Here is a 57340-nt window from a genome sequence, read left to right as displayed (position 1 = left end):
CGCGCAGGTGCAGCTCGTCGTCCGCGACCTGCAGGCGGACGTCGCACCGCGTGGCCCGCGCGTGCCGAGCCACGTTCGTGACCGCCTCCCCGACGACCCGGTATGCCGCGACCTCGACGGCCGCGGGCAGCGCGTCCACGCCGTCGGCCTCGACGCGCACGGCGAAGCCCGGCCCGGACAGGGACGTCGCCTGCTGGCGCAGGGCGCCGACGAGGCCGAGGTCGTCCAACGCGGGCGGTCGCAGGTCGTGCACCAGCCGGCGGACGTCGGCCACGACGTCCTGCACCTGCGTCGCGGCCACCTCCAGGCTCCGGGACGCCGCGTCCGGGTCCTCGGACAGCACGAGCCTGGCCGTCTCCAGGCGGAAGACGACCCCGCTGAGCGCCGGTCCGAGGCCGTCGTGCAGGTCGCGCCGGATCCGCCGTCGCTCCTCCTCGCGGGCAAGGACCAGCCGCTCGCGGCTGTCCTGCAGTTCCTCGGTGAGCCGGGCGCTGCGGGCCGCGAGGGCGGCCTGGCGCACGAGGTCGCCGAGCAGCGCCTCGTCCCGGGAGGAGAGCCGGGCCCGGACTCCGTCCCGGGGCAGGACGAGGCGCCCGATCGTCGCCTCGCGGAAGGTGACCGGCAGGCTGCGCACGACCGCCGGCTCGGACCCGTGCGTGGCGGTGAGCCGACCGCCGCCCGGCCGGTCGACCTCGACCCGCACGTAGCGGACCCCGAAGGCCCGGGCCACGGCGTCGGCCACCGCGGCGAGCTGGCCGCGTGCGTCCGCTGCCGACTCCAGCCGGGACGCCAGCCCTGCGACGGCGTCGTACGGGTCGTCGCGGGTGCCGAAGACGAGCCTGCGGACGCGACCGACGAGCAGGTGCCGCAGGCCCAGGTAGACCATCGCCCCGAGGCCCAGGACGAGCACCACCACGGTGCGCTGGTCGAGCTGCAGGCCGAGCCCGTCCGTAAGGAGGGCCAGGACGGCCAGGTCGACGCCGACGACGGCCGTGGCGGCGACGCCGTTGAGCAGCGTGCCCGAGAGCAGCTCGTCGACCCCCACCAGGTCGGGCTGCACGAGGCCGATGGTGACCGCGACGGCGGGCAGCAGCACCCCCACCGCGAACAGCACGTCCTGGGCGCGGGTGGACAGGGGCACGAGCGAGGCCGCGACGAACAGCACGACTACGGCGGTCGCAGCCCAGAGCAGCCACCGGATGCGCCGGCGCTCGAGTCCGGTCGAGCGTCGGTGGCGGCGCCACACGACGGCGACGCTCGCGAGCCCACCGCAGATGGCGAGCACACCCAGCACCCCTGTGACGGCGTCGCCCACGCGCGGGTCCACCCGGAGGGTGCCCGCGTCGTACGAGAGACCCGCTGCGCCGGTGGGGTCGCCGTTCAGGCTGCCGGGCAGGAGGACGACGGCCGTGGCCCAGAGGACGACGGCGGCGACGGCCAGCCGGCTGACGACGCCCCAGGCGCCGCCCAGGAACCGCCCGGTGGGGTAGAGCAGGAGGAGCAGGGGCACGCCGACGAGCAGGAAGCTCCCGAACCGGCCGGAGAACCACAGCGCCAGCTGCGCACCCGCCGGCGGTGGTGGCGCGTCGCGCAGGGCCCAGGCGTCGTACGCGTCGCAGAAGCCGACGAGCAGCCAGAACAGGCCGAACACCACCATGACCCGTCCCACGACCTGTCGTGGCAGGCGCCAGAGGACGACGAGACCGAGGGCCAGCAGCACCAGGCCGTTGAGACCGGAGTCCCAGCCGGGCGACAACGACATGCCGTAGGACTCGCGCTGCGCCCGGCTCACCTGGGCCGCCAGCAGCACGGTCGCGGCGAACACGACGACACCGACCGTCGCCAGCAGCCCGAGTCGGAGCTGCCGGCGACGGTCGGCGGGATTCGTCGCTGAGGCGATCGTGCGTGCGGTCACGGTCACAGTGGGATTGTGGCCCGTGGTCAGGCCCGGGCGGACCCGTTTCCGTGGTCCGCGCCCCTGCGGTGTGCCCGGTCGCCGAGGGCGAACCCGAGGCCGGTGACGATGACCATGAGCTGGCCGGGGAGGCTCGCGATGTACTCCAGCGGCGAGATCCCCGCCACGGCGGTCAGGCCGCCGAGGACGAGGGCCGCCAGGCCGATCCAGCGCGGGACGGCGCGGTGGCGCCAGGCCGCCCACGCGATCGCGAGCCCGGTGAGGCCGACCGCGGTCCACAGGTAGGGGATCGTGCCGATCCAGTGGCCGTAGAGCGCCGCGGTCTCGTGCACGAAGGTCTCCGGGCGGGTGACGCCCTCGATGACCTCGGTGTCGAGGCCGGTGCCGAGCAGGAGCACCGCCGAGGTGACGGTGGTGCCGGCGACGGCCACGGTCGGCAGCATGCTGTCGGCGGGCAGTGCGAAGCGGAGCCGGCGGGCAACGCCGGCCCCGTAGACGAGCAGCAGCAGGGCAGCCGCCGACGTCACGACGTGGAAGACGGTCAGCGCGCCCCCGTGCTGGGCCAGGGTGGCGAGGATCCGGTCGGCGTCGCCCGACGTCTTCGGGTCGTAGACCGGGTTGCCCAGGTCGGCGACGACCGAGCCGGCGGATGCCGCGACGGCGGCCAGCGGCCCGGTGAGGGCCCACAGCCGGCCGCGGCCGCCACGCGTCGTGGCCGGCGGCTCGGCCGGGTTGCGGTCGGCGACGTCGTCGCGGACGAGGGTGCGGGAGGAAAGCTCGGTGGTGCTCACGGCGGAACTCCTTGGTCGGGCCCGTGCGGGCTCTGTCTGGTGTTCCACCACCGTCGCGGGCCGGGTGTCCCGCACCACAGGGACAGCGCGGCACACCCTCCCGGGACTTCCGGCCGGCGCTGCTCGGCCGCTCAGCCCGACCCGACCAGGCGTCTCAGCCCAGGCCGACGGGCGCGGCCCAGAGCGCGGCGACGGCGTCGTCGCCGCCGGTCACCTCGAGGTCGGCGACCCGGTGCCGTCCGAAGGCCGCGAGCAGCAGCTCCTCCGGTGGTCCCTCCAGGACGACGGTGCCGAGCTCGGTCGTGCCCCGGGCGTGGATGCGGCGGCCGTCCGGCGTGGACAGCACGACGCCGACCGGGCTGCGGCGGAAGCACAGCCGCGCGACGCGCGAGAGCTGGGACCACAGGGCGTCGGACAGCTCCGGCGACACCTGCCGGCGCGGGCCGGGCGTCTCGTCACCCCGCAGGACGTCCTCGTGGTGGACGAAGTACTCGGAGAGGTTGGCCACGTCGTCGAGCTGGGGGACGCGCAACGGCGACCAGACGGGGGGACCGCTGCGCACCAGGTCCACGAGCTCCGCCCACGGCTTGGCGGCGTACTCCTTCATGCCGTCCTCGAGCCGCCCGGCCAGCGGTGGCAGCACGATCCCCACGCCGAGGTCCGGCCGGCGGTCGCGGATGACCAGGTGAGCGGCGAGGTCGGCGGTGGTCCACGGCGAGCACAGGGTCGGGGCGTCCGGCCCCGTCCGGGCGAAGGTGTCGCAGAGGGAAAACCGCTCGCGGCGGGCCAGGGAGGTCATGCGATCATCATGCCTGTCGCGGCATACGCTTGCCGTCTCGCCCACCACCACCTGCCGGAGGTTCGCTGTGCCCGTCGACGCCGCCCCGTCGCTGCGTCGCGCCCTCCGGATCGTGTGGGTCGGGGTCCGCCGGGAGCCGCGCTGGTTCGCCTTCGCCGTGGCCGGCAGCACCGTCTACGGCGTGATGACCGTGCTCACGGCGTGGGCCATCGGCAAGGTGACCCGGGAGCAGGTGCAGCCCGCCGTCGAGGCCGGGCACGCGACCGCCCACCAGCTGTGGGCGACCTTCGGCTGGGTGGCCGGGGTGGTGTGCCTCAACGTGGTCGGCGTGGTCATCCGCCGGATCGCCGCCGGCTACACGATGTACAACGTCGCCGCGCAGTTCCGCCGCGAGGTCACCCGGCAGTACCTGCGGCTGCCGCTGTCGTGGCACCACCGCCACCCCTCGGGCCAGCTGCTGTCGAACGCCAACGCCGACGTCGAGGCCACGTGGAACGTCTTCGCGCCACTGCCGATGGCCCTCGGCGTCATCGTCATGCTCATCGCCGGGATCGTCCAGATGGTCCTGGTCGACCCGGTCATGGCCATCATCGGCCTCACCGTCTTCCCGGCGCTCTTCCTCGCGAACATGGTGTTCCAGCGGGCGATGTCGCCGCGGATCGCCCGCGCCCAGCAGCTGCGGGCCGAGGTGAGCGAGGTCGCGCACGAGTCGTTCGAGGCGGCCCTGGTCGTCAAGGCCATGGGCCGCGAGCAGCAGGAGGCCGACCGGTTCGAGGAGGTCACCCGGCGCCTGCAGGCCGCCAACGTCGACGTCGGCCGCACGCGCGGCACGTTCGACCCGGTCATCGAGGCGATCCCCACGCTCGGCACGCTCGCCGTCCTCGCGGTCGGCACGCACCAGGTCGCCTCGGGCGCCCTCCAGCCGGCCGACGTCGTCCAGGTCGCCTACCTCATCTCGGTCCTCGCCTTCCCGGTGCGCGCCCTGGGCTGGGTGCTCGGCGAGCTGCCCCGCACGGTCGTCGGCTGGGACCGGGTCGACGCCGTGCTGCGCGCCCGCGGCGAGCTGACGCACGGGGAGGAGACCCTGCCGCAGGGGACCTCGGCGCACTCGACCCTCACCGGCGTCGACTACTCCTACGAGGTCGTCGACGAGGAGGGGAACACCTCGCAGTTCCGGGCGATCCACGACGTCACCATCGACGTCCCCGCCGGCTCGACGGTGGCGCTGGTCGGCCCGACCGGCTCCGGCAAGTCGACCCTGACCAACCTCACCCTGCGTCTCGTCGACCCCGAGCGCGGCACCGTCAGCATCGACGGGGTCGACCTGCGCGAGGTCGCCCGCGGTGGGGTGCCGGCCGCGGGCGCGCTCGTGCCGCAGCAGACCTTCATGTTCGACGACAGCGTCCGGGGCAACGTCACCCTCGGCGTCGAGCGCACCGACGAGCAGGTGTGGCACGCCCTCGAGGTGGCGCAGGCCGACGGCTTCGTCCGCGCGCTCCCGGCAGGTCTGGACACGCACGTGGGGGAGCGCGGAGCCTCCCTGTCCGGTGGACAGCGCCAGCGGATCGCCTTGGCCCGCGCTGTGATCCGTTCACCGCGCCTCCTGGTCCTCGACGACGCGACGAGCGCCGTCGACCCGTCGGTGGAGCAGGCGATCCTCGGTGCCCTGCGCCGGTCGAGCGAGGGGACCACGGTCCTCGTCGTCGCCTACCGGATGTCCACGATCACCCTCGCCGACGAGATCGTCTACGTCGAGAACGGGCGCGTCCTCGACCACGGCACCCACGCCGAGCTCCTCGGCCGCTGCACGGGGTACGAGCGGCTCGTCACGGCATACGCCCGGGAGGCGGCCGAGCGGGCCGCCGTCGCGTCCGACGAGGAGGTACGCGCGTGAGCACGTCCATCGACGCCACCTCCTCGCTCGGCACGGTCGACACGCTGCGACGCGGCCTGAACCTGTCGCCCGAGCTGCGCAAGGGCATCGGCGTCACGCTGGGCCTCGCCGCGATCACCACGGTGGGCCGCATCGTCGTGCCGTTCGTGGTGCAGCAGACCACCGACCACGGGCTGCTCGGGAAGGGCGGCCCCGAACCCGCGCTGGTCACCAGGTACGTCCTGCTCGCGCTGATCGCCGTGGTGGCCACCGCCGTGAGCGCGTATGCCGTGAACGTGCGCCTCTACCGCGCGTCCGAGGCGGGGCTGGCGACGTTGCGGCTCAAGGCGTTCCGGCACATCCACGACCTGTCGATGCTGACCCAGAACACCGAGCGGCGCGGTTCCATGGTCAGCCGTGTCACCTCCGACGTCGACACGATCAGCCAGTTCGTGCAGTTCGGCGGGATCATCCTCATCCTCAGCCTCGGACAGATCGTCGTGGCGACCGGGCTGATGGTCTACTACAGCCCGCTGCTGGCGGCTGTGGTGTGGCTCTGCTTCGTGCCGCTGCTGCTGGTGATCCGGCGCTTCCAGCGGGTCGTCGGGCGGGCGTACACCCAGGTGCGTGAGCGGGTCGGTGACCTGTTGGCGGCGGTGTCCGAGTCGGTCGTCGGCGCGTCGACCATCCGCGCCTACGGCGTCGAGGAACGCACCGCCGAGCGCATCGACGCCGCGATCGACGCCCACCGTGCCGCGTCGATCCGCGCGCAGGTCCGATCGGTCGTCGCGTTCTCGTCCGGCCAGCTGGTCGCCGGGCTGACGCTGGCCGTCGTCCTCGTCGTCGGCACGGTGCAGGCGACGCGCGGCCACCTCACCCTCGGCCAGCTGCTCGCGTTCCTGTTCCTCGTGAACCTGTTCACCCAGCCGGTGCAGCAGGCCACCGAGATCCTCAACGAGCTCCAGAACGCCGTCGCGGGGTGGCGCCGGGTCATCGGCGTGGTGGACACCCCGGCCGACGTGGCCGACCCCGGCGACGACGGGGTGGTCCTGCCGCGCGGGCCGATCAGCGTCGACTTCGACCACGTGTCCTTCGCCTACCCCGGTGGCGAGACCGTCCTGCACGACGTCGAGCTGACCATCGCGCCGCGTTCCCGGGTGGCGATCGTGGGGGAAACGGGATCGGGCAAGTCGACCCTGGCCAAGCTGCTCACGCGCCTCATGGACCCGACCGAGGGCACCGTGCGCATCGACGGCGCGGACCTGCGCGAGGTGCGGTTCTCCTCCCTGCGCGACCGGGTCGTCCTCGTGCCGCAGGAGGGCTTCCTGTTCGACGCCACGCTGCTCGAGAACGTCCGGTTCGGCCGGCCGGGGGCGAGCGACGACGACGTGCGGCTCGCCATCACCGAGCTGGGGCTGGACCACTGGCTCTCCGGCCTCCCGCAGGGCCTCGCCACCGAGGTCGGCCAACGCGGCGAGTCGCTGTCGGCGGGGGAGCGGCAGCTCGTGGCGCTGGCCCGGGCCTACCTCGCCGACCCCGACCTGCTCGTGCTCGACGAGGCGACGTCGGCGGTCGACCCGTCCACCGAGGTGCGCATCCAGCGCGCCCTCGAGGGCCTGACCCGTGGCCGCACCTCGATCGCGATCGCCCACCGGCTGTCCACCGCGGAGGCCGCCGACGAGGTCATCGTGGTGGACAAGGGCCACATCGTGGAGCGGGGGCCGCACCGCGAGCTCGTCGGCCGCGGGGGCGTCTACTCGGCGCTGCACGCCTCCTGGGCCGCCCAGCAGCGCGGCTGAGGGACGCCGGCGACTACGCCAAAAGTGGGTTGCCTGCGAGGTGCCCCCGCGGATGCTGGAGGTGCGCAGGGCGAGCAGCTTTCAGCACCATGGGGGAGGCGCCATGTCCGTGCGCACGTCGATGCCGCCGGTCCTCGGGCCGCACTCGTGGCAGGGCAACACCCGGCTCAGGACGTTCGCTCTGCTGCTCTCGGTGGTCGCGGCCCTGGCTGCGGCCAGTGCGGGCGCACCGGTGGGGTCGCTCGAGCTGGGCTTCCGGGCCGACGGCGGCGTCCAGCACGCTTCACCACTCGACGACCCGTGCAGTGCGTGGTGGCAGGGACCGTCCGTGTCAGGGGTGCGCGCGGCCGACGTGCTGGAGGCCGACGTCGCCTGCACCCGGGCGGCGCTGGCCGCGCGTGCGCTGGCGCTCGAGTTCGACCCCGTGCGCTGAGCGCTCCGTCAGCCGCCTGCCGGTCGCGCCGCCGACGGGGCCAACCACTCCAGGGCGGCGACGACGAGGGCGCTGGTCCCGGTGTCGAGGGTGGGCTGCAGCACCGGCGCGAAGTACGGCGAGTGGTTCCCCGGGATGTCCGAGGCGACGCGTCCGGCGGCCTGCGCCGCGGCATACGCCTGCGGATCCACGCCACCGATGCCCCAGTAGGTGTACGGCGCCCCCAGCGCGACCGGGAGGTCGCTGAAGTCCTCGCTCGCGCTCTGCAGGGGCAGCTCGCCGGCGGCGTCGCCGAAGTGCGCGGCGAAGGCGGAGTGGACCCGCTCGGTGGCCGCGGCGTCGTTCACCGTCGGCGGGAAGCGGTCGAAGAGCTCGAACTCGGGCTCGCGCGGTGACCCCGACGCCTGGCACTCGGCCGTAACGATCCGGCGGATGGCGTCGAGCACCGTCGTGCGGGTCGCCTCGTCGTAGGTGCGAACGTTGAGCTCGAGGACGGCCACGTCGTCGATGACGTTGCTCTTGCTGCCCGAGCGGATGCTCCCGACGGTGAGGACGGCGGGACTCGTCGGCGCGACCTCCCGCGAGACGACGGTCTGCAGCCGGACGACGATCATCGCGGCCAGGACGACCGGGTCCACCGACGCCTGCGGCATGGAGCCGTGCGAGCCGCGGCCGTGGACGGTGACGCGCATGCTGTCGGCCGCGGACAGCACGGCGCCCGCCCGGGTGCCCACGGTGCCGGCCGGCATCGGGAGGACGTGCTGGGCGAGGGCCACGTCCACCGGCCCTATCAGGGAGGCCAGTGAGTCCTCGACCGTCCGCCGTGCGCCGTCGCCGAGCTCCTCGGCCGGCTGCAGGACCACGACGAGGCGGCCGGACCACCGGTCGCGGTGGGCGGCGAGGAGGTCGGCCGCCCCGAGCAGGCAGGTGACGTGGACGTCGTGCCCGCAGGCGTGCATGACCGGTACCTCGGCGCCGGCCGGGTCCGTGGCCGTCTCCGCGCTCGCGTATGGCAGGCCGGTCGCCTCGCGCACCGGCAGGGCGTCCATGTCCGCCCGGAGCAGCACGGTCGGGCCGGCACCGTGCTCCAGGACGCCCACGACGCCGGTTCCGCCGACGCCTTCGGTGACGACGTACCCGGCGTCGCGCAGGCGCGAGGCGCCCGCTGCAGCCGTGCGGTGCTCCTGGTGGGAGAGCTCCGGGTGCTGGTGGACGTCGCGGTAGAGGTCCTCCTGCCACGTCCGGGTGCGCGGCAGGTCGGCGAGGACGGTCGCGGCTGCCGTGCCTGTCGCCGTGGTCGATGAGGTCGGTTGCTCGGTCATGGCTCCTCCGAGGGATGGGGAGGGCTGGCGGGTTCGACGTGCCGGCCATGGCGGCGCGCGCGCCCCGCCGCGCGGCGCCGCAGCCGCCCGCGGTAGCGCGGAGGGACCACCCGCGACGGCGACCACGCGTCGGCACTGGGCAGGATCCACCCGCGCCAGCGGGCGAGCAGGCACAGGCCGGCGCCGACGACGAGCCCGGCGAGGGAGCCCGCGGTGGGATGGCCGGACTGGCGCAGGAGGACCAGGACACCCGCCCCGGCGAGGGCGGCCGTGGCATACAGGGTGTTGCCACCCAGGACGCCGGGGACGCGGCGGAGCACGATGTCGCGCACGGCGCCGCCGCCCACGGCGGTCACGACCCCGAGCAGGACGGCTGGCAGCCAGCCGAGGCCGACCGCGAGCGTCCTGGCCGCGCCCGCGCTGGCCCAGCAGCCGAGTGCGACCGCGTCGACCACCGGCCACACGCGGTCCCAGAGGCTGCCCTCGACGGTGACGAGGTAGGTCGCCGCCGCGCCGGCGAACGCCGTCGCCAGGTAGGCGTAGTCGGTGAGGGCCACGGGCGGCCCGTGCTGGAGCAGGACGTCGCGGATGATCCCGCCGCCGAGCCCGGAGAGCACGGCAAGCGTGGCGAAGCCGATCGGGTCCAGGCGCTCCCGGCGGGCGATGACCCCGCCGAGCACGGCGTTGGCGAACACGCCCACGAGGTCCAGCGCGCGGAAGACGTCGTCGACCCCCTCGAGCGGCACCGCTAGCCGCCCGTGCCGCTCACCGGGGCGCCGTCCCGCTCCGCATGTCCCTCATCCTCCACCCGGTCGCGGGCCTCTGCTCGCCGGCAGCTGGGCGACGACCGGGTCCGACCCGGTGCGACGGGCGCCGGACCACGGCCGCGTTGCGTCAGTAGGGATCCCGGACGACGCGGTCCACGCGGCGGTGGAAGCGCATGCCCGCGATGCCGCCGAGGATCGCCCCGACGAGGGCGATGAGCAGGGCCACCACCAGGGCGACGGCACCGGCGGCCGTCAGGTTGCTCACGTGCATGGGCAGGCGCGGGAAGCTGTTGAGCCGCCCCAGCACGTCGTACTTGCTGCCCGCCACGGCACCGATGACGCCCACCACGACGGCGACGACGACCGACCACAGCCAGACGGCGACGCCCTGGCGGGCCCCGTTGAAGCGGGCCATGCGACCGGCGACGTAGCCGCCGCACCAGTAGCTCACGAGCAGGATGACCGCGATGGCCACCGCGCCTGCGATGCCCACCGTCCTGGCGTTGCCGGCCGCCTGGTCGGCCGCCGTCGTCGCGGTCGTGCCCGTCTCGAGGCCGACGGCGGTGCCCGCGGCCGCCAGCACGGCGGTCAGGAGCACCGCCAGGCCCATGGCCGTGAGCCAGCCGAAGAAGGCGGAGCCCGCCTTGACGCCGCCGTACCGGCTGGCACCTGCCGCGAGGCCGTCCTCGACGGCATACGCCCGGTCGTCCCGGACCACCTCGTCGCGGCGGGCGTAGCGCCCGTCGTCGACCACGTCGTGGCGGCGCGCGAGCCGCTCGTCGCGCACGCCGTTCCTCTCGTCCCGGATGTCGCTCATGCCATGCACCTCCCGTGGGGGCGCGGACGGTCGTCGGAGGTATGCCGCGAACGCCGCGTCACCCGTGTACCTGCCCGCTGGCGGCCTCGGCGAAACAGGGCCGCTGGGAGCAGAACCCGCGGGACCACGACTCCCCACCCGACCTAGCGGGCGGTGGGCGCCCACAACTTCCGTGCCGCCCCACCCGTACCCCGGAGGGGCCCTGCCTCGTTGAGGGGTCGGGTGAGACCACGGAGCTGTGCGTCCCCGGCGTCGACCCCACGCACGAGCCCACCCCCCGGGGCTCGTCCCCACAGGACCGAGGAGCCGTTCGCATGGTGTCATCCGTCTCAGCCCGCATCCGCCCACGGCCCCGGCTCGTGGGCCTGCTCGTCGCCTGTGTCGCAGGCGCGCTCGTCGCAGCCGCCCCGGCGCTCGCCGCCACCCCCACCTCGGGGACCGTCTCGGACACGAGCACCAGCACCCAGTGGACCGCCGGCCCGTTCGCGCTGGCGAACGTCACCGGCACCACGGGTGACGTGACCTGCGGCCCGCAGCTCTGTGACGACTTCGCCCTGCACGTCTCGACCCCCAGCGGGTACGGCGACAGCCACCAGCTGACGGTCAAGGTGGGCTGGGCCAACGCCGCCGCCGACTTCGACATCTACCTGCTGGACTCCAGCGGCGCGGTCGTCGCGTCGTCGGCGTCGAGCGCCGACCCCGAGGTCATGGTGGTGCCGCCGACCAGCGGCGACTACACCGTGCGCGTCGTGCCCTACGCCCCGCTGGGGGAGTCGGTCACCGGTACCGCCACGCTCACCGACATCGCGCCCAACCCGGCGCCCAGCACGGCGACGCCGCCGACCTACAGCCAGTACGGCGCGCCCCAGTCCTTCGCCCAGGCCCACAACGCGGGTGAGCCGTCGATCGGCAGCAGCCACACGACAGGCTCGACCTTCTACCAGGCGCTCTACGACACCTACAAGGCGACGTGGGACGACAGCACCACCCCGTCGAAGGTCACCTGGACGGACGTGTCGGCCACGCCCACCAACGGCTGCCTGACGGGCGGTTCGACCTCCCTCGACCCGATCGGGTTCACCGACCCCGCGACCGGTCGGGTCTTCGAGAGCCAGCTGGCCGGCAAGACCTCGCTCATGTGCTACTCCGACGACGAGGGCAAGACCTGGTCGCCGAGCCAGGGTGGCGGCATCAACTCGGGTGTCGACCACCAGACGGTCGGCGGAGGGCCTTACTCGCCCAACGGGATCGGCGCCCTGCCGACCTCGACGTACCCCAACGCGGTCTACTACTGCAGCCAGGACATCGCCGACGCGAGCTGCGCCTCGAGCCACGACGGCGGCACCACCTTCGGCCCGGCCGTCCCGATGTACTCCCTGCTCGACTGCGGTGGCCTGCACGGCCACGTCAAGGTCGCCCCCGACGGCACGGTCTACGTCCCGAACAAGTCGTGCGGCGGCAACCAGGCAGTGGCCGTCTCCGAGGACGGCGGCACCACGTGGTCGGTCCGCAAGGACCCCGCCAGCACCGCCGGCGACTCCGACCCCAGCGTCGGCATCGGCTCCAAGGGCACGGTCTACATGGGGTACCAGGCCGCCGACGGCACCCCGCGCGTCGCCGTGAGCCGCGACAAGGGCAAGACCTGGACCGACGACCAGAACGTCGGAGCGAGCCTCGGCATCCACAACACCGTCTTCCCGGCGGTCGTGGCCGGTGACGACGACCGCGCCTCGTTCGCCTTCATCGGCACGACGACGGGCGGCAACTACCAGGACGCCACGAACTTCAAGGGTGTCTGGCACCTCTACGTCGCCACCACCTACGACGGCGGCAAGAGCTGGGTCACGGTCGACACGACGCCGAACGACCCGGTGCAGCGCGGCTCCATCTGCACGGGCGGCACGACCTGCGGCAACGACCGCAACCTGCTCGACTTCATGGACGCCACGGTGGACCGGACCGGCCGGGTCGAGGTCGGCTACGCCGACGGGTGCACCGGCACCTGCGCCCAGCCCGGTGGGACGCAGAACTTCGACGCGTACGCCACCATCGCGCGCCAGCAGTCGGGCAACACCCTGTATGCCGCGTACGACGCGCTGCCGAACCTGACCCCGACCACGCTGTCGGTGGCCAGGACCTCGGGGCTGTATGCCGCGTCGACGACCGTCGCGAACACCGGCAAGGCGGCCGCATCGGGCGTCACGACCCGGCTCCTGGTCGACGGGGTCAACGTGGCGACGTCGTCCCCGGTCGACCTCGCCGCAGGGCGGTCGACCACGGTGGCCTTCCCGGGCGTGCGGCTCGGCAAGGGGACGCACACGGTCGAGGTCGTCGTCGACCCCGCCAACGTCGTGAAGGAGTCCGACGAGACCGACAACCACCGGCAGACCCAGGTCACGCGATGACGAAGCCGGTGCGGTGGCTGCGGACGGGTCCCCGTCCCGCAGCCGCCGCGCTGGCCGCGGTGGCGATGATCGCCCTCGCGGCCTGCGGGACGGACGAGATGGACGTCGCGATGAAGGAGCCGGCCTCCAGCGGCAGCACGAAGGCTGCTCCCGTGTGCGCCAAGGACGCGACGGCAGTGGACCTCCCGGCGTCCTTCCCGGCCGAGGCGAAGGTGCCCGACGGGTACGTCGTGACCGGGACCGAGGCCCGCAGCGCGGGGCGCACGGTCGTGACCGCGGTGTCGCCCAAGCCGTTCGAGCAGACCCTGGCCGAGATGCAGCGGGCCTACTCCAGCCGCGGCTGGAAGCCGTCGGAGGGTGAGGTCGAGGAGCGCGACGCCGAGTCGAACTTCGCCGGCAACGACCTGCGGGGCCGCTGGGCCATCCGGGAGATGCCGGAGTGCCCGACGAACACCTCCGTGAGCGTGCTCATCGGCAAGTAGCCCACCCGACGGCCGACCTGACCGGTGAACCGGGTGGTCCCGGACCTCGTGTACCGGATGGCGCCCTGCGTCCCGTGGGGCGTCGCCGATCCGGGAGGTAGCCCATGCCACGCATCGTCCGTCGTCCCACACCCCTGCTCGCCCTCGGCGCCGCCGTCGGTGCCGCGGTCGGGCTGCTCGCCGCCGGCGCCCCCGCGGACGCCGGCGCCCCCACGGCATACCAGCAGGTGAACCTCGTCTCGGACGTCCCCGGCCTGGCGCAGGTCACCGACCCGCACCTCGTCAACGCCTGGGGCGCCTCGTACCTCGGCGCCAGCCCCCTGTGGGTCTCCGACAACGGGGCCGACCTCACCACCCTCTACACCGGGGGTGTCGACGGCAGCCCGCAGGCGGTCGCACCCCTCGTCGTCAGCATCCCCGGTGGGGCTCCGACGGGGCAGGTGTCGAACCCGACCACGTCCTTCGTGGTCCACGACGCGGCAGGCCACTCGGCGCCTGCCCGGTTCCTGTTCGTCGGCGAGACCGGCCACCTGAGCGGGTGGAACCCGGCCGTCGGCGGCACCGGTGCGCCGCCGTCGACCCACGCCGTCGACGCCGTGGTCACGCCCGGCGCGGTCGACAAGGGGATGGCCATGGGCCAGTCGGCGCAGGGGCCGCGGCTGTACGTCGCCGACTTCTCGGCCGGCACGGTCGACGTCTACGACGGGACCTTCCAGCGCGTCGCCACCACCGGTGGTTTCGCCGACCCGCAGCTGCCGAGCGGCTACGGCCCGTTCAACGTCATGGTCAGCGGGGACAGGGTCTACGTGTCGTACGCGAAGCAGGACAGCGCCAGTCACGACGAGGTCGCAGGCCAGGGCCGTGGGCGTGTGGACGTCTTCAGCCTCGACGGCGTGCTGCTGCACCGGCTGCCCGGGCACGGGGTGCTCGACGCGCCGTGGGGCCTGACGATCGCGCCCGAGGGGTTCGGGTCGCTCTCCGGCGACCTGCTCGTGGGGAACTTCGGCGACGGCCGGATCCACGCGTTCGACCCTGGGACGCTGACGTTCGCCGGCACCGTCCGTGACGCCGCCGGCCACGCGGTCACCATCGACGGGCTGTGGGCGCTCCTGCCGGGCAACGGCACCGAGGCGTCGACGCACGACGTGCTGTTCACAGCCGGCCCGCAGGACGAGGCGCACGGACTGCTCGGCCTGCTGCACGCCATGCCCTGACCTGCTCGGGCCCCGTTCGCGGGGTGCCGCGGCCCGTTGCCCGTGGGGCACCGGGTGGTTACGCTCCGCGAGCGGGGCCGCGGCACCCGGTGGCGCGCACGCGCCGGGCCCGGCACCACGGACCGCGACGCGACGACGGGAAGGCACGGCATGCCGGCACACGACTCCTGGCCGACCCTGGACGAGCTGGTGCAGGAGGAGGAGCGCCTCGTCCTGCCCTCGCTCACCGAGGACGACGCCTGGGCCCTCGGCTGCCGCGCCGTGGACGCGGCCCGCGAGCAGTCGCTGCCCGTCGCGGTCGGGATCTGGCGCGGGGGACACCAGCTGTTCCACTGCGGCCTGCCCGGCTCGACCAGCGACAACGACGCGTGGCTGCGCCGCAAGGGGCGGGTGGTGATGCACTTCGAGCGCTCCTCGCTGCACCTGTCGCGCATGGTCCGCGAGCAGGGCACGACCCTCGCCGAGAAGTTCGCCCTGCCCGCGTCCCGGTATGCCGCGGCCGGCGGCGCGGTGCCGCTGCGTGTCCGGGGCGCAGGGGTCGTCGGCTGGATGGGGGTGTCCGGACTGCCGCAGGTGGAGGACCACCGGTTCGTGGTGCGCGTCCTGCTCGAGCACCTGGCCGGCGGCCCGTCCGCGTGATCGGTGCCCGGTGGGGCGTCACCGAGGCCGAGACGCGGCTGCCCTTCGCCTGCGACGACCTCGTCGGCAGCCGTCCCGCGCTCGAGGCGTGGCGCGGCGTCACGGTCGACGCGCGACCGGTGCTGGTGTGGCCCTGGGTGGGGCAGGTCCGGGTCGCGCCGTACTCCTACGACTGGCTGGACAACCTCGGCCGCCGGTCCCCGCGTGACCTCGCAGGGCTGCCGGAGCCACGGGTCGGGGAGCCCTTCACCCGTTCCGGCGGCCGGCCGCTCGGGCGCATCGTGGCGGTGGAGCCCGGTCGCCAGCTGACCGGTGAGATCCTCGGCGCGTACCTGTCCTACCTCCTCGTCCCGCTGGGGCAGAGCCGCACCCGGCTCCTGCTCAAGGTCGTCATGGACACGAGCCCGGTGTTCGCGCCGCTGCTCTCTGCCGGCGACCTCGTCATGGCGCGACGGCAGCTCCTCAACCTCAAGGCCCGCGTGGAGGCCGGCGCCGCGTGACCCCTCCGGTCCGGGCGGACAGGGGGTCCTCACAGCCCTGCCCGGTGCGCTGAGAGGGACTTGTTACGGGCGCTTTACGGCGTCCGGCAGGACGTGAAACACCGGTTCCCCATCCTTTCGGGACAGTCGGCCGGAGACCTCCGGCCCTCCCGACAAGGAGGCACCGATGTCCTCTCCCACCCGCGAGCACCTGACGGCTCCGCAGGTCCCGACGCCCGTCGAGGTGCTGCCCGGCGCCCCCGGGCCCGACGCCCCAGGACCCGACGCGAGCCGGAGCGCGCAGCCGGTCCACCGGGCCGGGAGGTGGATCGACCACTGGGACCCCGAGGACGCCACGTTCTGGCGCGGCGGCGGTCGCCGCGTCGCGCGGCGCAACCTGGTCTTCTCGGTCCTGGCGGAGCTCCTGGGCTTCTGCGTCTGGGCCCTGTGGAGCGTGGTCGTGCCGCTGCTGCCGGCGGCCGGTTTCGACCTGAGCCTGGACCAGCAGTTCTGGCTGATCGCCGTGCCCAGCCTCGTCGGGGCGACGCTGCGCATCCCGTACACCTTCGCCGTGCCGGCCTTCGGCGGGCGCAACTGGACGGTCGTCAGCGCGCTCCTCCTGCTTGTCCCCGCGAGCGCCCTCGCGTGGGTCGTCACGAAGCCGGACACGCCGTTCGGCGTGCTGCTCGCCTGCGCCGCGCTCGCCGGCTTCGGCGGCGGCAACTTCGCCTCCTCGATGACGAACATCTCGTTCTTCTTCCCCGAGGCGGAGAAGGGAAAGGCGTTGGGGCTCAACGCCGCCGGGGGCAACCTCGGGACCGGGGTGGTGCAGCTGGTCGTCCCTGCCGTGGTCGCCGTCGGGGCCGGGGTGCACCTGGAGCGGGCCGGGCTGCTGTTCGTGCCGCTCGCCGTGCTCGCGGCGGTCGGGGCGTGGCGGTTCATGGACAACCTCAGCGGTGTCCGCGCCGACTACCGCAGCTTCGCCGTCGCCGTCCGCAACCGGCACACGTGGCTCATCTCGTTCCTCTACATCGGGACGTTCGGGTCCTTCATCGGGTATGCCGGTGCCTTCCCGACGCTCCTCAAGACCCAGTTCCCGGGTGCGCCGCTGCAGCTGGCATTCCTCGGGGCGCTCGTGGGCGCCCTGGCACGCCCGCTCGGGGGCGTCGTCGCCGACCGGCTCGGCGGTGCGCGCATCACCATCGCGTCGTTCGCCGTGCTGGCTGCTGGTGCGGTGGCCGCGGTCGTGGCCCTGCGAACGCACGACTTCGCCCTGTTCTTCGCCGCCTTCATGGTGCTCTTCACCGGCGCCGGGGTCGGCAACGGCGCGACCTACCGGATGATCCCGGCGGTGTTCCGGGCCGGTGCCGACGGCGCGGAGCAGCTCGGTGTCGCCCGCAAGGCCGCGGCCGGCTGCATCGGCATCGCCGGCGCCGTGGGGGCCTACGGCGGGTTCCTCATCCCGCGGGGCTTCGCCATGGCCAAGGCCGCCTACGGCTCGCTCGTGCCGGCTCTGTGGGTCTTCGTCGCCGCGTATGCCGTGATGGCCGCGGCCACGTGGGCGGTCTACCAGCGCCGGGGCTCGGCCCTGGCCCGCGAGTCGATCTGAGGGGGCGCCGTGCCTGCCGCGACACCCGTCGCCACCCACTGCCCCTACTGCGCCCTGCAGTGCGCGCAGTCCCTCACGCAGACCGGATCCAGCGTCGAGGTCGCCGGACGCGAGTTCCCCACCAACCGGGGCGGGCTGTGCCAGAAGGGCTGGACGAGCGCGAGCCTGCTGACCGCGCCCGACCGGCTGGTGACGCCGCTGGTCCGTGGCGCGGACGGCGAGCTGGTCCCCACCGACTGGGCCGAGGCGCTCGACCTCGTCGCCGCGCGGCTCGCCCGGCTCCGCGCCGAGGACGGCCCCGACGTCGTGGCCGTCTTCGGTGGCGGTGGCCTCACGAACGAGAAGGCCTACCAGCTGGGCAAGTTTGCGCGGGTGGCCCTCGGGACGGCGAACATCGACTACAACGGCAGGTTCTGCATGAGCAGCGCTGCGGCGGCCGCCAACCGGTCGCTCGGGCTGGACCGCGGCCTCCCGTTCCCGCTGACCGACCTCGGGGGAGCGGACGCGGTGCTGCTGCTCGGCAGCAACCTCGCCGAGACGATGCCCCCGGCCGTCGGCCACCTCGCGGGCGTCCGCTCCCGTGGCGGGCTCGTCGTCGTCGACCCCCGGCGCAGCGCCACTGCCGACCTCGCGGCCGACGGGCAGGGCGTGCACCTGCAGCCGCTGCCCGGGACGGACCTCGTCGTCCTGCTCGCCCTCCTGCACGTGGTCCTCGGCGAGGGGCTCGCCGACACGGCATACCTCGCGTCGCGGGCCGCGGGCCTCGAGGAGGTGCGCCGCGGCGCCGCCCTCTGGTGGCCGGAGCGGGCCGAGCAGGTATGCGGCGTGCCCGCAGCGGCCCTGCGGGAGACCGCGCGCCTCCTGGCCGCCGCGAGCCCGGCGCGGGGCGGGGCGGGCGCGTACGTCCTGACCGGCCGTGGGGTGGAGCAGTCCCGGCAGGGTACGGACACGGTCACCGCGGCCATCAACCTCGCCCTCGCGCTCGGCCTGCCGGGGCGGGTCGGCAGTGGGTACGGCGCGCTCACCGGCCAGGGGAACGGCCAGGGCGGGCGCGAGCACGGCCAGAAGGCCGACCAGCTGCCCGGGTACCGGAGCATCGAGGACCCCGCTGCGCGCGCCCAGGTCGCCGCGGTGTGGGGTGTCGACCCCGCATCACTGCCGGGCAAGGGCGTCCCGGCGGTGGAGCTGCTCGACTCCCTGGGCCGTCCGGGTGGGCCGCGGGCCCTGCTCGTCCACGGCGCCAACCCGGTCGTCAGCGCCCCCGACGCGACCCGGGTGCGCGAGCGGCTGGCGGCCCTCGACCTGCTCGTCGTCTGCGACGTCGTGCCGTCCGAGACCGCGCGCCTCGCCGACGTCGTGCTCCCGGTGACGCAGTGGGCCGAGGAGGAGGGGACCATGACGTCCCTGGAGGGCAGGGTGCTGCGCCGGCGCAAGGCGGTCGAGCCGCCCGACGGCGTGCGGTCCGAGCTCTGGGTGTGGGCCGAGCTGGCCCGGCGCCTGGGGTCGCCCGGGCGGTGGAGCACGGACGCCGCCGAGGTGTTCGACGAGCTGGCGCGGGCCTCCGCCGGCGGCCGGGCGGACTACGGCGGCCTGAGCCACGAGCGGCTCGACCGGGAGGAGGCGCTGCACTGGCCGGTGCCGGCGGGTCCCGGTGGCGACACCGTCCACCCGGGCACCCCCAGGCTGTTCCTCGACACCTTCCCCACGCCGGACGGCCGGGCCCGCATGGTGGCCGTCGAGCACGTCGGGCCCGCCGACGACCTGCGGCCCGACGCCCCCGTGTACCTCGTCACCGGACGGGTCCTGCAGCACTACCAGTCCGGGGCCCAGACCCGCCGGGTGCCCGAGCTGCGCTCCGCCGTGCCGCAGCCGTTCGTCGAGGTGCACCCGCAGCTCGCCGCGCGGCTGGGCGTCGAGCCCGGCGCGCTCCTGCGGGTGACGAGCGCTCGCGGCGTCGCCACCGCGCAGGCCCGGGTCACCGACCGGGTGCGGCCCGACACCGTGTTCATGCCGTTCCACTGGAGCGGACCCGGCAGCGTCAACCGGGTCACCTCGGCCGCCACCGACCCGGTCTCCGGGATGCCCGAGCTCAAGGTGTGCGCGGTCGACGTGACCGCCCACGAGGGGGCGCTGCGATGAGGCTCGTCGTCGTCGGCAACGGCATGGTCGGGTCACGGTTCGTCGAGGACCTGCTGGCCGCGGACCACGCCGGCAAGTACGAGGTCACGGTGCTGGGCGCGGAGGCGTGCGAGCCGTACAACCGCGTCCTGCTCAGCGAGGTCGTCGCGGGCGCGTACGACCTCGCCGCCCTCACCCTCCCCACCCCCGAGCACCCGCGCCTCAGGGTGCGACGCGGCAGTGCCGCCGTCGCCCTCGACTGCGAGGACCGGGTGGTGGTGGACTCCGACGGGCTCCGGCACCGCTACGACCAGGTGGTCCTGGCGACCGGTGCTGTGGCCCGCATCCCCCCGCTCGCCGGGCTCGGCACGGCGCCCGGGTCGCTCGTGCCGGGCGTGCACGCCCTGCGGACCATCGACGACGCCCGCGAGATCGTGGCTGCGACCTACAACGCAACGAGTGCCGTCGTGCTCGGTGCCGGTGTCCTGGGCCTGGAGGTGGCGTGCGGCCTGGCACGGCGCGGCTGCGGCGTCACGGTCGTGCACCCGGCTCCCGCGATGATGGAGCGCCAGCTCGACGGCCCGGCGAGCCAGGCCCTCGAGGGGGCGATGACCCGGCTCGGGATCGACCACAGGGTCGGCGTCGGCGCCGACGGCGTCCGCATCGAGCGCGGCCGGCTCGGTGGTGTGCACCTCGCCGGCGGCGAGGTCCTGCCCGCCGACCTCCTCGTCGTCGCGACCGGCACCGTCGTCGACACGTCGCTGGCAGCGGCCGCCGGCCTCCCGACCGGTCGCGGCGTGCTGGTCGGGGACGACCTGGCCAGCCCCGCCGACCGGAGGGTGTTCGCGATCGGGGACTGCGCCCAGCCCCCGGAGGGCGGGACCGGCCTCGTCGCCCAGGGGTGGGAGCAGGCGCGCCGCCTCGCCGCCGCACTCACCGCCGGGACGGGCGAGGCCGTGGCCGGCCCGTCGGCCTCCGCCGTGCCGACGCCCGGCACGTCGAGTCCCGGCACGTCGGGTCCCGGCACGTCGGGTCCCGGCACGTCGGCCTCGGGCACGGACGTCGTCCGGCTCAAGGCGCACGGACTGGACGTCGTCGCCATGGGGGTCTGTGGCAGCGCGCGGGCCGACGACCCGGCGCAGCGCAGCCTGCGCCTCAGCGACCCCGGTGCCGGCCGCCACGTGGAGGTCGTCGTGTCCGGCGACCGGCTGGTCGGCGCCACGTGCGTCGGCGCCGGTCAGGTCGCGGCCGACCTCGTCGCGGCGTACACCCGGCGCACGCCGCTGCCGGCCGACCCGGCATACCTCCTCCTGCCGGCCCTCGCCCCCGCGCGCGCCGGCTCCTCCGCAGCGGACCCCACGTCGCTGCCCGACGACGCCACGGTCTGCCGCTGCAACGGCGTCAGCAAGGGCGCCATCACCGGGGCGCTGCGCGACGGCGCACAGTCGCTCGACGAGGTCGCCCGGGCCACCCGGGCGACCACCGGGTGCGGCGGGTGCACCGACGACGTGTGCGCCCTCGTCGACGCCCTCACACCTCACCGTGACCGCTCCGAGCCGGTGAAAACCGTTTAACGAAGGGGAAACACATGTTCCACAGCACCGAAACCACGGCTGCCTAGGTTTGCCGCCATGGAGAGCACACCGCAGACCCCCCGGCACCTCGTGGTCGTCGGCGGCGGGATGGTGGCGCGGCGCGTCGTCGACGCCCTCCGCTCCCGCGACGCGGCCGGCGACTGGGCGGTCACCGTCCTCGCCGAGGAGCCGCGCGCGCCCTACGACCGCGTCGCCCTGACGTCCTACTTCACGGGCCGAGACCCCGAGGACCTGGCGCTCGGCGGCCAGGAGATCTGGGACGACCCGCTCGTCACCCTGCGCCGCGGCGTGCGCGCCGAGGCGGTGGACCGGGCCGCCCGCACCGTCAGCACCTCCGACGGGCGCACGCTCGCGTACGACGAGCTCGTCCTGGCCACCGGCTCGTGTGCCGCGGTGCCGCCGGTCCCGGGCAGGGACCTGCGCGGCGCGTTCGTCTACCGCACCATCGACGACGTCGCCGCCCTGCGTGCCCACGTCGAGCGGCTCCGGGACGAGCTCGACCGACCGGTGCGCGGCGCCGTCGTCGGCGGTGGCCTGCTCGGGCTCGAGGCGGCCGGGGCGCTGCGCGCCCTGCAGTGCGAGGCGACCGTCGTGGAGTTCGCACCACGGCTGATGCCGCTGCAGGTCGACGAGGGCGGGGGCGAGGCCCTCAAGCGCCTCATCACCGGCCTCGGTGTCGACGTCCGCACCTCGACCGCCACCGCCCGCATCGTGGGCCACCTCGGGCAGGTGTCGCGGATGGAGTTCAGCGAGGGCCCGCCGCTGTCGGTCGACGTCGTCGTGTTCGCCGTCGGCGTGCGGCCGCGCGACGAGCTGGCCCGCGAGGCCGGCCTCGAGGTGGGGGAGCGCGGCGGGGTCGTCGTCGACGAGTCCTGCCGCACGGCCGACCCGCACGTCTGGGCCGTCGGCGAGGTGGCCTGCATCGAGGGACGCTGCCTCGGCCTCGTGGGGCCCGGGTACACCATGGCCGAGGTCGTGGTGGACCGGCTGCTCGGCGGCCAGGGTGCGTTCCCCGGCGCCGACCTGTCCACCAAGCTCAAGCTGCTCGGGGTCGACGTCGCGAGCTTCGGCGACGCGTTCGCCACCGAGCCCGGCTCGCTCGAGGTCGTCATCTCCGACCCCGTGGCCGGTGTCTACAAGAAGCTCGTCATGTCCGACGACGCCCGGACGCTGCGCGGCGGCATCCTCGTCGGTGACGCCGGTGCGTATGCCGCCCTGCGCCCGATGGTGGGCCGCGAGCTCGGCGGCGACCCCGCGGCATACCTGCTCCCCGAGGGCGGCGCACCCGCACCCTCCGCCGACCTGCCGGACGACACCCCCGTGTGCTCGTGCAACAACGTGACGGCCGGCGCCATCCGCTGCGCCGTGACCGAGGGCGGGTGCACCGACCTCGGTGGCGTCAAGGCGTGCACGCGCGCGGGCACCAGCTGCGGGTCGTGCCTGCCGCTGGTGAAGAAGCTCGTGACGACCGAGCTCGAGAAGGCCGGCGTGGCCGTGGGGAACGCCCTGTGCGAGCACTTCGAGCTGTCCCGGGCCCAGCTGTTCGACGTCGTGCGGGTGCAGGGGCTCACGACGTTCAGCGAGATCGTCGCCCGGCACGGCCGCGGCCGCGGGTGCGACATCTGCAAGCCGGTCATCGGCTCGATCCTCGCCTCGCTCGGCACCGGGCACATCCTCGAGGGGGAGCGGGCGACCCTGCAGGACACCAACGACCACGTCATGGCGAACCTGCAGAAGGACGGCTCCTACTCGGTCGTGCCGAGGATCCCGGGCGGCGAGGTGACACCGGAGGGACTGCTCGCGATCGGCCAGGTGGCCAAGGACTTCGGCCTGTACACCAAGATCACCGGTGGCCAGCGGATCGACCTGTTCGGGGCGCGGATCGACCAGCTCCCGGCGATCTGGCAGCGGCTGGTGGACGCGGGGTTCGAGTCCGGCCACGCGTACGGCAAGTCGCTGCGGACGGTGAAGTCCTGCGTCGGCTCGACCTGGTGCCGGTACGGCGTGCAGGACTCCGTCGGCCTCGCCATCGCGCTCGAGCTGCGCTACCGCGGCCTGCGCAGCCCGCACAAGCTCAAGCTCGGCGTCTCCGGGTGCGCGCGCGAGTGCGCCGAGGCGCGCGGCAAGGACGTCGGCGTCATCGCCACCGACAACGGCTGGAACCTGTACGTCGGCGGCAACGGCGGGTTCACGCCGCGGCACGCCCGGCTGCTGGCGGAGGACCTCGACACCGAGACGCTGGTCCGCACGATCGACCGGTTCCTCCTCTACTACGTGCGGACCGCCGACCGGCTCCAGCGGACGGCGTCCTGGGTCGAGGACCACGAGGGCGGCCTCGAGGCCATCCGGGCGGTCGTCCTCGACGACAGCCTGGGCATCTGTGCCGACCTCGACGCGGCCATGGCCGGTCACGTCGAGTCCTACGAGGACGAGTGGGCGGCGGTCCTCGCCGACCCCGAGAAGCTTCGACGCTTCTCCGCCTTCGTCAACGCCCCCGAGGCGGTCGACGACTCGCTGGCCTACGTCGCCGAGCGCGGCCAGCCGCGGCCTGCCACCCCGGACGAGCGGCGCCAGGGTGTGCTCGTCGCCGGCACGACGCTGGAGGTGCGGCGGTGACCGCGCGCGTGGACGTCGCGGGCGTGGACGCCACCGTCGTCGGCGCCGTCGTGGCCACCTGGGTGCCGGTCTGCCACCTCTCCGACCTCCCGCGCGAGCGCGGCACGGCCGCCCTCGTCGCCGGCGTCCAGGTCGCGCTGTTCCGCACCTACGACGACGCCGTGTATGCCGTGCAGCAGCACGACCCGTACAGCGGCGCGGCCGTCCTGTCCCGGGGGATCGTCGGGACCCGCGGCGACGTGCCCACGGTCGCCTCACCCATGTACAAGCAGGTCTTCGACCTGCGGACCGGTGCCTGCCTCGACCCGGTCGGCAGGGAGCCGCAGACGCTGCGGACCTGGCCCGTCGAGGTGCGCGACGGCACCGTGCACGTCGCGTCGGCCGAGGTCGGCCCGGCGTGACGACGCTCCTGGGGCTGGACCTGCGCGGTCGCCGCGTGCTGGTCGCAGGCGGGGGTCCGGTGGCGGCGCGCCGGGCGGCCGCCCTGGTGGCGGACGGGGCTGTCGTCACGGTCGTCGCCCCGCACGTGTGCGAGGACCTGCGCGACCTCGTGGTAGCCGGGTCGGTCCGCTGGGAGCCGCGCGACGTCGCCGAGCACGACGTCGACGGCGCGTGGCTCGTGCAGGCCGCGACGGACGACCCCCGGGCGAACGCGGAGCTGTGCCGGTGGGCCGAGCGGCGGCGGGTCTGGAGCGTCAACGCGGGTGAGGCCGGTGCCGGCTCGGCCCGGACCCCTGCCACGACGACCCATGCGGGCCTCGTCGTCGGGGTGCTGTCGCAGGACGGCTCCCCGGACCCCGCCCGGGCGGCGGCGGTCCGCGACGCGCTCGCGACCCAGCTCACCTGCGGGCCGCTCGACCTGCGCCCGCGTCGCCGTGCGGACGGGGTCGGCGTGGGTCGGGTGGTGCTGGTCGGGGGCGGTCCGGGGGCCGAGGACCTGATGACGGTCCGCGGCCGGCGTGCCCTGTCGGAGGCCGACGTCGTCGTGACCGACCGGCTCGGGCCCACGGGGCTGCTGGCGGCCCTGCCGCGGGACGTCGAGGTGGTCGACGTGGGCAAGACACCGGGGCTGCACGCCGTCCCGCAGGAGGAGATCAACCGGATCCTCGTCGAGCAGGCGCAGCGGGGGCGCACCGTCGTCCGCCTCAAGGGCGGCGACCCGTTCGTCTACGGGCGCGGGGGCGAGGAGGTGCAGGCCTGCCGGGCACACGGCATACCGGTCGAGGTGGTGCCCGGCGTGAGCTCGGCCCTCAGCGGGCCGGGGCTGGCCGGCATACCCCTCACCCACCGAGGCACGGTCGGCTCGGTGCACGTGGCGCACGGACACCGCGCGCTCGAGACCACCGCCGTCGCCTGCGTGGTCGAGCGCAGCGCCACCCTCGTGCTGCTCATGGGGGTCTCGCTGCTCGCCGAGCACGTCGACCAGCTCCTCGCGGCGGGCGCCGACCCGGGCACCCCCGCGGCGGTGGTGGAGCGGGCGAGCCTGCCGGACCAGCGGGTCACCACTGCGCCGCTCGGCGGCCTCGTGCGGCGGTGCCTCGAGGTGGGCGTCGCCGCGCCGGCCGTCGTGGTCGTCGGCGACGTCGCGGCTCCCGGCCTGCTGGAGGCGCCGGCGTGAGCGCACCGTCCCTGGGGCAGGTGATGGCGGGCTGCGTCGTCCTCGTCACCGCCGACCGGCGCTCGTCCGAGCTGGGCTCCGCGCTCACCCGGCGCGGTGCGCAGGTGCGGCACGCACCCGCGCTGTCGATCGTGCCGCACGAGCACGACGACGAGCTGCTCGCCGCCACCAGGACGCTCCTGGACGACCCGCCCGACACCGTCGTCGTCACGACCGGGATCGGCTTTCGCGGGTGGGTGGAGGCCGCCGACGCCGCGGGGCTCGCCGACGACCTCGTCGAGGTGCTCGCGCGGGCGCGCATCGTCGCCCGCGGCCCCAAGGCCCGCGGCGCCATCCAGGCCGCCGGGCTGCAGGCCGACTGGGTCGCCGAGTCCGAGACCTCCGCCGAGATCCTCGACCTGCTGCTCGCCGAGGGCGTGGCCGGCCTGCGGGTCGCCGTGCAGCACCACGGCGCGGGGGCCGACGGGCTCGACGTCGAGCTGGCGGCCGCCGGCGCCGACGTCGCCAGCCTCGTCGTCTACCGGTGGGGACCGCCGCCGGACCCCGACGCCCTCGCCGCGTCGGTCCGCGCCGCGGCGGCGGGCGAGGTCGACGCGGTCGTCTTCACGTCGGCACCGGGCGCGAGCGCCTGGCTCGACGCGGCCGACCGGGAGGGGGTGCTGGCCTCGGTGGTGCACCGCTGCGCGTCGGGCTGCATGGTGACGGCGGCCGTCGGCCCGGTGACCGCCGCGCCGCTGCGCGAGCGCGGCATACAGCCGATCGTGCCCGAGCGCGGCCGGCTTGGAGCCCTCGTGCGCGCGCTGGTCGGCCACTACGAGCGGGCGCAGACCTCCGCTGTGGCCACGGTGCTCGGACCCCTGCAGGTGCGGCGTACCGTCGCCCTGCTCGACGGCCACGTGCTTCCGGTCTCGCCGAGCGGCCTGGAGGTCCTGCGGGTCCTGGCCGACGCAGCCGGCGGGATCGTGACGCGGGGCCAGGTGCTCGCGGCACTGCCCGGGGAGTCGACCGACCCGCACGCGGCGGAGGTGGCGATCGCCCGGCTGCGGGAGGTCTGCGGCCGCTCCGTCGTGCAGACGGTCGTCAAGCGGGGGTACCGGCTTGCCGTGCCGTGAGGACTGGCGCCGTCCCGGGGGCCGCCCGCAGGACGGCGCCAGGGGAGCCCGCGTCAGTGCAGCGGGATGTCGTGCTCGGGGGTGCGCTCGTCCTCGGGGCGCGGTCCGAAGATGCGCCGCTCGTCCTCGGAGATCGCGAGGTCGTTGATGGAGGCCTCGCGCCGCCGCATCAGCCCGGCGTCGTCGAACTCCCACAGCTCGTTGCCGTAGCTGCGGAACCAGTGGCCGCTGCGGTCGTGGCACTCGTACTGGAAGCGGACGGCGATCCGGTTGCCGGTGAAGCCCCACAGGCTCTTGCGCAGCGCGTAGTCGAGCTCGCGCTCCCACTTGGCCGTGAGGAACTCGACGATCTGCTCGCGCCCCTGCAGGAAGGTGTCGCGGTTGCGCCACACCGAGTCCGGTGTGTACGCCAGGCTCACGCGGTGCGGGTCCCGGGTGTTCCAGGCGTCCTCGGCGGCCTGCACCTTCTGCCGGGCGCTCTGCTCGTCGAACGGCGGGAACGGCGGACGTCCCTCGGTCATGGCTCGCATCCTCTCCCGTGCCTTCGCGCTCTCCTGCGCCTCGCGGTCCTTCCTACTCCTCGGACGCGGGTCGCGCTCGGGTCCCGGGGTGCGCCTAGCCTTGCGGCATGGATCTCGGGCTGGACTTCGGCACCACGCACACGGTCGTCGCGCACGCGGACCGGGGCAACTACCCGGTCGTGTCGTTCCTCGACGCCGACGGGGACGCCCACGACCACTTCCCCTCGGTCGCCGCGCTCGACGGCGACGAGCTCGTCTTCGGCTTCGAGGCGCTTGAGGCGGGACGGCGGGGCGCACCGGTGGTCCGCTCGTTCAAGCGGGCGCTGGCCGAGCCCGGCACCGCACCCGGCGCCACCCTCGCCGTGGGTGGCCGGGACGTCCCCGTCCTCGACGTCCTGACCGGGTTCTTCGCGTCCCTGCGCCGGGCCCTGCAGGAGGCCTCCAGCGTGGATGGGGTGTCGGGTTCCGGCGACGACGTCCGGGTCGTGCTCGGCGTCCCGGCGCAGGCCCACAGCGCGCAGCGCTTCCTCACCCTCGAGGCCTGCCGCCGCGGCGGGTTCACCGTGGCCGGCATGGTCAACGAGCCCTCCGCCGCCAGCCTCGAGTTCGCCCACCGCCAGTCCCGCTCCATCACCTCGCGCCGCAACCTCGTCGTGGTCTACGACCTCGGCGGCGGCACGTTCGACACCTCCCTCGTCCAGCTCGACGGCACGACCCACGAGGTCCTCGACTCACGCGGCGTGAACCGCCTCGGCGGCGACGACTTCGACGAGGCGCTCGCCGACCTGGCGCTGCAGGCTGCCGGGGTGGGCCGCGGCGACCTGGCCGCCGAGGACTGGGCGGCCCTCGTCGACCAGTGCCGTGAGGCCAAGGAGCGGCTGACCCCGCAGTCGCGGCGCGTGCCCCTCGAGGTGCCCGGCTCGGAGACAGGGCTGGTCAGCGTCGACGTCGCCGACTACTACGCCGCCGTCACGCCCCTGGTCGAGCAGTCCGTGGCGGCCATGGAGCCGCTCGTGGCGACCCTTCCGCCCGGCGACGACCCGATGGGGCTGGAGGGCGTGGCCGGCATCTACCTCGTCGGCGGGGCGAGCGGGCTGCCACTGGTGCCGAGGCTGCTGCGCGAGCGGTTCGGGCGCAGGGTCCACCGGGCGCCGCTGCCCAGCGCGTCGTCAGCGGTCGGCCTCGCCATCGCCGCAGACCGGTCGGCCGGTTTCTCGCTGCAGGACCGCCTCTCGCGCGGTTTCGGCGTGTTCCGGGAGCGCGAGGCCGGGGCGGGGGTGTCCTTCGACCCGGTCCTTGACCGCTCGCTCGCGACCGCGTCGGCCGTGGGCCCGGACGCCTCCTCCGAGCCGGTGGTCGTGACCCGGCGCTACCAGGCCGCGCACAACGTCGGCTGGTTCCGGTTCGTGGAGTACTCCTCGGTCGACGACCAGGGCGAGCCGAGGGGTGACCTGGCTCCGGTCGGCGAGGTCGTGTTCCCGTTCGACCCGGCGCTGCAGCAGGGCGGCGACCGGCTGCCGGACGGCGTCGCGATCGAGCGCCTGGGGAGCGGGCCCACCGTCGAGGAGCGGTACACCGTCGACGCCGCCGGCATCGTGGCGGTGACCATCACCGACCTGACCACGGGCTACCGGCAGGAGCAGGTCCTCCGGGCCTGACCGGCCGGACCTGACGGCCAGCGGCGTGGGGCCGCGGCCTGACGCCTCAGCGGCGCGGGAGCTCGTGCAGCACGACCCGGCCCAGGACACCGTCCTCGACCACCGCGGTCATGTACGTGCACCACGGCTGGCGGCGCCGGTCGGTGGGGGAGCCGGGGTTGAGCAGCCGCAGGCCCCGCGGGGTGGTCGTGTCCCAGGGGATGTGGCTGTGCCCGAACACGAGGACGTCCAGGCCCGGGTGGTCCGCCTCGCAGCGAGCCTCACGCCCGGTCGCGGGCCCGGTCTGGTGCACGACGCCGAACCGCAGGCCCTCGACGTCGACGGTGGCCAGCTCGGGGAGCCGCTCGCGCAGCACCCCGTGGTCGTTGTTGCCCGCCACGCCGACGAGTCGCCGCGCGCGCGACTCCAGCTCGTCCAGCAGGGCCACGTCCACCCAGTCCCCGGCGTGCAGGACCAGGTCGGCCTCGCCGACGGCGCGCCAGACCTCGTCGGGCAGGTCCCTCGCGCGCTTCGGCAGGTGCGTGTCCGCGAGGAGCAGCAGGCGTGTCGTCATGGGTCCGTGGGGGTCGCGGGTGGGGCGGGGGTGTGCGGGCGGGTATGCCGGGTCGGTGTGCCGAGGGATGCCACGGCGTGGCCGGGGTCCCCGGTCAGGCCTCGGTGACCTCGGGAACCTCGACGAGGTCGGCGACCTCGGTCGCCGGCATGGCCGCCTGCCGCTTCTCCAGCGCGTCGGTCAGCAGGGTCACCAGCGCCTCGAGCTGGACGTCGGCGGAGGAGCCGACCTCCTCGTCCGACCCGTCGAGGGCGCGGGCCGCGAGCCCCGCCTTGTCGTCGATGAGCTGGGCGATGCGCGGGTCGATGGTCTGCGCCGCGATGATCCGCCACGCGGTGACCGGCTCGGTCTGGCCGATCCGGTGCACACGGTCGATGGCCTGCGTCTGCTCGGCGGAGGTCCACGAGAGCTCGGCGAGGACGACGTTGGAGGCGACCTGGAGGTTGAGGCCGACGCCTGCCGCGGTGAGCGAGCAGACCACGACCGAGACCTGGGGGTCGGTGAGGAACGCGTCGATGGCCGCCTTGCGCGCCTTCGGCGTCTGGTCGCCGCGGATCGAGGAGAAGCCGATCCCGCGCTTGGCGAAGGTCTGCTCCGCCTCGTCCATGACGTCGATGTGCTTGGCGAAGAACACGACCTTGCCGACGTTGCGCGCCAGCTGGGCGGCGTAGTCAGCGGCCAGGCCGGCCTTGGCCTGGCCGATGCGGCGCATGACCGTGAAGACGTTGTCGCCGGTCTTGTCAGACCCGCCGTCCTCGCGCTCCCACTCGGCGACCCGCCGGACCAGGTCGTGGTCGATGCCGTCGACGACGACCGAGACCTTGCGCGTCGCGAGGGCGGAGTCGTACCGCGCGACCAGCCGCCGCGCGAGCTCCTGCTCGGCCGCGCGGATCGAGCGCCCGGCCTCGTCGTCGAGCTCGACCGGCAGGTCGGCGATCCTGCGGGACGGGATGTCGGCGGCGACGTCGACCTTGCGCCGGCGGACGATGCCGAGGTCGATGACGCTGGTCCGGGCGGCCTTGTAGAAGCCGTGGTCGGCCGGGGTGAGGCCGTTCTCCTCCAAGGCGGCCATGAGCGCCATCCGCGGCTTGGTGTCGTCGATCCAGCCGAGGAACTGCCAGATCGCGCGGAAGTCCTCGATGTCGTTGATGAGCGGCGTGCCGGTGAGGGCCATGAGCAGCGGGTTGAGGCGGCGCGAGCGGATGCGCTCGGAGAGCTCGAGGACGTGGCGCGAGCGCTGCGAGGTCTTGTTCTTGATGAAGTGGGCCTCGTCGACGACCATGCCCTGGAAGCCGTGCTCGCCGAGCCAGCCGACGTGCCGGTCGAGGATCTCGTAGTTGACGATGACGATGTCGGCGAACCCGTCGACCGTCTCGCCGTTGCCGTGCACGACGGTCGAGGTCCGGCGCGGGGTCCACAGCTCGGCCTCACGGGCCCAGTTCGCCTTGACGACGTTCGGGACGGCGACCAGCAGGGGGAACGCGTCGGCGGCCTCCGCGGCGAGCAGCGCCTGCGCCGTCTTCCCCAGGCCGGGCTCGTCGGCCAGCAGGAAGGTCCGGTGACCCTCCGCCGCGGCCGCCACGAGCTGGGCCTGGTGCCGCATGAGGTGCAGCCCGCGCATGCCCATCGGCAGCTCCGGGTCCTCGGGCAACGGCATACAGGTGGCGTCCCCGCCGCTCTCGAACGCACGGAACAGCGGCGTCAGCAGCTCCCAGCCGCCCAGCCGGTTGGTCGTGGGGCGCGGGGGAACGGCGGAGTAGTCGGGGGCCAGGAACGGGTTCGCCAGCTGGCGCGCGAGCACGGTCGGCGGCACGAGCCGCTGGGGTGCGGCGGGCACCTCGGCGACCTCGTCCGGCTCGGGCTCCTCCTCGGGCTCGACCTCCCGGCCGGCCGCGCGGAGCATGTCCTCCTTGAGGCTCAGAGCCGCGGAGGAGATGGTGGCGTCCTCGGCCAGCAGGGCCAGGAGGGACGTGTCGCGGGCGGCGGTCTTGGCGAGGATCGTGGCGATGCCGTCGAGCCGGGTCAGGACGGCGGAGCGCTCCGCCTCCGAGACCTCCGGGTCGGTCTTCACGCGGGCGCGCTCCTCGCGCACGAGCAGGGCGACGACCTGGTATGCCGTGCGGGCGCCGGGGCGCACGGGGCCGCGCTGGGCGGCCGCCTCCACCTGGCGGACGGCCTTGGCGAGGACGGGGAGGATGCCCTCCTCGTCCCGGGTGCGCGGACGTCGTCCGTCGCGGGACGTGGGACGCGACGCGCCGGGACGGCGCGGAGCTCGCTGTGCCAAGCGGGTTCCTTCTCCTGGTCGGACACGGCACGGGCCGAGGACGGTGCCGGGGCACCGAGCGCGGGGCGGCTCGCCTGCCCGCCGACGGCACGACGCACCGGACCGGTGCGGCCGCGCGGCAGGGGAGGGGCTGGGCCCGTGTCGCTGGAGCGCCTCCGCCGTGCGGCGGGACGCAGGTCCCAGCGTACGCGGTCCGCCCGCTCGAGGGGTACCCGACCGGCACATCGGCGCGCCACGTCCGCCCGACCGATGAGGACCGGGTCGGGGCCGGGTCCATCCTGCAGACCGCTGTCGGCCGCGCGCGGCAGACTGGCGCCACCACCCAGGCAGGAGCGTGCCCATGTCCCTCACCCGGATCCAGAACTTCTCGATCTCGCTCGACGGCTTCGCCACGGGGGAGCCGCAGTCCCTCGAGGCGCCGTTCGGCCACGCCGGCCAGCGCCTGCACCGGTGGATGATGGCCACCCGCATGTGGGACCCGGCCGGCAGCGACGGCGTCGACAACGCGATGGCCCAGCGGCACGAGCACGGGATCGGCGCGGAGATCATGGGCGCGAACAAGTTCGGGCCGCCCGGCTGGCAGGACGACGCGGACTGGCGCGGTTGGTGGGGACCCAACCCGCCCTTCCACACGCCGACGTTCGTCCTGACCCACCACCCCCGACCCCCGATGGAGATGGAGGGTGGGACCACCTTCCACTTCCTCGACGCCAGCCCCGCCGAGGCGCTCGCGGTGGCGCGGGAGGCCGCCGGCGGGCTCGACGTCCGGATCGGCGGTGGCCCCAGCGTGGTCCGCGACTTCCTCGCCGCCGGGCTCGTCGACCGCATGCACCTCGTGCAGGTGCCGATCGTCCTCGGGCGCGGCGTGCGCCTCTGGGACGGCCTCGAGGGCATAGAGGAGGGGTATGCCGTCGAGACCGTGTCCTCGCCCAGCGGCGTCACCCACCTCACCTTCACCCGGACCTCGGGCGGCACCGAGGGCGCCTGAGGGCCGTGTGAGGTGCCCGACGCCGCCGAGTGCGCCGAGGGCGCCGAGGCCGCAATCCTGTTGCCGCCGCGAGCCACCGCTTGCGACGCTGGCGGTATGCCGTCGCCCCAGTTCGAGCCGCCGTTCGACCAGCTGCTGGCCACCGCCGAGAGGGTCGCGCGGGAGCGCCCCGAGGTGGACCCCGAGATGGCGCGCGAGGTCTTCGAGGAGGCGGCGACGCTGCTGTACAACGGCTTGGCGGTGGAGGGACTGCACGAGCACGACGCCCACCTCGTCGTCGCGGGGCTGTGCGAGGACCTCGTCGCCCCCGACCCCGGGGCGGCCGTGCGCCGGCACGCGCAGACGGCCCTCGACGACCCCGCCGGTCTCCACGACCCGAAGGGCGTCGCCGCCGCCTACGAGGTCTCGGCCCGCATCCTGCAGCTCTGAGGGTCCGGGCCGCCGGGACGGGAGGTCCCCGCGCCCCCGGTCGTCAGAGCCGCCGCGACAGGAAGTCGGCCAGCACGCCGGCGAGCTGCTCGGGGTTCTCCTCGGCCATGTGGTGGCCGCTGTCGATGCGGGCCGTCTCCACCGGGGCGTCGACCCAGCCCCGCCAGATCTCGGACGGGTCGCCGTAGAGGTGCTCCATGTCGTCGTGCACCGACCAGGCGACCAGCGTCGGGCAGGTGATGCGGTGCCCGCGCTCGCGGTCGGCCCGGTCGTGCGCGGCGTCGACGGACAGGCCCGCCCGGTAGTCCTCGAGCATGGCCCGCACCGTGGCGGGGTCGTGCAGCGCGGCGCAGACGTAGGCGAAGCTCTCGGCCCCCATCGCCTCCTCCTTCGCGGCGTCGAGGCCGTACCAGGCGTCGGGGTCGGCGGTGATGACCCGCTCGGCGTGCGGGGAGCCGGCGAAGAAGAACCAGTGCCACCACTCCGTGGCGAACCGCGCGTCGGCCCGCTCGACCGCCTCCGCCATCGGGACGCCGTCCAGCACCCCGAGCGCCCGCACCTCTCCCGGGTGGTCCAGCGCGCACCGGTAGGCGACGCCCTGGCCGCGGTCGTGACCCACGACGGCGAACCCGTCGTGGCCCAGCGCCTCCACCAGGGCGACGACGTCGGCGGCCATGGCCCGGTCGGCATACACCTCGTGGTCGGCGTCCGGCTCCGGCGTGGACGATCGGCCGTAGCCGCGCAGGTCCGGGCAGACGACCGTGAACCCGGCGCCGGCCAACGTGGGTGCCACGCGGTGCCAGGTGGTGTGGGCGCGCGGGTGCCCGTGCAGAAGCACCACCGCGGGCCCCTCGCCCCCGGACCGGCCGTGCAACCGGACCCCCGTCGGGAGCTCGTGCTCCCACTCCTCGAACCCCTCGAAGATCATGCGTCGAGCCAACCAGAGCCCGGGACGTGGCGCCTGCCCGGCGACTGGGTGGCTGGCCGGCCGGGCGGCGTCGAGCGTGCCCACCGTGTCCGCGCCGGGTGGTAGGAAGGGCGGCGTGCCGATCCTGCCGAAGGAGCGCGACCCGCGGCTCGTCACGATCCGCCGGGGAGGGACGCTCACCGACGAGCACCACCACCTGCTGGCCGAGTGGGCCCTGCAGTGCGCCGAGCACGTCCTGCCGCTGTTCGAGAGGGAGAGCCCGGACGACGACCGCCCGCGCGAGGCCATCGAGACCGGCCGGGCGTGGATCCGGGGTGAGGTGCGGATGACGGTGGCGCACGACATGGCGTTCCAGGCGAACGCCGCGGGCCGCGGCCTGCCGGACCCCGCACGCTTCGCCGCCCTGTCCGCGGGCCAGGCCGTGGCCGTCGCCCACGTCGCCGCGCACGACCTCGGCGCCGCGGCCTACGCGATCAGGGCCGCCCGGGCCGCTGCCGAGTCGGCCGGCACGGACCGGGCTGACGCAGACCCGGCCACCACCCGTGCCGCCGGCGACCGGGCTGCGGCGGCCGAGCGGCAGTGGCAGCGCGACCGGCTGCCGGACGCCGTCCGCGAGCTCGTCCTGGAGGACCAGCGAGCCCGCAGCCCCATCTGCTGGAACGTCTTCGACGACGACGCCCACACCACCCACCAGCCGAAGGACACGCCATGAGGATCCGCCTGACCAGCATCCACGTCGACGACCAGCGGGCCGCTCTCGACTTCTACACCTCGAGGCTCGGCTTCACCCTGCGCCACGACATCCCGCTCGGCGAGGACTCCTGGCTCACCGTGGTCTCGTCGGAGGACCCCGACGGACCGGAGCTGCTGCTCGAGCCCTCGGGCCACCCTGCGGTCGGGCCCTACCGCGCGGCGCTGGTCGCCGACGGCATACCGGCGGTGCAGTTCGCCGTCGAGGACATGGCCGCCGAGCACGAGCGGCTCACCGGGCTGGGGGTGCGGTTCACGCAGCCGCCGACCGACATCGGCCCGGCCGTGGTCGCGGTGCTCGACGACACCTGCGGCAACCTCGTCCAGCTGATCGCCCCGAAGCCGGCGGCGGACTAGGGCCTCGATCGACCGGCCAGGTGCGCGGTGACCGGCTGTGACTGCGGACGCCCGGTCTACGCCCGGTCCGGCTCCCGCCACCGGGACGTCGGTCGCCACCCGAGCACCCGCTCGGCCCGCGAGCAGTCGAACGCCCCGGCCGTCCCGGTCAGCGGCGCACGGACCTCGGTGTCCGGGAAGTGCTCGCGCAGCAGCTCCTCGACCGGCCGCCTGACCCGCGTCTCGTCCGAGGCGACGAGGACCGCCTCGTAGCCCGAGTGCTCCGGCCGCGGGTCGAGGGCGAGCAGGCAGGCGCGGGCCGCGTCCGCGAGGTCGACGTACCCCCACAGGTTCCGCGCCCCCTCCGCCTCCGGCACCTCGTCGACGAGGTCGAGCACCTCCTGCCGCGACAGGATCCAGTGCAACCGCAGGGCGGTCACGGTCATGCCCCGGCGCGCGTACATCTGCCCCATCCGCTCGAGCAGGTCCTTGGTGAGGGCGTACGGGTCGAGGTACTGCAGCGGGCTGTCCTCGTCGACCGGGACGTAGGGCTGGGTGAGCGGCTCGGGGGAGAACGCGGTCCCGTAGATGGCCCCGCTGGAGGCGAGGACGGCCGTGCGGATCCCCGCGGCCCAGGCCTGCTCGAGCGCCGTGAACGTCGTCAGGGCGTTCGTCCGCACGAGGTCGATCGGGTCCACGTCCTCGGGGCTCGGTATGCCGGCACAGTGGACGACCGCGTCGCAGCCGGCCAGGGAGCGGGCCACCGCCGCGGGGTCGAGGAGGTCGACCCTCGCCGACGACGCGCCGTCGACGTCAGCCCCCACCACCTCGTGGCCGGCGGCCGGCAGCTGCCGGCACACCTCCGCGCCGAGCCTGCCCTCCGAACCGCTCACCCACACCCGCATGCGTCGCCACGCTACCCACGGACGGCAAAACTCGTTGCCCCGGCGGGCGCGGGCCACCTAGCGTCGTCGGACGGGCCTGCGCCGCACCGTCGGCAGGGCGAGGGAGAGGGGACCACCATGGCCACCGAGCTGCGGGCGCTGTGCTTCGACGCAGAGGACCCGGCCGCGCTGGGCCGCTTCTGGGGCGCGCTGCTCGGCTGGGACCAGGACCGGACCGCCGGCGAATCGGCAGCCGACGACGGCGTCGAGCTGGTCCCGACCGAGCCGACCGGCTTCCGGCTGCGGTTCGAGCCCGCGCAGGCGCCCAAGGTCGTGCGCAACCGGCTGCACCTGCACCTCACGAGCACGTCCGACGCCGACCAGTCCTCGGTCGTCGAGCGGGCGCTGGGGCTCGGGGCCCGTCACCTCGACGTCGGCCAGCTCCCGGAGGAGGGCCATGTCGTGCTGGAGGACCCGGAGGGCAACGACTTCTGCGTCCTCGAGCCCGGCAACCGGTTCCTTGCCGAGTGCGGCTTCCTGGCCGAGGTGACGTGCGACGGCACGCGTGCGGTGGGGCAGTTCTGGAGCGCGGCCCTCGGCTGGCCGCTGGTGTGGGACCAGGACGAGGAGACCTCGATCCGCGCCCGCGGCGGCAGCACCAACATCTCCTGGGGCGGCCCGCCGGTCGACCCCAAGGTGGGCCGGAACCGCCAGCACCTCGAGCTGGTCGCCCCCGACAGCGACCTCGCCGCGGCAGTCCAGCGCCTCGTGTCCCTCGGTGCCACGGCACGGGACACCGCGCCCGGGCCGGACGGCCGCCTGGTCCTCGCCGATCCCGACGGCAACGAGCTCACCCTCGTCCCCGCGTCAACGCTGCCGTAGGGACCGGTCCGCACCGCGGTGCGGCGTCGGGAGCCACCGGCCGACCCGGCACAATGGCGGGGTGACTCCACCTGCCGCCCTCGACCCCGCCATCGCCGACCGCCTCAAGCGCGACGCCCACGGCCTGGTCGCCGCGGTCGTCCAGCAGCACGACACCGGCGAGGTGCTGATGCTCGGCTGGATGGACGACGAGGCGCTGCGCCGGACCCTCACCGAGGGCCGCGTGACCTTCTGGTCGCGCAGCCGCGAGGAGTACTGGCGCAAGGGGGACACGAGCGGCCACCACCAGCGGGTCCAGTCGGTGGCGCTCGACTGCGACGGCGACGCGCTCCTCGTGCGGGTCGACCAGGTCGGCGCCGCCTGCCACACCGGCGCGCGCACCTGCTTCGACGAGGGCGACCTCGGGGCGAGGCCGTATGCCGGTGAGTGACGTCACCCCGGACCTCGCGTTCGGTGCCACCTGGCCGAGCCTGGAGACCTTCTCGGTGCTCGCCCAGGACCGGCGCGTGATCCCGGTGGTGCGCCGCCTCATGGCCGATGCCGAGACCCCGGTCGGGGTCTACCGCAAGCTCGCCAAGAACCGGCCGGGCACCTTCCTGCTCGAGTCCGCCGAGCACGGTGGGGTCTGGTCGAGGTACTCGATCGTGGGCGCCGCGAGCCGCGCCACGCTGACCGAGCGCGGCGGCGAGGCCCTGTGGCTGGGCGAGCCACCCGTCGGAGTGCCCACCGACGGCAACCCGCTCGAGGCGCTGCGGGACACCGTGGCAGCGCTCGCGACCGAGCCGGTCGAGGGACTGCCCCCGCTCACCGGCGGCATGGTCGGGGCCATCACCTACGACGCCGTCCGCCGCTGGGAGAAGGTCCCCGACACCAACCCCGACGTCCTCCACGTGCCCGAGCTGGCGATGATGCTCGCCACCGACCTGGCCGTGCTCGACCACGCCGACGGGTCGCTGCTGCTCGTGGCGAACGCCGTCAACTACGACGCGACTGACGAGCGGGTCGAGCAGGCGTGGGCCGACGCGGTCGACCGGCTCGACGCGATGACCGCCGACCTGGCCGCCGCGGCCCCGTCCACCGTCGCGACCGTCGACCGGGACGCCTTCGAGCGCGCGCGGCAGGGCGTCACCAGCAACACCACCCAGACGTACTTCGAGCAGATGGTCCAGGACGCCAAGGAGGACATCCGCGCCGGCGAGGTGTTCCAGGTGGTCCTGTCCCAGCGGTTCTCCACGCCCTGCCCGGCCGACGCGCTCGACGTGTACCGCGCGCTGCGCACCAACAACCCCAGCCCGTACATGTACCTGCTGCGGCTGCCGCACCCCGACGGCGGCTCGTACGACGTCGTCGGGTCCTCGCCCGAGGCCCTCGTCAAGGTGACCGGCCGCCGCGCCATCACCCACCCCATCGCCGGGTCCCGGCCCCGCGGCAAGACGCCGGAGGAGGACCTCGCGCTCGCCGAGGACCTGCTCGCCGACCCCAAGGAGCGGTCCGAGCACGTCATGCTCGTCGACCTCGGGCGCAACGACCTCCAGCGGGTCTGCGAGCCGGGGACGGTCGACGTCGTCGAGTTCATGAACGTCCGCCGCTACTCGCACGTGACGCACCTCGAGTCCACGGTGGTGGGGGACATCCGGCCCGGCTGCACGGCATACGACGTCCTGCGGGCGACGTTCCCGGCCGGCACGCTGTCCGGCGCCCCGAAGCCGCGCGCCCTCAGCCTCATCGAGCACTACGAACCCAGCCGGCGCGGCGTCTACGGCGGCGTCGTCGGCTACCTCGACTTCCACGGAGACCTCGACATGGCCATCGCGATCCGGACCGCCCTCGTCAAGGACGGCACCGCGCACGTCCAGGCGGGAGCGGGCATCGTCGCCGACTCCGTGCCCACCACGGAGTACGAGGAGACGGTCAACAAGGCGGCCGCCGCCCTGCGCGCGGTCGCCACCGCCTCGGCCCTGCGGACCGTCCGATGAGGCGGCTGCGCCCCACGGGCAAGCCCTTCGTCGTCCTGCTGGCCCTCGTCGCGTCCCTCGTCCTGCTCGCCAGCGGCGGCCGCACCTGGGTGTCCGGCACCGTCGACGACGCGGTCCTCGGCGCCAGCCGCATCGACGCCACCGGCACCGAGGTCGCCTCGGGCGTCGTCGCCCTGGCGCTGGTCGCCCTCGCGGCAGCCGTCGCCAGCACCACCAGCGGGCCGGTCCTGCGGCGGATCACCCTCGCGGTGGTCGCGCTGGCGGCCATCGCCGAGGGGTTCGTGGTGGCGCAGGTCGCGTTCGACCCGTCGGGGGCCCTGGGGTCCGTGGCCGCCCGCAGCGCCGGCCGCACCGGCACGCTCGAGACCCACTCGACCGCGACGGCGTGGCCGTGGGTCGACCTCGTGGCCTGCGTGCTGCTGCTCGTGGCAGCGGTCGGCGGGTGGGTCGGTGCACCGGGCTGGCGCGGCCTCGGCGCGCGGTACGAGACGCCGACCACCACGGCAGGACCCCGCGGCCAGCGCGTGGGCACCGACTGGGACCGCCTGGACGCCGGCGAGGACCCGACGGCGCGCGACGACACCCGGACCACCTGACACAATGGCACCAGTACCCAGCAGCACCACGACCTCCAGGAGCCCGAGCCCCATGGCAGAAGAAGTCCACGAAGACCACGGCCACAGCATCGCCGCCTGGACCGGGGTGGGCGTCATCCTCGTCGGGAGCGCCCTGGCGTCCGTGGCCGTCGCCATCGCCAACGTCGCGCTGTTCGTCGTGGGCATCGTGATCTGCCTCGTCGGCGCCGTCGCGGGCAAGGTCCTCTCCATGGCCGGCTACGGCGCGAAGACGGTCGTCGGCCCCGACTCGCCCGACACCACCAAGCCCGAGCTCGGCATCCACTGACCCCGTGAGCGTCGCCACCCGCAGCGTGGCGCCCGCCGGCGTGCGGGCCCCGCTGCTGGTGGGCGCCGGGGGAGCGGCCCTCGCGGCCGCCCTGCTGCTGCGCGACCCGCACCAGCCCGGCTCGTGGGGCGTGTGCCCCTTCCTGCTGGTCACCGGGGTGCCGTGCCCGGCGTGCGGCGGCCTGCGGGCGACCCAGGACCTGCTCACCGGGCACCTCGCCGCGGCTCTGTCCAGCAACGCGTATGCCGTGGGCACGGCGTTCCTCGTCGCCGTGGCCTACGTCTCGTGGCTGGCGGCGGCCGCGCGCGGTCGCCGGCCCGCCTGGGCGGCGCGGCTGTCGGTGGCCGGCCCGGTCTGGGCCCTCGGCCTGCTCGCGTTCGGGGTGCTGCGCATGCTGCCCGCCCTGTCCGTTCTGCGACCCTGACGCCGTCCGCCCAGCCCCGCTGGTTAGCCTGTCGTCCATGGCCACCGTCCTCGATGCGATCGTCGCCGGCGTGCGCGAGGACCTCGCGGCACGCGTGGCCGCGACACCCCGGGAGGTCGTCGAGCGCCTCGCCTCCGACGTCCCCGCCGCCCTCGACGCCGAGTCGGCTCTGCGCCGGCCCGGCCTGTCGCTCATCGCGGAGGTCAAGCGGTCCAGCCCGAGCAAGGGCGAGCTCGCCACCATCGCCGACCCGGCCGCGCTGGCCGCGGACTACGAGGCTGGTGGCGCGACCGCGGTGAGCGTCCTGACCGAGCAGCGCCGCTTCGGCGGGTCGCTGGCCGACCTCGACGCGGTCCGGGCAGCCGTGCGGATCCCCGTGCTGCGCAAGGACTTCATGGTCGAGGACTACCAGCTGTTCGAGGCCCGCGCGCACGGGGCGGACATCATCCTGCTCATCGTGGCCGCCCTGGAGCAGGCCGACCTGGTGCGGATGCAGGCGCTGGCCCGCGATCTCGGCATGACCGCCCTCGTGGAGGTCCACGACGCGGACGAGACCCGGCGCGCGCTCGACGCCGGCGCCAGCGTCGTGGGCGTCAACGCCCGCAACCTCAAGACCCTGGACGTCGACCCCGACACCTTCGGCCGCCTCGCCGGGCTCGTCCCGGACGGTGTGGTCAGGGTCGCGGAGTCCGGCGTCTCCGGCCCCCGGGACGCGGCCCGCTACGCCGCCGAGGGAGCCGACGCCGTCCTCGTCGGGGAGGCGCTGGTCCGCGGAGCCGACCCGCGCCGGGCCGCGCACGACATCATCACCGCGGGCGCGCCGGCGTGACCCGCCACGGAGGAGACCCGCTGTGACCGACCTGACACCCCACCCCGTGCTGCGGCCGGGCCGCTTCGGCGACTTCGGCGGCCGGTACGTCCCCGAGGCGCTCATCCCCGCCCTGGAGGAGCTCGACGAGGCCCGTCGCAAGGCCATGGTCGACCCCGGCTTCCTCGGCGAGCTCGAGCGGCTGCACCGCACGTACACCGGTCGCCCCAGCATCATCACCGAGGTGCCGCGGTTCGCCGAGCACGCCGGCGGTGCCCGGGTCATCCTCAAGCGCGAGGACCTCAACCACACCGGTTCGCACAAGATCAACAACGTCCTGGCCCAGGCCCTGCTCACCGTGCGGATGGGCAAGAGCCGCGTCATCGCCGAGACCGGCGCCGGTCAGCACGGCGTCGCCACGGCCACGGCCGCCGCGCTCATGGGGCTCGAGTGCGTCATCTACATGGGCAAGGTCGACACCGAGCGGCAGGCGCTCAACGTCGCCCGCATGCGGATGCTGGGGGCCGAGGTCCACGCGGTCGACACCGGCAGCGCCACCCTCAAGGACGCCATCAACGAGGCCATGCGCGACTGGGTGACCAACGTCGGTCACACCCACTACATCCTCGGGACCGTGACCGGCCCGCACCCGTTCCCCGAGATGGTGCGCGACTTCCACCGCATCATCGGCGTCGAGGCGCGGGCCCAGGTGCTCGACAGCGTGGGCCGGCTGCCCGACGCCGTGCTCGCCTGCGTCGGCGGCGGCTCGAACGCCATGGGCATCTTCCACCGCTTCCTCGACGACACCGACGTGCGCCTCATCGGCATCGAAGCCGGGGGGGAGGGCATCGCGGGCGGTCGGCACGCGGCCCGCTTCGCCGCCAGCTCGCCCGGCGTCCTGCACGGCACGTTCAGCTACCTGATGCAGGACGACGACGGCCAGACGCTGGAGTCCCACTCGATCTCGGCCGGGCTCGACTACCCGAGCGTGGGCCCCGAGCACGCCTGGCTGCGGGACACCGGCCGCGCCGAGTACCGGTACGCCACCGACGAGCAGGCCATGCGCGCCTTCGAGCTGCTCTGCCGCACCGAGGGGATCATCCCGGCGATCGAGTCGGCGCACGCCCTCGCCGGCGCCATCGAGGTCGGCCGCGAGCTCGGCCCCGACGCCGTGCTGCTCGTCAACCTCTCGGGCCGCGGCGACAAGGACATGCACACGGCCGCGGAATACTTCGGCCTCATCGACGGCGACGCGGTCCCGAGCGGCACGGCCGACGAGCCGCGCGCCGAGGGCGACGGGAGGACCCAGCTGTGAGCACGACGACCGACATCGGGGTGGGCGGGGTCCTGGCCCGCTGCCGCGAGGAGAACCGGGCCGCCCTCGTCGGGTACCTGCCCGTCGGCTTCCCCTCGGTCGAGGGCTCCGTCGCCGCCATGGTGGCGATGGTCGAGGCCGGCGTCGACATCGTCGAGGTGGGCATCCCCTACAGCGACCCGCTCATGGACGGCCCCACCATCGCGTATGCCGCCGACCAGGCCCTCAAGCACGGGGTCCACGTCCGCGACGTCTTCACGGCGACCCGCGCGGTGCGCGACGCCGGGGCGCCCCCGCTCGTGATGTCCTACTGGAACCTCGTGCTCAAGCACGGCCCGCGACGCTTCGCCCACGACCTCGCGGCCGCCGGTGGCGCCGGCATGATCACCCCAGACCTCATCCCGGACGAGGCGGGCGAGTGGATCGCGGCGAGCGACGAGACGGGCCTCGACCGCGTCTTCCTGGTCGCCCCCAGCTCCACCGAGGAGCGGATCGCGGCCGTCACCGCGCAGTGCCGCGGCTTCGTCTACGCCGTCTCGCACATGGGCGTCACCGGCGCCCGCACCGCCATGGGTGACGCGGCCCGCGTGGTCGTCGAGCGGACCAAGGCCGTGACCGACAAGCCCGTGTGCGTCGGGCTCGGCGTCTCCGGCGGCGCGCAGGCGGCGGAGGTCGCGGCATACGCGGACGGGGTCATCGTGGGCTCCGCCCTGGTGCGGTGCCTCACGGACGCACCCGACGAGCAGTCCGGCATCGAGGCACTGCGGTCGCTCGTCGGCGAGCTCGCCGAGGGCGTGCGGAGCGGGCGCTGACATGACGGCACGCACGTGGCGCGACTGGGTGGGGCTGGTGGCCCGCGTGGTGCTCGGTGCGGTGCTGGTGGTCGCGGGCGGTCTCAAGGTGGGCCACCTCGAGACCTCCGCCCGGTCCGTCCGGGCCTACCAGCTGCTGCCGTACGACGTGGCCGGCTACGTCGGGTACGCCCTGCCGGTGCTCGAGATCGCCCTGGGACTGCTGCTCGTGGTGGGCCTGCTGACGCGCGGCTCGGCCGTGGTGGGCGGGTTCCTCATGGTCGTGTTCATCGCCGGGATCTCCTCGGCGTGGGCGCGTGGCCTGTCCATCGACTGCGGCTGTTTCGGCAAGGGGGGAACCATCGGGGCCTCCCAGACGCAGTACCCCCAGGAGATCGCGCGCGACATCGGGCTGCTGGCCTGCGCGGCGTGGCTGGTCGTCCGCCCCCGGACGGCCCTCGCGCTCGACGGCTGGCTGTTCCCGCACCACGCCGCCGCGGCCGACCCCGACGAGACCCTCGACCGAGAAGGACACCCGGCATGAGCAAGGCCACGGCCGACCGCAAGGCAGCCAGTCGCAAGGACAAGGCGGCCGCTGCCGCGCCGAGGAGCAACAGCACGGCCAAGGTCGTCGTCGCCGTGGTCGTCGTGCTCCTCGTGGTCGCGGGCGTCGTCACCGCCATCACGCTCGGCAAGTCGGACAAGAAGGCCGCGACCACCGCGGGCGGCTCGGCCCTGCCGAAGAACGTCGCCGCCATGGGCGCCGGCATCGTGGTGAACCCCGGCGCCCCCGCGAACGTCCCGACCCTGGACCTCTACGAGGACTTCCAGTGCCCGGTGTGCGCCCGCTTCGAGGAGATCTTCGGCCTGCAGATCAAGGACATGGTCCAGGCGAACCAGGTCAAGCTCATCGCGCACCCGCTGTCCTTCCTGGACAACAACCTCAGCAACGACTCCTCCAACCGCGCCGCCAACGCCGCAGCCTGCGCGGCCGACGACGACAAGTTCCTCCAGTACCACGCCGCGACCTTCCAGGGTCAGCCCGCGCAGGAGGGCGCCGGCTACAGCGACGCCGCCCTCAAGGACTTCGCCACCAAGGCCGGCATCACGGGGGCGGCGATGACCTCGTGGGAGAAGTGCTACGCCGACAAGGTGCACAACCAGTGGGTGGAGTCGGTGCAGACCCAGTCCGAGAAGGACGGCGTCAACGGCACCCCGACGGTCAAGCTCGACGGCAAGACCCTCGACCTGACCGGGCTGACCCAGCAGGCGTTCGCCGACAAGGTGAAGGCCGCGACCAAGTGACGACCGCCCTGGTGGCTGCGCTGCCCGCGGGGGTGCCGGCGAGCATCCCGAGCCCGTCGTCGGGGGTGTGGCACCTCGGGCCGGTGCCGATCCGCGCGTACGCCCTGTGCATCCTCGCGGGGATCGCCGTCGCGGTGTGGGTCACCGGTCGTCGCCTGCGCGACCGGGGCCACGCGGTCGAGAAGGCCGTCGACATCTCGGCCTGGGCGGTGCCGTTCGGCATCGTCGGCGGACGGCTCTACCACGTCATCACCACGCCCGACCCGTACTTCGGCGAGGGCGGCCACCCCATCCACGCGTTCTTCATCTGGCAGGGCGGCCTCGGCATCTGGGGCGCCATCGCGCTGGGCACCCTGGGCGCCTGGATCGGCGCCCGGCGCCACGGCGTCCCCCTGATGGACTTCGCCGACGCGGCCGTGCCCGGCGTGGCCGTCGCGCAGGCGCTCGGCCGGTGGGGCAACTGGTTCAACAACGAGCTCTACGGCCGTCGCACCGACGTCCCGTGGAAGCTGGAGATCCACTGCTGGGACCAGGCGGCCGGGCACGCCACGACCTGCCCCGGCAGCTCGAGCACGGTCCTCGGCTACTTCCACCCCACGTTCCTCTACGAGTCGCTGTTCTGCCTCGTCCTCGCGCTCGTGCTCGTGGTCGTCGACCGCCGGTTCCGCCTGCGCCGGGGCCAGCTCTTCGGCCTCTACGTCGCCGGTTACCCGATCGGCCGCATCGTGGTCGAGCTGATGCGCTCCGACGAGGCCCACAGGATCCTGGGCCAGCGCGTCAACGTCTGGACGAGCATCCTCGTCTTCCTCCTCGGCCTGGCCATCGTCTGGGCCAACAGGACCCGCCCCGTGGCCCTGCCCGGCGGAGCCTCCTCGACGCCCACCGGCGACGGTTCGGGGGAGCTGGCGGGGCAGCCCGTGCCCGCCTCGGCGCAGGACGCCGCGGACCAGCCGTCGGGGGCCGACGGGGACGGCGACGTCCACGGTGAACGCAGGGTGACGTCTCACCATACGGAATGAGACGGCTCACATAGCGGAACGGCGAGCACGCGGGCTATCCTGCTTGCGCCGTGGCCAAGGCCGTCCACGCGCGTGCCCCGTGCGCCCTTGCGAGGGTTGTGCACACGCCCTACGACCCCCGAGGACGGTGACCCGCCCGTGTCCGACACGCGCTTCTCCGCCCAGCCCGCCGACACCGGGCTCTACCGCCGTGAGTTCGAGCACGACGCCTGTGGCGTCGCGCTCGTGGCGACGATGCGGGGCAGTGCAGGTCACGACATCGTCGACCACGCCCTGACCGCCCTGCGCAACCTCGAGCACCGGGGCGCCACCGGCGCCGACCCGCTCGTGGGTGACGGCGCCGGCATCCTCACGCAGGTCCCGGACGCCTTCTTCCGGGCCGTGGTCGACTTCGACCTCCCCGTCGGCGGGGCGTATGCCGTGGGCACCGCCTTCCTGCCCCAGGACGAGGCCGAGCGCGCCGCCGCCGTCGAGCGGATCGAGCAGATCGCCCGCGAGGAGGGCCTCAACGTCCTCGGCTGGCGCGACGTGCCGATCTCGGCCGAGCTCGTGGGCCAGGTCGCCCGCGACTGCATGCCGCACTTCCGGCAGCTGTTCGTCAGCGCCGCCGTCGGACGCATGGTGGGACTCGGGCTGGACCGCCTCGCCTTCTGCCTGCGCAAGCGGGCCGAGCGCGAGACCGAGGTCTACTTCCCGTCGCTGTCGTGCCGCACGATCGTCTACAAGGGCATGCTCACGACCGGGCAGCTCGAGCCGTTCTTCCCGGACCTGTCCGACCGCCGGTTCGAGACCCAGCTGGCCCTGGTGCACTCCCGGTTCTCGACCAACACCTTCCCGTCCTGGCCGCTGGCCCACCCCTACCGGCTGATCGCGCACAACGGCGAGATCAACACCGTCAAGGGCAACCGGAACTGGATGCGGGCCCGCGAGAGCCAGCTCGTCTCCGACGTCATCCCCGGCGACCTGAACCGCCTGTTCCCGATCTGCACCCCCGGGGCCTCGGACTCCGCGTCGTTCGACGAGGTGCTGGAGCTGCTCCACCTCGGCGGCCGGTCGCTGCCGCACGCCGTCCTCATGATGATCCCGGAGGCCTGGGAGAACCACGAGGAGATGGACCCGGCCCGACGGGCGTTCTACGAGTTCCACTCGACCTTCATGGAGCCATGGGACGGACCCGCGGCGGTGACGTTCACCGACGGCTCGCTCATCGGCGCCGTGCTCGACCGCAACGGCCTGCGGCCCGGTCGCTACTCCGTCACAGACGACGGCCTCGTGGTGCTGGCGTCCGAGGCCGGCGTCCTCGACCTCGACCCGAGCCGGGTGGTCCGCAAGGGCCGGTTGCAGCCGGGCCGGATGTTCCTCGTCGACACCGAGCACGGCCGGATCGTGTCCGACGACGAGATCAAGTCCTCCCTCGCGGCGCAGCAGCCCTACGAGGAGTGGCTGCACGCGGGCCTCATCCACCTCGACGACCTGCCCGAGCGCGAGCACATCGTGCACACGGCGGCCTCCGTCGCCCGGCGCCAGCAGACCTTCGGCTACACGCAGGAGGAGCTCAAGATCCTCCTGTCGCCGATGGCCCGCAGCGGCGCGGAGGCGCTCGGCTCGATGGGCACCGACACGCCCATCGCCGTCCTGTCCGACCGCCCGCGGCTGATCTTCGACTACTTCACCCAGCTGTTCGCGCAGGTGACGAACCCGCCGCTCGACGCGATCCGCGAGGAGCTCGTCACCTCCCTCGGCACGGTCATCGGCCCCGAGGGCAACGCGCTGACCGCCAGCCCGGCGCACGCCCGCCAGGTGGTGCTGCCGTTCCCGGTGATCGACAACGACGCCCTGGCCAAGATCGTCCACATCAACGCGGACGGCGACCTGCCCGGCTACGCGACCCACGTCGTGCGCGGCCTGTACGACGTCTCCGGTGGTGCCGCGGCGCTGCAGGCGCGGCTCGAGGAGATCTTCGCCGAGGTGTCGCAGGCCATCGCCGAGGGCACCCGGTTCATCGTGCTGTCCGACCGCGACTCCGGCCGCGACCTCGCGCCGATCCCGTCGCTGCTCCTCACCTCGGCGGTCCACCACCACCTCATCCGCGAGAAGACCCGCACCCTGGTCGGCCTCGTCGTCGAGGCCGGTGACGTCCGCGAGGTGCACCACGTCGCCCTGCTCATCGGGTACGGCGCCGCGGCGGTCAACCCCTACCTGGCCATGGAGTCGGTCGAGGACCTCGTCCGCTCCGGTCACATCACCGGCGTCAGCCCGGACAAGGCCGTCGCGAACCTCATCAAGGCGCTCGGCAAGGGCGTCCTGAAGGTCATGTCCAAGATGGGCATCTCGACCGTGGCGTCGTACCGCGGCGCCCAGGTGTTCGAGGCGATCGGCCTGTCGCAGGAGCTCGTCGACCGCTACTTCACCGGCACCGTCTCCCAGCTCGGCGGCATCGGGCTCGACGTCATCGCCGCGGAGACCGCGGCGCGGCACGCCGCGGCATACCCGCCGGACGGTGTCCGCCTCCCGCACCGCAAGCTCACCGTCGGCGGCGAGTACCAGTGGCGCCGCGAGGGCGAGCCGCACCTGTTCGACCCCGAGACGGTCTTCCGCCTGCAGCACTCGACCCGGCAGCGCCGGTACGACGTGTTCAAGCAGTACACCCAGCGCGTGGACGAGCAGTCCGAGCGGCTGATGACGCTGCGGGGCCTGTTCGAGTTCACCTCCTCGCCCGAGCGTCCCCCGGTGCCGATCGAGGAGGTCGAGCCGGTCAGCGAGATCGTCAAGCGGTTCTCGACCGGGGCGATGTCGTACGGCTCGATCAGCCAGGAGGCACACGAGACGCTCGCGATCGCCATGAACCGGCTGGGCGCCCGCTCGAACACCGGTGAGGGCGGCGAGGACGTCGACCGGCTGCTCGACGACGAGCGGCGCTCGGTGATCAAGCAGGTCGCCTCCGGTCGCTTCGGCGTCACCTCGCTCTACCTGACGAAGTCCGGCGACATCCAGATCAAGATGGCGCAGGGTGCCAAGCCCGGCGAGGGCGGCCAGCTGCCCGGCCACAAGGTCTACCCGTGGGTGGCCCGCACCCGGCACAGCACCCCGGGCGTGGGGCTCATCAGCCCGCCGCCGCACCACGACATCTACTCGATCGAGGACCTCGCCCAGCTGATCCACGACCTCAAGAACGCCAACCCCGAGGCCCGGATCCACGTCAAGCTGGTCTCCGAGATCGGTGTCGGCACTGTCGCTGCCGGTGTCTCCAAGGCGCACTCCGACGTCGTGCTCATCTCCGGGCACGACGGCGGCACCGGCGCCTCGCCGCTGACCTCGCTCAAGCACGCGGGTGGCCCGTGGGAGATCGGCCTCGCCGAGACCCAGCAGACGCTGGTGCTCAACAGCCTGCGCGACCGGATCGTGGTGCAGTGCGACGGCCAGCTCAAGACCGGCCGTGACGTCGTCATCGCGGCGCTGCTCGGTGCGGAGGAGTTCGGCTTCGCGACGGCGCCGCTGGTCGTCAGCGGCTGCGTCATGATGCGCGTCTGCCACCTCGACACCTGCCCCGTCGGCATCGCGACGCAGAACCCCGAGCTGCGGGCCCGGTTCTCCGGCAAGCCCGAGTTCGTGCAGACGTTCTTCGAGTACATCGCCGAGGAGGTGCGCGAGCACCTGGCCGCGCTGGGCTTCCGGACCCTCGAGGAGGCCATCGGCCAGGTCGGCGCGATCGACGCCACCAAGGCCGTCAACCACTGGAAGGCCGCCGGCCTGGACCTGTCGCCGATCTTCGCCGACGTCCAGAGCCCCGACGGCTCGGCCCGGCGCAACACCACCGGCCAGGACCACGGCCTGGAGAAGGCGCTCGACCACAGCCTCATCGCCATCGCCCGCGAGGCGATCACCGACGGCACGCCCGTCACCGGCGAGGTCGCGGTCCGCAACGTCAACCGCACGATCGGCACGCTGCTCGGCCACGAGGTCACCAAGGCGCACCCCGAGGGCCTGCCCGACGGGACGATCGACCTCACCCTCACCGGGTCGGCCGGCCAGTCGCTCGGTGCCTTCCTGCCGCGCGGGGTCACCCTGCGGCTGCTCGGCGACGCCAACGACTACGTCGGCAAGGGCCTGTCGGGTGGGCGCGTCGTCGTCCGGCCGGACCGGGGCGCCCCGCTCCAGGCCGAGGCGAACGTCATCGCCGGCAACGTCATCGGCTACGGCGCCACCACCGGCGAGCTGTTCCTGCGCGGGATGGTCGGCGAGCGGTTCTGCGTCCGCAACTCCGGTGCCACGGCCGTCGTCGAGGGCGTGGGCGACCACGGCTGCGAGTACATGACCGGCGGGACCGTCCTCGTGCTCGGCCCGACCGGGCGCAACTTCGCGGCCGGCATGTCCGGGGGAGTCGCCTACGTGCTCGACCTCGACCGCGACCGCGTCAACCCCGAGCTCGTCGACGTGGGGCCGCTGCGCCCCGACGACGAGACGACCGTCCGCGACCTGCTGCAGCGCCACCTCGACTGGACCGAGTCGGCCGTGGCGGCGCACCTGCTGCAGGAGTGGGAGACCGCGAAGGAGAGGTTCAGCCTGGTGCTGCCCCGCGACTACCAGCGCGTCCTGGACGTGCGCACCGCCGCAGAGGCGGAAGGACTCGACGTCGACGGCCCCCAGGTGTGGGAGCGGATCATGGAGGCCTCCCGTGGCTGACCCCCAGGGCTTCCTGAAGACCCGTGAGCGCGAGCTGCCCGCCCGCCGGCCCGTCCCGGTCCGCATCAGGGACTGGAAGGAGGTGTACGAGGAGCAGGAGCTCGGCCAGCTCCAGCGCCAGGCCGGTCGCTGCATGGACTGCGGCATCCCGTTCTGCCACAGCGGCTGCCCGCTGGGGAACCTCATCCCCGAGTGGAACGACCTCGCGTGGCGCGGTGACTGGCGCGAGGCGATCGAGCGCCTGCACGCGACCAACAACTTCCCGGAGTTCACCGGTCGCCTGTGCCCCGCGCCCTGCGAGACCGCCTGCGTGCTCGGCATCAACCAGCCGGCCGTGACGATCAAGCAGGTCGAGGTCACGACGATCGAGCGTGCCTTCGACTCCGGGTACGTCCAGCCGCAGCCGCCCGAGCGGCTCTCCGGCAAGACGGTCGCGGTCGTCGGGTCCGGACCGGCCGGTCTCGCGGCCGCACAGCAGCTGACCCGGGCCGGCCACACCGTCGCGGTGTTCGAGCGCGCCGACAAGCCCGGTGGCCTGCTGCGGTACGGCATCCCCGAGTTCAAGATGGAGAAGTCGGTCCTCGACCGGCGCATCGCCCAGATGGAGGCCGAGGGCACCCGCTTCCGCAGCGGCGTCAACGTCGGCGAGGACGTCACCGGCAAGCAGCTGCGCGACCGGTACGACGCCGTCGTCCTGGCCGTCGGCGCGACCGTGCCGCGCGACCTGCCGGTGCCCGGGCGCGAGCTCGACGGCGTCATGCAGGCCATGGACTTCCTGCCGCCGGCCAACCGTGTCGCTCTCGGCGAGGAGGTCGAGGGCCAGGTCACGGCCGAGGGCAAGGACGTCATCGTCATCGGCGGCGGCGACACCGGCGCCGACTGCATCGGCACCTCGCACCGCCAGGGTGCGCGCTCGGTCACCAGCCTGGAGATCATGCCGCGGCCGGGGGAGGAGCGCGTGGCCGGCCAGCCGTGGCCGACCTACCCGATGCTCTTCCGGGTGGCCTCCGCGCACGAGGAGGGTGGCGAGCGGCTGTATGCCGCGTCCACCAAGGAGATCCTCGGCGAGGACGGCAAGGTCAGCGGCATCCGCCTCGTCGACGTCACCATGCAGGACGGCCGGTTCGTCGAGGTCGAGGGCACCGAGCGGGTGCTGCCGGCGCAGCTGATCCTGCTGGCGATGGGCTTCCTCGGGCCCCAGGGCCCGGGTGTCGTCGAGCAGCTGGAGGTCGAGCTGGACGAGCGCTCGAACGTCAAGCGCGACAAGGACTACATGACGTCGGTGCCCGGCGTGTTCGTCGCCGGTGACGCCGGTCGCGGGCAGTCGCTCATCGTGTGGGCGATCGCCGAGGGCCGGTCCGCCGCCGCCGGGGTCGACCGGTACCTCACCGGCTCGACCGCCCTGCCGCGGCCGATCAACCCGACCGACCGCCCCCTCGTCGTCTGACCCCCTCCTCCCTTCCGACTGCTTGCCCGCCGCACACCGTTTCCGGCCGGATTTCCGGCCGGAACGGTGGCGGTCGGGCAAGAAGTCGAGGTCAGGGGGCTGACGGTGTCCGGAGGGTGACCGGGGTCACGTCGGTCCCGGGGCGCCCGATAAGGTCGACGTATGCGTCGCGCCAAGATCGTGTGCACCCTCGGCCCGGCCGTCTCCACCCCCGAGAAGATCCGCGAGCTCGTCGACGCGGGGATGGACGTGGCCAGGCTCAACCTCTCCCACGGCGAGTACGCCGAGCACGAGCGGATCTACAAGGAGATCCGACGGGCGAGCGATGAGACCGGCCACGCCGTCGGGGTCCTCGTCGACCTCCAGGGCCCCAAGATCCGCACCGGCCGGTTCAGCTCGGGCCCGGTCTCGCTCGCGAACGGTGACACCTTCACCATCACCACCCGCGAGGTCGACGGCACCCAGGACGAGGTCGGCACCACGTACAAGGGCCTGCCCGGCGACGTGCGCCCCGGCGACGTCCTGCTCATCGACGACGGCAAGGTCGCGCTGCAGGCGACCGAGGTGACCGACACCGACGTCCGCTGCACGGTGACCGTCGGCGGCACGGTGTCCAACAACAAGGGCATCAACCTGCCGGGTGTCGCCGTGTCCGTCCCGGCCCTGTCCGAGAAGGACAAGGAGGACCTGCGCTGGGCGCTGAGGCTGCGCGCCGACATGATCGCCCTGTCCTTCGTGCGGTCCGCCGCGGACCTGGACGACGTCTACGAGGTCATGGACGAGGTCGGGGTGCGGCTGCCGGTCATCGCCAAGGTCGAGAAGCCACAGGCGGTGGAGGCGCTGACCGAGATCATCCAGGCGTTCGACGGGGTCATGGTCGCCCGCGGTGACCTCGGCGTCGAGCTGCCCCTCGAGGACGTGCCGATCGTGCAGAAGCGAGCCATCGAGATCGCCCGCCGCCAGGCCAAGCCGGTCATCGTCGCCACCCAGGTGCTCGAGTCGATGATCGAGAACCCGCGCCCGACGCGTGCCGAGGCCTCCGACGCCGCGAACGCCGTCCTCGACGGCGCCGACGCCCTCATGCTGTCGGGCGAGACGAGCGTGGGCGCCCACCCCATCGAGGCGGTCCGCACCATGGCCCGCATCATCGAGAGCACCGAGGAGCACGGGCTCGAGCGGATCCCGCCGCTCGGCACCCAGCCGCACACCATGGGCGGCGCCGTCTCCCGCGCGGCCGTCGAGATCGGCGACCTGCTCGGCGCCAAGTTCCTCATCACCTTCACCCAGTCCGGCGACACCGCCAAGCGCATGTCGCGCATGCGGCCGCGCATCCCCATGCTCGCCTTCACGCCCGAGCAGCACACCCGCTCGCGGCTGGCGCTGGCGTGGGGCATCGAGACCTTCCTCGTCCCGATGGCCCGTCACACCGACCAGATGGCCCTGCAGGTCGACCGGTCGCTGCTGGCCGAGGGGCGGGCGCAGGAGGGCGACCTCGTCATCCTCGTGGCCGGCTCCCCGCCCGGCATCCCCGGGTCGACCAACGCCCTGCGCGTGCACAAGATGGGCGACGCCGTCAACGGTGTGGCCCCGGCATACGAGGACCTCAACGAGCTCTGAGGCACCTCGCGTCGTGGTCCGGCCTGGGCCGCGCGCCTTTGTATGCTGTGCGCGCGCCTGCGGGCGCCCGTGCCGGCTGCGAGTGCCGGCGTGGCCGGAGTGGTGGAATGGCAGACACGGGGCACTCAAAATGCTCTGCCCGCAAGGGCGTGGGGGTTCGAGTCCCCCCTTCGGCACCGCGACCGCACCCCGCCCCGACCGGGCGGGGTGCGCTGCGTTCTGCTGGACTGGGTGGGTGAGCGCAAGGCGGCCCGTGTTCGTGCTGCACGAGCACCAGCGACCCCGGCACCACTTCGACCTGCGGCTCGAGGAGGACGGGGTGCTGCGGTCGTGGGCCGTGCCGAAGGGCCTGCCGACGCGTCCCGGCGCCGACCGGCTCGCCGTCCCCGTCGACGACCACGACCTCGACCACGCGACCTACGAGGACGCCACGAAGTCCATCGCGGACACGGGTTGGTGGGAGCTGGAGGACCGCGACGAGCGCCGGTTCGTCTTCGTCCTGCACGGCCGTGTTGGTGCCCGGCGGTACGCGCTCATCAGCACCGGGCAGGGGTCGCTCCTGCACCTGCTCAAGGACCAGCCCGACGCGGACCAGGGCCAGCCCGACGCGGGCCAGGACCGGCCCGACGCGGGCCAGGACCAGCCCGACGCGGGCTAGGTCCAGCCCGTCGTGTGGACCGCACAGCGGCCGGGGCTGTGCGTGCTCCGCCGCCGGACGGCCGTCCGCACCGCCCAGCGGATGCGTCGTCGCGCCAGCAGCACGATCACCCCGAGCCACAGCGCGACCGCCCAGCCGCGAGGGCCCAGGGGCGGGTCCGGCGGGGGAGGGTAGCCGCCGTCGTCGAGGCCTGCGGCCTGCTCGAAGTGGTTCTCCGACCCGGGGAAGAGGGTGTCGTCGACGAGGTAGAGCACCGGCAGCAGCGCGATGCCGCCCAGGATGCTGCACACGGCCCACTGGTCCACGTGCCGCGACTCGTGCAGGGCGAGCTCGCGCGCGCGGACCGGGTTGATCCGCGGCTCGGGCGAGGCGAGGAACACCTCGCCGACCATGCTCCCGGCCTTGTGCTCGGCCTGCGGCACGAACGCGAGCGTGATCGGCGGGTCACCGACGCTGCACAGCCCGCGGCCGCGCAGCTCGACGAACCCGAGGGCGAGACCGCTCACAGGCGCAGTCATCAGCGAGCGCAGGGTGGCCCAGGCCGCCGGTCGTCCCGGCGCCTGCGGGTCGATCACTCGACGGCCCTCCGAGATCGAGGTGTCGGCCACACAGGCCGGCAGCTCACGGGCGCGCTGCGAGACCCGCAGCCCGAAGCCGCCCACGGACAGCAGGGCGAGCACGACCATGGCGGCGAGGAGGCGCCGGTGCCGCCGCTGGCACAGCTCGCACGCCAAGACCCTGCGGGGTCGCAGGAAGCGGGTGCGGGGGAGCACGAGGAACAGCCCGACCAGCCCGCCGCCGAGGAAGGCGACCACCGCCCAGACGACCCGCATCGCGGCAGAGGTCGGCCGGTGGCGGGGACGGGGGAAGTCGCCCACTGGCCCTCCAGGGTCCGGGCCCGGGCTCCCCGGCGAGCCGGGGTCGGGCGGGTGGGGTCGGCGTCGCCGGTCGGCACGATTCTCGCGCGGACCCGCCACGGCAGCCAGACCCCGGACCCGGTGGCCGGACCCCGGACGGTGGCACCGGCCGCCCGGGAACGCCGGGCACACGCACCCGCAACGTGCCGTTAACGTGCGTCATCTAGGGTTGTCCGGGTGAGCGAGACCCAGGCACAGACCCCCGCCGAGGACACCGCGGCGCCAACCGCCCTGCGCATCCTGGTCGCCGAGGACGAGGCGCTGATCCGCCTCGACCTGGCGGAGATGCTGACCGAGGCGGGCTACGAGGTCGTCGGCCAGGCGAGCAACGGCGAGCAGGCGGTCGAGATGGCCACCGAGCTCCAGCCCGACCTCGCCATCATGGACGTCAAGATGCCGGTCATGGACGGCATCACCGCCGCCGAGCAGATCGGCGCGGCCCGCATCTGCCCGGTCGTCATGCTCACCGCGTTCAGCCAGACCGAGCTCGTCGAGCGGGCTCGCGACGCCGGCGTCATGGCGTACATCGTCAAGCCGTTCACCGCGAGCGACCTCGGGCCGGCCATCGACATCGCCCGCCACCGCTGGACCGAGGTCAAGGCCCTCGAGCAGGAGGTCGCCGACCTCGGCGAGCGGCTCGAGACCCGCAAGGCCGTGGACCGGGCCAAGGGCATCCTGCAGAAGAAGCTCAAGATCAGCGAGGCCGAGGCGTTCCGCTGGATCCAGAAGACGGCGATGGACCGCCGCCTGGGCATGCGGGAGGTCGCCGATGCCGTCATCACGGGGATGGACAAGGCCTGAGCGTGACGGTCATGGTCCGCGCCGCCACCGCCGACGACGCCGAGACGCTGCACGCCGTGGCTGCGGCCACGTTCGCGCTCGCCTGCCCGCCGCACGTCACGCCTGAGTCGGTGGCGACGTTCGTCGCGGACGTCCTGTCGGTCGACTGCTTCCACCGGTACCTCGCCGACCCGGCACGGGACCTGTTCCTCGCCGAGGAGCAGGGGGAGGACGCCGCCGGCGAGGATGCCGGTGACGTGGCCGTCGTGGTCCCCGCGGGCTACGCCATGCTGGTGGACGGCGAGCCCGCCGACCCGGACGTGCAGGCGGCGCTGCGGCTGCGCCCCACGGCCGAGCTGTCCAAGATCTATGTGCTGCCCGGCCACCACGGGGCAGGCGTCAGCCGGCTGCTCATGGAGGCCACGCTCGAGGCGGCGGCCCGTCGCGGGGCGGCGGGGGTGTGGCTCGGCGTGAACCAGCTCAACGAGCGTGCACAGCGGTTCTACCGCAAGAGCGGCTTCGAGCAGGTCGGGACCAAGCGCTTCCTCGTGGGGGACCGGTACGAGGACGACTACGTGTTCGAGCGGCCGCTGTGACCTGCCCCCGAGGCCGTGTGGACGCGGTCAACAATGGTTGCCGAACGCAATCTCACCCATCCGGACGATTGTTGAAAGCGCACCCTTTCCCGAGAGTCGTCAGTGGGCCTAGAGTCCTCCTTCGGGTGCCTGACCGGGTACCTGACATCGGTCGGGGGGGCCGAGCCTGCAGGAGCTTGACCAACGACCTTGGAGGAGTCTTGTGAGCCGTCCCTCGATCAGCGTGAGACGTGTCGGTCAGGACGAGGAGCGATCCTTCGCCGAGCTCTGGATGGCGTCGAGGGTCGAGGCCGGGGTGAGCCCGGAGGTCGCGTCACGCGCCGCCTCCGAGGGGCGGATCACCGCAGCCCTGCACCGTGAGGACGTCCGGGCCTACCTCGCCCTCAGCGACGGCCAGGCCGTCGGCTTCGCGGTCGCCGCCACGAGCCCGTTCTCCGCGCTGACGGAGGCTCCCTGCGTAACCATCGACCAGCTCTACGTGTCGCCGGAGCAGCGCAAGCACGGCGTGGCCCGCCAGCTCATGAGCGCCGTGACCCTGTATGCCGACTCGCGTGGCTGCGAGCAGATCGGCTGCAACGTCCCGGCCCAGCACCGCGAGGCCAACCGCTTCTTCGCCCGCCTCGGCTTCAGCTCCCAGGTGGTGCGCCGCATCACGACGGTGTCGGCCCTTCGTCGCCGGCTCGGCACCGACGAGCGGCACCACGCCTCGCTCGAGCAGCTGCTGCACCGCCGCCGGTCGCTGCGGGCCAAGGCCCGCGCCACCGCCGGCAGCCGCCTCGCCGGCTGACCGCCCAACCGACAGGTTCGCGCGCCCGACCCCCGGGCCTCCCTTGCGAGAAACGGCGGTTGCGCGGCATACCGCGGGAAGACAACCCGAGGTATGCCGCGCAACCGCCGTTTTGCGTGCCTCCGGTCCGCGTCGCGCGGCGTCAGGCGCCGGGCCGCGGGGCTCCGGGAGGGGCGTCGCGCAGCAGGCAGGTGATGCGGCAGGTGCACACGCGGTGGTCGTGGTCGTCGGTGACGACGATCTCGTACGACGCCAGGGTGCTGCCGAGCGACAGGGCGGTTGCGGTCCCGGTCACGAAGCCCGACCGGGCCGCCCGGTGGTGGGTCGCGTTGATGTCCAGGCCGACGGCGATCCGCTCGGGGCCGGCGTGCAGGGCCGACCCGATCGAGCCGAGCGTCTCCGCGAGCACCACCGACGCCCCGCCGTGGAGCAGGCCGTAGGGCTGGGTGTTGCCCTGCACCGGCATGCGGGCGACGACCCGCTCGGGCGAGGCCTCGAGGATCTCGATCTCCATCCGCTTCATGAGCGAGTTCGGGTTCATCGTCTCGAGGGCCTCGAGGAAGGCCTCGTGGTTCGTCGTGTCGGTCACGGGCCCTAGGCTGCCACGTGTGAGTCGCCTGCTTCTCCTCGACGGTCATTCGCTCGCCTACCGCGCCTTCTTCGCGCTGCCCGCGGAGAACTTCTCCACGAGCACCGGG

At 73.9% G+C, this 57340-nt stretch carries 53 protein-coding genes and 1 tRNA gene (2 of these 54 cut by a window edge); 41 read left to right on the top strand and 13 right to left on the bottom strand.

The genetic code is table 11. From position 1 onward, the window contains the following. The 3 genes from J2X64_RS17880 to J2X64_RS17870 form a co-directional block, all read right to left on the bottom strand. Window positions 1-1921, bottom strand: partial view of a sensor histidine kinase gene (locus J2X64_RS17880; protein ID WP_310157370.1) — the 5' portion only. Its footprint begins 164 nt before the window's first position; only the first 1921 of its 2085 coding nucleotides appear in the window; the start codon lies at window positions 1919-1921; the stop codon falls past the left edge of the window. 20 nt (window positions 1922-1941) lie between these two features. Further along, entirely contained in the window at window positions 1942-2706 is a 765-nt protein-coding gene (locus J2X64_RS17875) for a hypothetical protein (RefSeq protein WP_310157367.1), read from the bottom strand. Window positions 2707-2860: 154 nt separating this feature from the next. Further along, entirely contained in the window at window positions 2861-3505 is a 645-nt protein-coding gene (locus J2X64_RS17870; protein WP_310157365.1) for a TIGR03085 family metal-binding protein, read from the bottom strand. A 67-nt stretch (window positions 3506-3572) separates the two neighbouring features. Here J2X64_RS17870 and J2X64_RS17865 point away from each other — a divergent pair, with 67 nt between their 5' ends. The 3 genes from J2X64_RS17865 (at window position 3573) to J2X64_RS17855 (ending at window position 7610) form a co-directional block, all read left to right on the top strand. Next, window positions 3573-5399, top strand: a complete 1827-nt coding sequence (locus tag J2X64_RS17865; protein WP_310157363.1) for an ABC transporter ATP-binding protein — start codon at window positions 3573-3575, stop codon at window positions 5397-5399. Continuing rightward, entirely contained in the window at window positions 5396-7177 is a 1782-nt protein-coding gene (locus tag J2X64_RS17860; RefSeq protein WP_310157361.1) for an ABC transporter ATP-binding protein, read from the top strand. The genes J2X64_RS17865 and J2X64_RS17860 overlap by 4 nt, the downstream gene beginning before the upstream one ends. A 103-nt stretch (window positions 7178-7280) precedes the next feature. Further along, entirely contained in the window at window positions 7281-7610 is a 330-nt protein-coding gene (locus tag J2X64_RS17855) for a hypothetical protein (RefSeq protein ID WP_310157359.1), read from the top strand. An 8-nt stretch (window positions 7611-7618) separates the two neighbouring features. On the opposite strand, the gene J2X64_RS17850 is transcribed toward J2X64_RS17855, so the two are convergent. The 3 genes from J2X64_RS17850 to J2X64_RS17840 all read right to left on the bottom strand — a co-directional run bounded on the left by J2X64_RS17850 (window position 7619) and on the right by J2X64_RS17840 (window position 10516). After that, window positions 7619-8932 (bottom strand): amidohydrolase, encoded by a 1314-nt coding sequence (locus J2X64_RS17850; RefSeq protein ID WP_310157356.1) that lies wholly within the window; start codon window positions 8930-8932, stop codon window positions 7619-7621. Continuing rightward, window positions 8929-9678 carry a trimeric intracellular cation channel family protein gene (locus tag J2X64_RS17845; protein ID WP_310157354.1) on the bottom strand — a complete coding sequence of 250 codons (750 nt, stop codon included), beginning with the start codon at window positions 9676-9678 and terminating at the stop codon, window positions 8929-8931. Before J2X64_RS17845 ends, J2X64_RS17850 begins: the two co-directional genes overlap by 4 nt. A gap of 148 nt (window positions 9679-9826) precedes the next feature. Then, window positions 9827-10516 (bottom strand): hypothetical protein, encoded by a 690-nt coding sequence (locus J2X64_RS17840; protein WP_310157352.1) that lies wholly within the window; start codon window positions 10514-10516, stop codon window positions 9827-9829. A gap of 314 nt (window positions 10517-10830) precedes the next feature. Between J2X64_RS17840 and J2X64_RS17835 the strand changes: the two genes are divergently transcribed. The 12 genes from J2X64_RS17835 to J2X64_RS17780 all read left to right on the top strand — a co-directional run bounded on the left by J2X64_RS17835 (window position 10831) and on the right by J2X64_RS17780 (window position 26403). Next, complete coding sequence (locus J2X64_RS17835; protein WP_310157350.1) at window positions 10831-12921, top strand: CARDB domain-containing protein; 2091 nt, start codon at window positions 10831-10833, stop codon at window positions 12919-12921. Then, on the top strand, window positions 12918-13403 hold the full coding sequence (locus tag J2X64_RS17830; protein ID WP_310157347.1) for a hypothetical protein: 486 nt from the start codon (window positions 12918-12920) through the stop codon (window positions 13401-13403). The genes J2X64_RS17835 and J2X64_RS17830 overlap by 4 nt, the downstream gene beginning before the upstream one ends. Before the next feature lie 104 nt (window positions 13404-13507). After that, the gene (locus tag J2X64_RS17825; protein ID WP_310157344.1) at window positions 13508-14617 is read left to right on the top strand and encodes a TIGR03118 family protein; all 1110 of its coding nucleotides are present in this window, start codon (window positions 13508-13510) and stop codon (window positions 14615-14617) included. A gap of 150 nt (window positions 14618-14767) precedes the next feature. After that, a complete protein-coding gene (locus J2X64_RS17820; RefSeq protein ID WP_310157341.1) occupies window positions 14768-15256 on the top strand; it encodes a heme-degrading domain-containing protein in 489 nt (162 codons plus the stop codon). Continuing rightward, the gene (locus J2X64_RS17815; RefSeq protein WP_310157338.1) at window positions 15253-15756 is read left to right on the top strand and encodes a hypothetical protein; all 504 of its coding nucleotides are present in this window, start codon (window positions 15253-15255) and stop codon (window positions 15754-15756) included. Before J2X64_RS17820 ends, J2X64_RS17815 begins: the two co-directional genes overlap by 4 nt. A gap of 166 nt (window positions 15757-15922) precedes the next feature. Next, on the top strand, window positions 15923-17344 hold the full coding sequence (locus J2X64_RS17810) for an MFS transporter (protein ID WP_310157335.1): 1422 nt from the start codon (window positions 15923-15925) through the stop codon (window positions 17342-17344). 9 nt (window positions 17345-17353) lie between these two features. Beyond that, a complete protein-coding gene (locus J2X64_RS17805; protein ID WP_310157333.1) occupies window positions 17354-19483 on the top strand; it encodes a molybdopterin oxidoreductase family protein in 2130 nt (709 codons plus the stop codon). Then, window positions 19480-21036, top strand: a complete 1557-nt coding sequence (locus J2X64_RS17800) for an FAD-dependent oxidoreductase (protein WP_310157330.1) — start codon at window positions 19480-19482, stop codon at window positions 21034-21036. Before J2X64_RS17805 ends, J2X64_RS17800 begins: the two co-directional genes overlap by 4 nt. Window positions 21037-21093: 57 nt before the next feature. After that, the gene (gene nirB, locus J2X64_RS17795; RefSeq protein WP_310157328.1) at window positions 21094-23673 is read left to right on the top strand and encodes a nitrite reductase large subunit NirB; all 2580 of its coding nucleotides are present in this window, start codon (window positions 21094-21096) and stop codon (window positions 23671-23673) included. 23 nt (window positions 23674-23696) lie between these two features. Next, window positions 23697-24074, top strand: a complete 378-nt coding sequence (gene nirD, locus J2X64_RS17790; protein WP_310157599.1) for a nitrite reductase small subunit NirD — start codon at window positions 23697-23699, stop codon at window positions 24072-24074. Next, entirely contained in the window at window positions 24071-25291 is a 1221-nt protein-coding gene (gene cobA / locus J2X64_RS17785; RefSeq protein ID WP_310157326.1) for a uroporphyrinogen-III C-methyltransferase, read from the top strand. The genes nirD and cobA overlap by 4 nt, the downstream gene beginning before the upstream one ends. Before the next feature lie 23 nt (window positions 25292-25314). Next, window positions 25315-26403 carry a uroporphyrinogen-III synthase gene (locus J2X64_RS17780; RefSeq protein ID WP_310157597.1) on the top strand — a complete coding sequence of 363 codons (1089 nt, stop codon included), beginning with the start codon at window positions 25315-25317 and terminating at the stop codon, window positions 26401-26403. Between the two features lie 53 nt (window positions 26404-26456). On the opposite strand, the gene J2X64_RS17775 is transcribed toward J2X64_RS17780, so the two are convergent. Next, on the bottom strand, window positions 26457-26924 hold the full coding sequence (locus J2X64_RS17775; protein ID WP_310157324.1) for a nuclear transport factor 2 family protein: 468 nt from the start codon (window positions 26922-26924) through the stop codon (window positions 26457-26459). A gap of 107 nt (window positions 26925-27031) precedes the next feature. Between J2X64_RS17775 and J2X64_RS17770 the strand changes: the two genes are divergently transcribed. Further along, complete coding sequence (locus tag J2X64_RS17770; protein ID WP_310157322.1) at window positions 27032-28582, top strand: Hsp70 family protein; 1551 nt, start codon at window positions 27032-27034, stop codon at window positions 28580-28582. Between the two features lie 46 nt (window positions 28583-28628). Here the strand turns inward: J2X64_RS17770 and J2X64_RS17765 are convergent, their stop codons facing one another. Continuing rightward, the gene (locus J2X64_RS17765) at window positions 28629-29135 is read right to left on the bottom strand and encodes a metallophosphoesterase (RefSeq protein WP_310157320.1); all 507 of its coding nucleotides are present in this window, start codon (window positions 29133-29135) and stop codon (window positions 28629-28631) included. A gap of 94 nt (window positions 29136-29229) precedes the next feature. Beyond that, window positions 29230-31419: a DEAD/DEAH box helicase gene (locus J2X64_RS17760; protein ID WP_310157319.1), complete on the bottom strand. Its 2190-nt coding sequence runs from the start codon at window positions 31417-31419 to the stop codon at window positions 29230-29232. 340 nt (window positions 31420-31759) lie between these two features. Here J2X64_RS17760 and J2X64_RS17755 point away from each other — a divergent pair, with 340 nt between their 5' ends. After that, window positions 31760-32407 carry a dihydrofolate reductase family protein gene (locus J2X64_RS17755; RefSeq protein WP_310157317.1) on the top strand — a complete coding sequence of 216 codons (648 nt, stop codon included), beginning with the start codon at window positions 31760-31762 and terminating at the stop codon, window positions 32405-32407. 96 nt (window positions 32408-32503) lie between these two features. Further along, a complete protein-coding gene (locus J2X64_RS17750; RefSeq protein WP_310157315.1) occupies window positions 32504-32836 on the top strand; it encodes a hypothetical protein in 333 nt (110 codons plus the stop codon). A 43-nt stretch (window positions 32837-32879) separates the two neighbouring features. Here the strand turns inward: J2X64_RS17750 and J2X64_RS17745 are convergent, their stop codons facing one another. Next, window positions 32880-33764 (bottom strand): alpha/beta hydrolase, encoded by an 885-nt coding sequence (locus tag J2X64_RS17745; protein ID WP_310157313.1) that lies wholly within the window; start codon window positions 33762-33764, stop codon window positions 32880-32882. 115 nt (window positions 33765-33879) lie between these two features. Between J2X64_RS17745 and J2X64_RS17740 the strand changes: the two genes are divergently transcribed. Both J2X64_RS17740 and J2X64_RS17735 read left to right on the top strand, forming a co-directional pair. Continuing rightward, on the top strand, window positions 33880-34476 hold the full coding sequence (locus tag J2X64_RS17740) for a putative immunity protein (RefSeq protein WP_310157311.1): 597 nt from the start codon (window positions 33880-33882) through the stop codon (window positions 34474-34476). Next, the gene (locus J2X64_RS17735; RefSeq protein WP_310157309.1) at window positions 34473-34871 is read left to right on the top strand and encodes a VOC family protein; all 399 of its coding nucleotides are present in this window, start codon (window positions 34473-34475) and stop codon (window positions 34869-34871) included. Before J2X64_RS17740 ends, J2X64_RS17735 begins: the two co-directional genes overlap by 4 nt. Before the next feature lie 56 nt (window positions 34872-34927). Here J2X64_RS17735 and J2X64_RS17730 read toward each other — a convergent pair whose 3' ends face one another. Next, window positions 34928-35755 carry an NAD(P)-dependent oxidoreductase gene (locus J2X64_RS17730; protein ID WP_310157306.1) on the bottom strand — a complete coding sequence of 276 codons (828 nt, stop codon included), beginning with the start codon at window positions 35753-35755 and terminating at the stop codon, window positions 34928-34930. 117 nt (window positions 35756-35872) lie between these two features. On the opposite strand from J2X64_RS17730, the gene J2X64_RS17725 reads away from it, so the two are divergent. The 17 genes from J2X64_RS17725 (at window position 35873) to J2X64_RS17645 (ending at window position 53562) form a co-directional block, all read left to right on the top strand. After that, window positions 35873-36616, top strand: coding sequence for a VOC family protein (locus J2X64_RS17725; protein ID WP_310157304.1), 744 nt, complete (start codon window positions 35873-35875; stop codon window positions 36614-36616). A gap of 61 nt (window positions 36617-36677) precedes the next feature. Next, window positions 36678-37046 carry a phosphoribosyl-AMP cyclohydrolase gene (gene hisI / locus J2X64_RS17720; protein WP_310157301.1) on the top strand — a complete coding sequence of 123 codons (369 nt, stop codon included), beginning with the start codon at window positions 36678-36680 and terminating at the stop codon, window positions 37044-37046. Next, the gene (locus J2X64_RS17715; protein ID WP_310157299.1) at window positions 37033-38592 is read left to right on the top strand and encodes an anthranilate synthase component I; all 1560 of its coding nucleotides are present in this window, start codon (window positions 37033-37035) and stop codon (window positions 38590-38592) included. The genes hisI and J2X64_RS17715 overlap by 14 nt, the downstream gene beginning before the upstream one ends. Then, window positions 38589-39188: a Trp biosynthesis-associated membrane protein gene (locus J2X64_RS17710; RefSeq protein WP_310157297.1), complete on the top strand. Its 600-nt coding sequence runs from the start codon at window positions 38589-38591 to the stop codon at window positions 39186-39188. The genes J2X64_RS17715 and J2X64_RS17710 overlap by 4 nt, the downstream gene beginning before the upstream one ends. Before the next feature lie 52 nt (window positions 39189-39240). Then, window positions 39241-39495: an HGxxPAAW family protein gene (locus J2X64_RS17705; RefSeq protein WP_310157294.1), complete on the top strand. Its 255-nt coding sequence runs from the start codon at window positions 39241-39243 to the stop codon at window positions 39493-39495. A gap of 4 nt (window positions 39496-39499) precedes the next feature. Beyond that, window positions 39500-39919 (top strand): DUF2752 domain-containing protein, encoded by a 420-nt coding sequence (locus J2X64_RS17700; protein WP_310157292.1) that lies wholly within the window; start codon window positions 39500-39502, stop codon window positions 39917-39919. A 37-nt stretch (window positions 39920-39956) separates the two neighbouring features. After that, window positions 39957-40748 carry an indole-3-glycerol phosphate synthase TrpC gene (trpC, locus tag J2X64_RS17695; RefSeq protein WP_310157289.1) on the top strand — a complete coding sequence of 264 codons (792 nt, stop codon included), beginning with the start codon at window positions 39957-39959 and terminating at the stop codon, window positions 40746-40748. A 22-nt stretch (window positions 40749-40770) separates the two neighbouring features. Next, window positions 40771-42042: a tryptophan synthase subunit beta gene (gene trpB / locus J2X64_RS17690; protein ID WP_310157286.1), complete on the top strand. Its 1272-nt coding sequence runs from the start codon at window positions 40771-40773 to the stop codon at window positions 42040-42042. Next, window positions 42039-42854: a tryptophan synthase subunit alpha gene (gene trpA, locus J2X64_RS17685; protein WP_310157284.1), complete on the top strand. Its 816-nt coding sequence runs from the start codon at window positions 42039-42041 to the stop codon at window positions 42852-42854. Before trpB ends, trpA begins: the two co-directional genes overlap by 4 nt. Before the next feature lies 1 nt (window position 42855). Beyond that, on the top strand, window positions 42856-43377 hold the full coding sequence (locus J2X64_RS17680; RefSeq protein ID WP_310157281.1) for a MauE/DoxX family redox-associated membrane protein: 522 nt from the start codon (window positions 42856-42858) through the stop codon (window positions 43375-43377). Next, window positions 43374-44138, top strand: a complete 765-nt coding sequence (locus J2X64_RS17675) for a thioredoxin domain-containing protein (RefSeq protein ID WP_310157280.1) — start codon at window positions 43374-43376, stop codon at window positions 44136-44138. The genes J2X64_RS17680 and J2X64_RS17675 overlap by 4 nt, the downstream gene beginning before the upstream one ends. Beyond that, window positions 44135-45157, top strand: coding sequence for a prolipoprotein diacylglyceryl transferase (lgt, locus tag J2X64_RS17670; protein WP_310157278.1), 1023 nt, complete (start codon window positions 44135-44137; stop codon window positions 45155-45157). Before J2X64_RS17675 ends, lgt begins: the two co-directional genes overlap by 4 nt. A 138-nt stretch (window positions 45158-45295) precedes the next feature. Next, window positions 45296-49840, top strand: coding sequence for a glutamate synthase large subunit (gene gltB, locus J2X64_RS17665; RefSeq protein ID WP_310157276.1), 4545 nt, complete (start codon window positions 45296-45298; stop codon window positions 49838-49840). Beyond that, window positions 49833-51287 carry a glutamate synthase subunit beta gene (locus tag J2X64_RS17660; protein WP_310157274.1) on the top strand — a complete coding sequence of 485 codons (1455 nt, stop codon included), beginning with the start codon at window positions 49833-49835 and terminating at the stop codon, window positions 51285-51287. The genes gltB and J2X64_RS17660 overlap by 8 nt, the downstream gene beginning before the upstream one ends. Before the next feature lie 162 nt (window positions 51288-51449). Continuing rightward, complete coding sequence (gene pyk, locus J2X64_RS17655) at window positions 51450-52904, top strand: pyruvate kinase (protein ID WP_310157272.1); 1455 nt, start codon at window positions 51450-51452, stop codon at window positions 52902-52904. A 93-nt stretch (window positions 52905-52997) separates the two neighbouring features. Next, window positions 52998-53080 (top strand) — tRNA-Leu (locus J2X64_RS17650). Between the two features lie 59 nt (window positions 53081-53139). Continuing rightward, window positions 53140-53562, top strand: coding sequence for a DNA polymerase ligase N-terminal domain-containing protein (locus J2X64_RS17645; RefSeq protein ID WP_310157270.1), 423 nt, complete (start codon window positions 53140-53142; stop codon window positions 53560-53562). Here J2X64_RS17645 and J2X64_RS17640 read toward each other — a convergent pair. After that, a complete protein-coding gene (locus tag J2X64_RS17640) occupies window positions 53559-54440 on the bottom strand; it encodes a hypothetical protein (protein WP_310157267.1) in 882 nt (293 codons plus the stop codon). The two genes, J2X64_RS17645 and J2X64_RS17640, sit on opposite strands and share 4 nt — an antisense overlap. A gap of 216 nt (window positions 54441-54656) precedes the next feature. On the opposite strand from J2X64_RS17640, the gene J2X64_RS17635 reads away from it, so the two are divergent. From J2X64_RS17635 to J2X64_RS17625, 3 genes are all read left to right on the top strand, one after another. Continuing rightward, complete coding sequence (locus J2X64_RS17635) at window positions 54657-55280, top strand: response regulator (RefSeq protein WP_310157265.1); 624 nt, start codon at window positions 54657-54659, stop codon at window positions 55278-55280. 11 nt (window positions 55281-55291) lie between these two features. Next, window positions 55292-55855, top strand: a complete 564-nt coding sequence (locus tag J2X64_RS17630) for a GNAT family N-acetyltransferase (RefSeq protein WP_397444092.1) — start codon at window positions 55292-55294, stop codon at window positions 55853-55855. A 223-nt stretch (window positions 55856-56078) separates the two neighbouring features. Next, window positions 56079-56642, top strand: coding sequence for a GNAT family N-acetyltransferase (locus tag J2X64_RS17625; protein ID WP_310157261.1), 564 nt, complete (start codon window positions 56079-56081; stop codon window positions 56640-56642). 142 nt (window positions 56643-56784) lie between these two features. Here J2X64_RS17625 and J2X64_RS17620 read toward each other — a convergent pair whose 3' ends face one another. Then, complete coding sequence (locus J2X64_RS17620; protein ID WP_310157595.1) at window positions 56785-57183, bottom strand: hotdog fold thioesterase; 399 nt, start codon at window positions 57181-57183, stop codon at window positions 56785-56787. Between the two features lie 67 nt (window positions 57184-57250). Here J2X64_RS17620 and polA point away from each other — a divergent pair, with 67 nt between their 5' ends. Continuing rightward, window positions 57251-57340, top strand: partial view of a DNA polymerase I gene (polA, locus tag J2X64_RS17615; protein ID WP_310157259.1) — the 5' portion only. Its footprint extends 2583 nt past the window's final position; 90 of the gene's 2673 nt are visible here — the first part of the coding sequence; the start codon lies at window positions 57251-57253; the stop codon falls past the right edge of the window.

Source organism: Phycicoccus sp. 3266 (assembly GCF_031456495.1).
In the GTDB taxonomy this organism is placed as follows: domain Bacteria; phylum Actinomycetota; class Actinomycetes; order Actinomycetales; family Dermatophilaceae; genus Pedococcus.
Note: the sequence above shows the minus strand (reverse complement) of the source record. Positions and strands in the feature narration are given on the sequence as shown.

Bases quoted from the DNA above. Each gene is read 5' to 3' on its own strand.
- J2X64_RS17710 (WP_310157297.1), top strand. From the start codon at position 38,589: ATGAGGCGGCTGCGCCCCACGGGCAAGCCCTTCGTCGTCCTGCTGGCC.
- J2X64_RS17735 (WP_310157309.1), top strand. From the start codon at position 34,473: ATGAGGATCCGCCTGACCAGCATCCACGTCGACGACCAGCGGGCCGCT.
- J2X64_RS17725 (WP_310157304.1), top strand. From the start codon at position 35,873: ATGGCCACCGAGCTGCGGGCGCTGTGCTTCGACGCAGAGGACCCGGCC.
- J2X64_RS17800 (WP_310157330.1), top strand. From the start codon at position 19,480: ATGAGGCTCGTCGTCGTCGGCAACGGCATGGTCGGGTCACGGTTCGTC.
- J2X64_RS17775 (WP_310157324.1), bottom strand. From the start codon at position 26,924: ATGACCGAGGGACGTCCGCCGTTCCCGCCGTTCGACGAGCAGAGCGCC.
- J2X64_RS17705 (WP_310157294.1), top strand. From the start codon at position 39,241: ATGGCAGAAGAAGTCCACGAAGACCACGGCCACAGCATCGCCGCCTGG.
- J2X64_RS17820 (WP_310157341.1), top strand. From the start codon at position 14,768: ATGCCGGCACACGACTCCTGGCCGACCCTGGACGAGCTGGTGCAGGAG.
- J2X64_RS17855 (WP_310157359.1), top strand. From the start codon at position 7,281: ATGTCCGTGCGCACGTCGATGCCGCCGGTCCTCGGGCCGCACTCGTGG.
- J2X64_RS17715 (WP_310157299.1), top strand. From the start codon at position 37,033: ATGCCGGTGAGTGACGTCACCCCGGACCTCGCGTTCGGTGCCACCTGG.
- nirB (WP_310157328.1), top strand. From the start codon at position 21,094: ATGGAGAGCACACCGCAGACCCCCCGGCACCTCGTGGTCGTCGGCGGC.
- J2X64_RS17755 (WP_310157317.1), top strand. From the start codon at position 31,760: ATGTCCCTCACCCGGATCCAGAACTTCTCGATCTCGCTCGACGGCTTC.
- pyk (WP_310157272.1), top strand. From the start codon at position 51,450: ATGCGTCGCGCCAAGATCGTGTGCACCCTCGGCCCGGCCGTCTCCACC.
- J2X64_RS17780 (WP_310157597.1), top strand. From the start codon at position 25,315: ATGGCGGGCTGCGTCGTCCTCGTCACCGCCGACCGGCGCTCGTCCGAG.
- J2X64_RS17830 (WP_310157347.1), top strand. From the start codon at position 12,918: ATGACGAAGCCGGTGCGGTGGCTGCGGACGGGTCCCCGTCCCGCAGCC.
- J2X64_RS17630 (WP_397444092.1), top strand. From the start codon at position 55,292: ATGGTCCGCGCCGCCACCGCCGACGACGCCGAGACGCTGCACGCCGTG.
- J2X64_RS17835 (WP_310157350.1), top strand. From the start codon at position 10,831: ATGGTGTCATCCGTCTCAGCCCGCATCCGCCCACGGCCCCGGCTCGTG.
- J2X64_RS17870 (WP_310157365.1), bottom strand. From the start codon at position 3,505: ATGACCTCCCTGGCCCGCCGCGAGCGGTTTTCCCTCTGCGACACCTTC.
- J2X64_RS17680 (WP_310157281.1), top strand. From the start codon at position 42,856: ATGACGGCACGCACGTGGCGCGACTGGGTGGGGCTGGTGGCCCGCGTG.
- J2X64_RS17620 (WP_310157595.1), bottom strand. From the start codon at position 57,183: ATGAACCCGAACTCGCTCATGAAGCGGATGGAGATCGAGATCCTCGAG.
- J2X64_RS17810 (WP_310157335.1), top strand. From the start codon at position 15,923: ATGTCCTCTCCCACCCGCGAGCACCTGACGGCTCCGCAGGTCCCGACG.
- J2X64_RS17730 (WP_310157306.1), bottom strand. From the start codon at position 35,755: ATGCGGGTGTGGGTGAGCGGTTCGGAGGGCAGGCTCGGCGCGGAGGTG.
- J2X64_RS17850 (WP_310157356.1), bottom strand. From the start codon at position 8,932: ATGACCGAGCAACCGACCTCATCGACCACGGCGACAGGCACGGCAGCC.
- J2X64_RS17765 (WP_310157320.1), bottom strand. From the start codon at position 29,135: ATGACGACACGCCTGCTGCTCCTCGCGGACACGCACCTGCCGAAGCGC.
- J2X64_RS17750 (WP_310157315.1), top strand. From the start codon at position 32,504: ATGCCGTCGCCCCAGTTCGAGCCGCCGTTCGACCAGCTGCTGGCCACC.
- J2X64_RS17840 (WP_310157352.1), bottom strand. From the start codon at position 10,516: ATGAGCGACATCCGGGACGAGAGGAACGGCGTGCGCGACGAGCGGCTC.
- J2X64_RS17745 (WP_310157313.1), bottom strand. From the start codon at position 33,764: ATGATCTTCGAGGGGTTCGAGGAGTGGGAGCACGAGCTCCCGACGGGG.
- J2X64_RS17675 (WP_310157280.1), top strand. From the start codon at position 43,374: ATGAGCAAGGCCACGGCCGACCGCAAGGCAGCCAGTCGCAAGGACAAG.
- trpC (WP_310157289.1), top strand. From the start codon at position 39,957: ATGGCCACCGTCCTCGATGCGATCGTCGCCGGCGTGCGCGAGGACCTC.
- J2X64_RS17770 (WP_310157322.1), top strand. From the start codon at position 27,032: ATGGATCTCGGGCTGGACTTCGGCACCACGCACACGGTCGTCGCGCAC.
- J2X64_RS17825 (WP_310157344.1), top strand. From the start codon at position 13,508: ATGCCACGCATCGTCCGTCGTCCCACACCCCTGCTCGCCCTCGGCGCC.